Origin of the sequence: Clostridium sp. 001 (genome assembly GCF_019056555.1) — a bacterium.
GTDB lineage: Bacteria > Bacillota > Clostridia > Clostridiales > Clostridiaceae > Clostridium_B > Clostridium_B ragsdalei.
In genome coordinates this window covers 4036289-4093959 of record NZ_CP020473.1, presented here as the reverse complement: position 1 = coordinate 4093959, position 57671 = coordinate 4036289, and the positions used below count along the sequence as shown (strand labels likewise).

The following is a 57671-nucleotide window of genomic DNA, read 5'->3' as shown; positions in this document are numbered from 1 at the left end:
TGTGATATAAAAGAAACAGATCTTTCAAAAGTGAAGTTAAATGAAGAAGTGCCTGTGAAAATTCCTGCTTATCCTAATCAAAAATTTAAAGGTAAAATAGTTAGAATTAATAAGGATGCTGATTTTGCAGTTAAAAGGGCAACAAATGATAATGGGGATTTTGATATAGTGTCCTATGGAATTAAAGTTGAATTAATTGATATGAATAAACCACTTCATGCTGGAATGACAGCCTTTGTTGATTTTGGAAAGAAGTGATGATTATTATGAAAGAAAAAATATTAAGATTTAAGTATATGATAACTCCTATCTTAATGCTTTTTATAATTGGCATTGGGGGGGCTATTGTTTTAGCACTTGAATTTAGTGCTCATTCACTTAGTCAAATTCCAACTATTATTGTAGATCATGATAACTCTTTATTATCTCAATCTTTTGTTAGGGAAATAAGGACAAATTCAACATTTAATATAGTTGCATATAGTCAAATTGATAATGATGTTAAAGATTTAATAGACAAACAAGACGTAGCTGTAGGATTTATTATTCCTAAAAATTTTTCAAAGGATCTAACTGATAGAAAGAATCCCAACATTATGGTTGTTTATGATGGGGCACAAATGGCCATGACTGCTTCTAGTAAAACAAAAATTGCACAAATTCTAGGTACCATTAAATCAGCATATTTAATAAATGTAGCAGAGGATCAACTTGGATTAATGCCAGAAGTAGCTAAAAATTATATCAATCCTATAGGTTACAATTATAGGCTTATAGGAAATCCTACTCAAAATATGTTTAATTTTTTCATTCCAGGATTTTCAATCAATACTATTCAGGTTGGAATGATTATAGTTGTAATTTTATTAATAAACAAAGGTAATAGCTATAAAAAAATGTGGATTAAAGGTATTATGGTTGGACTTCTGGGATCAACTACTGTTTTGGCTATATTTGTAGTTTTTTGTAAATATTTCGGTTTACCTTATAGGGGTTCTGTTGAAGCAGGAGTTACGTTAACTATTCTATTTTGTATTGGAATGACATTTGTGGGAGTACTTTTAAGTATCTTGTTTAATGGAAATAAGATAGATGCAGTAGGTTTAGCAGGTCCAGTAGCAATAACTCTATTTTTGGTTGGATACACATTTCCAACTGTAGCTATGCCTGATATTGCTTCTATAATAACTAAATATATTCCATTTTACTACTATGCCATACCTCTAAGAGATTTATCACTTATAGGCGGAAGTTTTCAGGATAACTTATCTAATATATTCTGGCTTACTAAATTTATAATTTTTATGTGGGCAATTACATTCCTTTTATATAAAATAAAAGAGGCTAAAAGACTTAGAAATATTAGAATAAATGAGAAAAATAGTATCATTAATAGTCAAGATGAAGAGGTGATAACATAATGAAGAGTCTTTTTAAAATATTAAAAGAAGAAAGAAGCTCCCTACTTAAGACTATTATACTTACTATTGTAGCAACACTTATTTTTGGCTATGCCATGTCAAATCCTTATATAGAGCATCTTCCCTTTGGAGTAGTTGATCAAGATAATTCACAATTGTCAAGAACTGTTGTACGACAACTTAAAATTAGTCCAGGTTTAAATGTTAATTATTACACAGATTCGTATACTGAACTTGAAAAAGCAATAAGATCTCGTAGGGTAAATGGAGGTATAATAATACCTAAGCACTTTGAAAAAGATGTAAGCATGGCAAAATCACCTAGTGCCTTATTGTTAATAGATGGAACTGATCTCCCCATACTATCCAATATTTTAGCATATGCTAGTCAAGTTTTAGGTACGATAAATGCTGGTGCTCAAATAAGTGTTCTTCAAGGAAATGGTATGGTTCCATACCTATCTAAGCAAACTGTTTTAAACTTTTCTTATGTTGAACGCGTACTGTATGAGCCTCAAAGTAGTTATCTTAGATATTTAATTTATACTTTAATACCTTTAGTTAATCAAGGTTTTTTTGTACCACTACTTTTAGTACCTGCTTTAATGAAGAAGAAAGAGCAATTTGCACATATTAAGATGTGTTCAAAAGAAGGTGTAAAAGCTGTAATTGGTCTTATAGGAAGAATACTACTATATTCTACTATATGTAGTACAGTAATTTTCACTTGCTTATGTATTGTTGATAAATTATTCTGTGTACCACTTCGTGGTGATATATTAATATATATTGTTTTAATGAGTTTATTTTTTATTAACCTTACAGCTATGGGATTAGTTTTTACATCAGTTATGGATAACCTTGGCCATTTTATACTATTTTTTAATCTGATAAATATACCTATATTTCTAACCTGCGGTGTTATATTCCCAGATTATCTGCTTCCAAATGGAATGGCAGATACTCTCAATATTATATGGCCATTCAGACATATGACTGTAGCATTAAAGATGTTAAACTTAAAAGGATTAAGCTGGGGTCTTATGCTTCCTTATCTGCAAAATGAGCTTAACTTTGGTGCATTTTGGTTACCAGTAGGACTTGCGATGTATGCAGCTAAAATTGCCTTTATGAAATATAAAAATAGTAAACTACTACAGAAAGCTTAGAACTTTACATTTTTCATCGAAAGTTATTTCATATTGGCATTAAAATTTGTTGTTTCTGTGTTTCTTATATAGATCATAAAGTTTAAAGTTAAATCTATCATTACCTAAAATTGCTTATATAAGTCTCGGTTGGATTTATAACTTTAGCATTTAAATCAAGTTAGCAATTTGGAGCAGCTTAATTGTAGAGTTAACTATCTACACGGGGTTTCTAATTGAAATTTAAACTTATACATAAAATATAATGACAAAATTGAAATCACATTTAAAAACTTTTCCATAAGTCTTAGAGAGGTATTTTAGAAAATCTTAGGAGCTTAGATATGTCTGAGGTACGAGTTTAGCTGAGCTTCTTAGATTTTCAAAATACCGAGCTTTAGACTTGTCAAAAGTTTTTATAGTGATGAAATTTGTCATTATATGATATTGTATATGTTAACTTTCAATTTAGAAACTCTATATTATTTTACAAATTTAATAACTCCATCTTTTCTTTCATGTGCTTTAGATATGCTTTCAGGATATCCAACAGATGCCATCCCCCAAACAATATGATTTTCAGGTATACCAAAGCTACTTAGTACTTCCCTTACTTCTTTTTCATCACAAATAGTTCTCAATTGATTGATCCAGCAGGAACCTATTTCCAGTGAATTTGCCATTAGAAATATATTTTCAAGAGCACAAGCACAATCAGCAAGCCCATTTACATTTTCCTTCTCATTGGACAGCATAATTAAAGTTGGAGGTGCATAAAAATTATATGCAGCATCTATACCTAATGCTTTTTTAACTACTTTTGCAAGCAGCTCCATCTTCTCTTTACTTTGAACAACTGTAAACTGCCAAGTTTGTTTGTTCATACCACTTGGTGCATACACTCCAGCTTTTAAAATCAATTCTAATTCTTCGTCTTTTATTTGTTCTTCTTTGAACTTTCTTACACTTCTTCTTGTTAAAATATTTTGTAAAACTTCGTTCATAATGATATCTTCCTTTCATATATATTATAAGTTAGTTACCTATAAGAAAATCTAAAATATTCCATCCAGATGAAGACTGCGCCTTGTACAATTCTGTGTACCCACACTTTTTACAGCTAATAGTAATAAATTTCTTATTCTGTACATCAAATATCTTTGAGAAATTTCCTCCTGTTGCCTGGAATTGATCTGATTCATATTCTGTGCTGCCACATTTTGGGCAAACGTATTGTTTCTTTTCCATTTTAAACCTCCTCTTAACTTATACATGATTGTAAAGTAATTATACTCTTTTTAATAAACAAATTTCCACTTGCTTGAAAAAACTTTTTTCATATATTATACTGGTTATAATTTTAAAAAGCATTATTAGAGCTTGGCCCTTCTTTTCCCTAAAGAAGAAAGGAGTTTAATTAGGTAATTGCGAAACTCGCTAATAAAAATGAATAAAAGATGTTTAGAAGTTGCAAAAGTATTGTTAGAAGTTTAAAGACAAATTTTTATGATTTGAAATAGCCATATTGATAAAAAAGGGCGCACGAAATAAAGCAAAGTTGGGTTTCTATTTTTTACAAATAAAATTTATGCAATTAATGGTTTTAGGCTTCTAATATATTCATTTTTATGTATTTTATTTGCTACAATAACTGTTATTAGCTGAGTTATACCGGCTAGAAGTAAGTCAGAATGAAGCGTTAGCTCATTTTGTGTCTTACGATCCGCAACGCAATAACTGCCTTTGAAATGGTTGATGTTTTTCTCGACAGCAGTCCTGATTTTATAAGTGTTTTCCCATTGGAGAGTTCCACGAGTAGTTCCAGGATATGCACGAAGATTCTTTTCAGGATAAATGTAAAACATTCTGCCGCAAGAAGATTTTGTACATGGATTTTCACATAGAGTTACACGTTTGCTCTTTTTAGTTTTTTTATTGTATACCCATTTCATTTTGGGACATACGAATTTCATTGATGGAATTCCAGAACGTAAGTGTGTTTTACTGCCTTCTCGTTTCATTGGAAGCGAATGGTCATAAGGACAGCATGGAATACCATTTTCATTTAAAGGGCAGTCGAATTCTTTTGATGCAAGTTTAGTTTTTAATGGAATGAATGCCTTTTCAAATTTCAAATCATGCAAAAGGTATCGATAAATCAGAATGCTGTCAAAAGCAGCATCACCTAAAAAGATTTTTGGATTTATCAAAGGATGTTTTGCAAAGAAATCCATAAGAACAGGTATAAGAGCTTTAGAATCAGCAAGAGATTTATCTTCATCCGGTGAATCAGATTTTTTCTCAATAACAATATCAGGATGTGCTTTTAGAAAATCCTGATTGTAAAATGAAATATCTCTTACAATACCAAGTCCGTTGGTTACAATGCCAAATTTAAAAGCATAGCAAAAATGACCGTTAATGTACATTTGTTGAATGGCCGGATTAGCTGAAGCGTGTGGAGGCATAGAACCATAGGCAGCTTTATAAGGATCATAAGAATCATCTAAAGCATGTACTTTCTTAAAAGTCTTAAGCTGTTTTATGATGCGGTTAGCATACTTAGGGTTGTTTTCAGTAACAAAAGCTTCGATACCAGAAGTATCAAAAATAGTCATAGAAGCAAGTTTGGGGTCAATTTGCTGGCATATTGGTTCAGTAATATCAACGAGATTATCAAATATCAATTGTAAGTCCAGAATAAAATCCTGTTTAAAACGTGTGAATTTAGAAGCATCAGGGACTTTAAGGAAACCGCAGAAATCCCTTAACTCTTGAGAATATTTAAGAAAAATAATCAAAAGGGAATCCGTAGGAATAGAAAAAATGTGCTGCAAAATCAAAGCACGGAGCATGGCGTAAAGACTGTATTTACGGGGCCTTCCAGTAGAAGCATAAAAATGATTTATGAAGGAAGCAGGGATTAAATCATCAAGGTTAATAGTATTTTCAAGTAAAGAAAGAAACTGAGGCTTGTTATTTTCAAATTTTTCTTTGCAATCAGAAAAAATATCTGCCAAAGAAAGCTGTTTATATGGTATCATAAATATATAACTCCTTTCTGAGGTATATGGTGATTTTGTTTCTTTGCAATTCAATTTTACCATAAATCAGTGAGGAGTTATTTTGTTTTGTAACAAAAAATACACCGCATTTATACGGGTTGTAGCGTTTCGCAAACGCCTATTTTCCCTAAAGAAGAAAGGAGTTTAATATATATGAGGAGAAAATATATAAATTATCCTTTAGATATACCTGTTTCAATAAATTTAGCAAATATAATTAATTATCCTCTCCACTGGCATAGTTCAATAGAAATACTTTATGTTCTAAAGGGCACTCTTTACATCACCATAGAATCTGACAAATATGAACTCATAGAAAAAGACATAGAAATAGTAAACATAGATGAAACGCACAGTATTGTAAGCAGTGATGCAGATAATAGAGTTTTAGTGTTTCATATAGATCCTTATTTTTTTGAAAAATACTACAGCGATATTGAAAATATGTTTTTCTTTACCAATACCACAGATGACAGAGCTCAAGAAAGTGAAGAATATGATATTTTAAGAACCTTTTTAGCTAAAATAGCCTGTGAGTTAATTCAAAAGCAGGATAACTACGATGAAGAAATCGAAACCATTCTTATAGATCTTCTCTACCACCTCATAAACAATTTTCATTATTTAATGTATGAAAATGAAGATTTAAAGGAAAAAGAAGAACAGCTTGAAAGATACCATAGAATTTCTAAATATATATTTAATAATTATAACGATAATATAACACTGCAGGACATTGCAAAAAAAGAATTTTTAAGTACTGACTACTTGTCCCACGGCATAAAGGATGTAACAGGATACAGTTTTACAGATTTATTAAATTCAAATAGAGTTGAAGAGGCCCTAAAACTTCTTTTAGATACAGATAAAACTATATCTGAAATTTCAGAAGAAGTAGGATTTTCACATACCAGGTACTTTAACAAACATTTTAAAATTCAATATAACTACACTCCCCTTCAATATAGAAAAAAATTCAAAATGAATGATGAGACTTTTGAGAAGCAAAAAATCATTGAATTTTTTAATCTAGGGGAAAGCCTTCAATACATAACACATTATTTGGAGGACTATGACAGGTTCAATTATGAGGATAAAATAACAAAGATAAATATAAATATGGGAGATGACCTTGGAAATTTCAACAAAAATTTTAAAGATATATTAAATGTAGGAGATGCCTTTGAACTTCTCCTGGAAGATAACAAAGATATATTAGAAGTTCTTCAGGAAGAAATAGGCTTTACCTATGCCAGACTTTTAAATATTTTCAGCGAAGATATGTGTATATTTCCAGAGTCTAAGTTCTATAATTGGAATAGAGCTCGAGATGTACTTGAATTTTTAGATACACTTAATATAAAGCCTATTATAGTTTTAAATGATACGGGTTTCTCTACTTCAAGCTTTCTATTAGCTATAAAATCTTTCTTAAACTACTTTAATGACCTAGATAGTTTAAACTTAGATTCTTTTAAGTTTCAATTTGACTCTACTATAGAGCATGCTGTTATAAATAAAGTAACAGAACTTTTATCTACAGAATACAAACTAGAAATAATTAAAGATATATTTTATGCAAAAGATAATATAGATTTTATCTACGATACCACATATATGCTTCCCTATATTATACATAGTGTAATAAACAATACAAATTCTCTAAACTTTTTAAGAGCCTTTGATGTGTTAGATAAACAAATAAACTTAACTAATGAAGTGTTTTTTGGATACCCAGGACTTATAAATGACAAGGGAATAAAAAAACCTTCTTATTATGCCTATTACTTGCTAAATAAACTTGGAGACACTTTAGTTGCTAAAGACAAAGGATATATAGTTACAAAATCTAATAATGAGTATCAAATCTTGCTCTACAACCATCATGACAATATAAATAAACTGATTCCTTTTGAGAATTTTTCAAAACTTAGGGCTATTAAAAACGCTGCTGCACAAAAGCTTTCAATAAATATAGTAAACATACCTTCATCTATAAAAATAATCACTTATGAAATAAACGAAAAATCTGGTTCCTCATATAACTACTGGCTTGATATGGGGAAACCTAAAAGACTAAGCAAAGAAGAAAAACAGATTCTTCACAAAGCCTCTTTTCCAAGTATACATTTTAAAAGCTTTAAAAAAAGCACTGTATTTAATATACGAACTAAACTCAAAGGTTATGGTGCTCTATTAATTCTAATAAAAGAGGTCTAATAATATATTAAAACAGGTGCTATTATGCTATTTCAATAATGTGACTATTTTCACGCTATAACGACATAGTACCTTTTTATGAACCTTTAAGTGAATGTAAATTTTGCCAAAAAACATTATAATTTAACTATAGAAAAAAGTTAAGCCTACTTTTTAATAGCTTAACTTATTGAGGTGAAATTTATGGAAATTGAAAATAATACTCTTAAACAAGGTAAAATAAGAAAATTACTTTTAAAATTTGCCATACCTTCTGTGTTCGCACTTTTGGTATCTGAGCTTTATAATATTGTAGACACGGTATATGTGGGACACTACATAGGAGTTACTACACTAGCAGCTATTACTATAGCATTCCCAATTCAAAAATTGTTAGTAGCCCTTGGGCTTTTGATAGCTGTAGGAGCTTCCACTTATGCCGCTAGAAGTTTAGGTGAAAAGAATTATTCAGAATTTAAAAAAATAGTATTTGCTTCTTTTAGTTTGGTTCTAATATCACTTACAATAGTTTCATTAATTATTTTTATATTTAGAAGGCCAATTTTTTATGTATTAGGTGCAGACAATCTAACTTATCCTCTAGTTAACAAATATGTATCTATACTACTTTTAGGAGGCATTTTTCAGTCATTATCAGTAGTTGCCTGTTATATTATGATTTCTCTAAAAAAGACAAAAGCTCTTCTATATACTAATTTAATAGGTGTTACTTTAAATATTTTAATCAACTATATATTAATAGTTAAATTGCACTTTGGAATAGAAGGCGCTGCTATAGCTACTGTATTATCTCAAATAACTGCCTTTACTTTTGCATTTTACAAGTTTAAAAACATCATAAAGGAATTTCATATGGAATTTTCAATGCGTTCCATTCACAATTCAGTTACAAAAGAAATTATATGGGGCATAATTACCGTTGGATTCTCCACCTTTATAATAGAAATTGAGGATGCCTTAGTTACTGTAGTTCTAAACAACCTCCTTTATACTGGGGGCGGAGAATCTGCCATTGTCATGGTAGGAGTAATAACTAAAATTTCTATGTTTCTATTTGTAACCATAATAGGCATAAGTTCTGCCATGCAGCCTATAGTTGCTTATAATTTTGGTGCTGAAAACTATGATAAGGTTAAAAAGGTTTTAAATACTTCAATTAAAGTCGTTCTAATAACCTCTTTTGCACTTTGGTCAATCTTTATGTTATTTCCAAATTATATCATAGGCTTTTTCTTAAACGATGCTGCCCTTTTAAATAAAACAGTTAAAGCATTCAGATTATGCATATCTCTAATTCCCTTAACAGGAATATATTATGTAGTAATAAACTATTATCAGGCAATTGGTGAAGCTAAAAAAAGTTTCTTACTTTCAATATATAGAGAGATCATAGTGTTTATCCCTTTAGCCATACTACTTGTTCAGCTTTTTGGTATAAAAGGTGCCTGGGCTGCCTATCCTATAACTGATGCCTCCGCTGTTTTAACCTCTTTTTACTTTTTAAATAAAGCATTAAAGGAAGATTTTGATCAAGTTGGAGTGAGTGAAAAATCTTAATGGCTTACTTTACAGCCACATATATATCCACTTCGGAATTTTCACTCCCATCATATCTCTCATCATAAATCTCAAAATCTCCTGTATATGTTCTTTCAATATCAGCATTCCATATATATCCCCAGGCTTCTCCAATGCTTTCCGGCATTTTTCCCTTTACTGTTACCACATAATACTTAGATGCCGGTATTACTTTATATGTCATACCATCAGGTATGTTACCTATATCTTTTACTTGAAGTCCAACCATATAAGAATAATGTCCAAATTCTTTATTTTCATAATCACTATATAATCCTAGAATTTCACCATTTTTCAGCTTATTGGGTATTTTATCTTCAAGCTTTTGCTGGCTAAATTCTGTCCAAAGTTTTTCAATTACAGCCTTACATTTACCACCTTCATTAGTAGTCTTTATTTCTTTTCCAACCAATATAATTTGATTCTTTTTGACTATTTTACAGGTTATTTTGCTCTTTCTCCACCTTTTCAAATTTGGAAGACAGTTTCCCATAAGCTCCCTTGCTTCACTTTCCTTCATTCCCTTTGAACCATAAAAGGCACAGAAGCCTCAATCATCTGTTCCATAGTTAAATCTGGCTGTTTAAAATCTCCATTTTCATAACAGTAAATACAATATTCCTGATTTTTTTTATTATTCCTTTCAGTACCATAAAGTTCCTCACTCATTGGCATTCCACAACTTTGACAGTATTTTTGTTTCATATAATATTCTCCTTCCCTATGGGTTAATTTATATTTTTATTATACAGGGAAGCTTTGACAGCATTATGTCAGGTTTAATTTTGTTTTTCGTAAATAGCATTCATTTTTTTGCATCTATTTTTTATAATCTCTCTTACATGAAGAGGTTTTATTACTTCTACATATTCCCCATAGCCAAGTATCATGGAATAGATCCATTCATCCTCCAAAAATTTAATATTTACTATGATACTTCCATCTTCTTGAAAGGTCATTTCATCCTTATCAAAAGAATCTTCTACCCTATACCTAACTTTTTCTGAAAATTTAAGAGTAAGTTCTGTCGGCAGTTTTTCAACTTTATTCATGCTTAAATATTTTTCATAGGAAATTCTACCTTTATGAATATCTTCATTTAAAATACTCAAAGTATCCATTCTAGAGAGTTTAAATATCCTGTAATCCTGTCTTAAATTGCAAAAAGAAAATAAATACCACCCAAAACCTTTAAAAACAAGGGTTATGGGTTCTACCTTCCTCGAAATATACTCACTTTTTGCATTTCTATAGTTAAAAGTCATGCATTTCTCATTCTCTAAAGCCTCATTTATTATGTTATATTTTTCATTTTCTTCACTAGATTTTTTAAAGCCCCAGGGCAAAGTATCTATAAATATTTGTTTAAAATGCAAATTGAAATCACTCTTCTTTTCATCTGGCACTATATTTTTTACTTTTTCAATGGCTAAATCCACATTTTTATCATTTAAAACTTCATTTATGTTTCTCAAAGCTTCTACTATGGAGATCATGTCATCCAATGTTAAAAACTGATGGTTGATTTTATAATTATCCATAATGTAGAATCCCCCATTGTTGCCAGATTGAGATACTATAGGAATCCCAGACATGTTAATTGCTTCAATATCCCTGTAGATGGTTCTTACAGAGACCTCAAATTTTTCAGCCAATTCTGCTGCAGATATTTTCTTTCTATTTAAAAGCATGACAACAATTGCAATAAGCCTATTTATTTTCAAAACTAAAATCCTCCATATATTTTAATTACAGTTCTTCCCCTAAATCAATATCCATAATTATTTTTTCTATATTTTTTATTCTTTCTCCTTTTAGTTCTAGTAAAAAATCAATGAAATATTTCTGCCATTCATATTCCAGAGTATCTTTATATAAAAGAAGCCTTTCTGTAGAGATACTAAAAGAATTACACCTTAAATCATCATAAAATACATTTTTTCCAAGTACAGCAAGTGACATGTCATCAAGTGATCTAAATGCCTCTTTATATTCATCTCCAAATAAACATTCCAAATTTAAAATGTCCATGTAATCTTCAAGAGAATGTACATTTTCACTTATAATTTCAAGCTTGTCTTTAACGCTTTCGCACTTTGTAACCTCATCCACAACACAACTAAATTCATAATTATCCATTTTCCTGCCTTTTTTAAAGGCAACATAATTTTCTTCATTATCTTCTTTATCTATAACAACCATATTATAAAGATTGCCGCTGCTGCAGGCAATCAAAAACCTAGTTTTAAATGAATTCTCATACTTTTTTATATAACCTATAAGCTTCAAACTTTTAATATTAAACTTAGAAATAATTTTACTAAAAGCTCTGTTTACAATTAAAGATATCTCCTCCTTGCTTTTTCCTAAAAGCCTTTCACTTATTCTTTTAAACTCATCCATTGATATTGTAAGTTTCTCTTCACTGCTTTCTGATAAAACTAGAAAAACAGATTGGTCAATAAGTATCTCAAACACATTTATTGGAGCTTTTATAATATTTATTTTATACTTTTTACCATAATCTCTAAGTAATTTTCTTATAGCTGCCTGTGTAAAAAAGTTACAAAATTCAGTTTCAATCTTCAATTTCTCAAGGTATTGTTTTATATAATAAATGCCTTTTATATTCATATTATCAAATACAAGAGGATAATCCATAGTACATGTTACATCCTGTGCTGCAAAAATTATATCATAGCTTTCAAAGAAGCAAGTCAGCGCAGTATCTATCGTATAGTTATATATTTCATTTGGAATATGAAGCTTGTTTTCTTTTACTTCTCCATAAAGTTCTTTGCACTCTAACACAGATTTTTTAAGGATTTCAATGCCACTTTCATATATTTTAACTATATCATCTTGAAGCATCAAAGAAGATCCTTTACTGGAATTTGTGGAACTTTTAATGTAAGCATTTATTGCATAGTAAATTGAATTCAAAATACGAACTGCTGTATCCTCTTTTATGGAACTGCTTTTACCTTTTGTGTATCTTACTATTAGATTTTGAAGAACATATAATGCATCTGTGTTTCTATTTTTAATAAATTCTTTCACTATTCATTCTCCTCCCCTTCTTTTATATTATTAACATCTTTACCATTTCTAAAATTATCTACAATTTTAGAAACACCTTTGCCTTTTATAAGTTCCATCGAACCACCATAAACTGTATTGTAAAAAAACATTATAGTTTTTAATATTTCATCATCACATAAAAAATCTGACGTAGAATTTTTCACATAATGAAATACTTCATACATATCACTAATTGTTTCAACTAAATTGTCCTGATTTACATAAGAAGATTTTCCAAGCTCCTTTATAATAGATTTCATTACATCTAAATTTAGCTCAATCCTACCCTGAGCCTTTAATGCATTGTTTCTGGTATTTATTATATCTTTTGCATCTTTGACACTAAGAGCAAGATTATGGGTTCTAAGGTCATCATTTAATTTAGAAATTTCACTTATACTGTTTGATTCCTGTAACTTGCTGAGTGAATTAAATATTTCAGGTAAATTCATTGTTTTTCCTCCTAAAAATGAAAATAAAGCACTTGACACAAAATTCATTTTATGATATAGTAATATTGAATGGTTATATATATCTGTAATGGTTATTATAACACATCTCTAATTATAATTAAATAGATAATGTTCAATTTGCTATTTTTATAATGTCAAATCGATAAAATTCATTATAGTCTATATATTTCTACTTATGAAAATAAAATCCAGTTAAATATTTTGCATTTTGTTTAACAAAATACCTAGCTGGACTTTTACTTTTAACTCTATACAGTTGAAAATTTATTTGTACTAAATAATATAATGACAAGTTTCAAGTAGAATCACTATGTAGATTATTCTAACTAAAAAATAAACTTATGCGTAGGAGTATTTTTACAATAAGCAAGCACATTTAAATATTTTGTATATAAGTCTTGGTGGAAAATTTGTAAAAAAGCTTAGGACTTTTGAATTGTCTGAGGTACGAGTTTTCAAAAGTCCTTAGATTTTTATAAATTTTCTGCCTAGACTTATCAAAATATTTAATCGTGCTTGTGGTTGTAAAAATATCCGGAGCATAAGTTTATTTTTCGTTTTGAAACCCTACAGAGATTATAATTGACTTTACGACAGTTCAAAGGCGCCTGTATACAACTGATAATATTTCCCTCTTTGCTCAATCAAATCATTATGGCTTCCTCTTTCAATAATTCTGCCTTGTTCCAGCACCATAATTACATCTGAGTTTTTAACCGTTGAAAGCCTGTGGGCAATTACAAATACGGTTCTTCCCTTCATAAGCTTATCCATTCCCTCTTGAACAATAGATTCTGTTCTCGTATCAATACTGGATGTAGCTTCATCAAGTATTAAAACCGGTGGATCTGCAATAGCAGCTCTAGCAATAGTTAAAAGCTGTCTTTGTCCTTGTGACAGGTTTCCACCATCTCCAGTAATAACCGTATCATATCCCTTTGGTAAATGTTTTATAAATCCATCTGCATTTGCAAGCTTTGCTGCTGCAATTACTTCTTCCTCTGATGCATCCAATTTTCCATACCTAATGTTATCTGCAACTGTTCCCGTAAACAGATGTGGATCCTGTAGTACAATTCCAAGAGATCTTCTTAAATCATCCTTCTTGATTTTGTTAACATTAATGCCATCATATCTAATTTTTCCATCCTGAATATCATAGAAACGGTTAATTAAATTAGTAATAGTAGTCTTTCCTGCACCTGTAGCTCCTACAAAGGCTACTTTTTGTCCTGGTTTTGCATAAAGCTTTATATTATGCAGTATAACTTTCTCATCAGTATATCCAAAATCTACATCATCAAATACTACCTCTCCGAGAAGTTTTGTATAAGTGAGCGTTCCGTCATGATGGGGATGTTTCCACGCCCAAATTCCCGTATGTTTTTCAGTTTCTACTAATTCCCCATTTTCATTTTCTTTTGCATTAACTAAGGATACATAGCCTGCATCTTCTTCTGGCTTTTCATCAAGAAGTCTGAATATACGTTCAGCTCCTGCCAGTGCCATTATAACAAAATTAAACTGCTGGGACATTTGATTAATTGTAGTACTAAACGTTCTTGTCAATTGCAAAAATGCTGCAATTCCTCCAAGAGTAAATCCGCCAAATCCGCTAATAGCTAAAATAGAACCAAAAATAGCAACAAATACATAATTGATATAACCAATATTGCCCATAATAGGCATTAAAATATTGGCGTACTTATTTGCATTATTTGCACTATGATAAAGCTCGTTGTTTAACTTATCAAAATTGATTTTTGCCTCTTCTTCATGACAAAATACTTTAACAACCTTCTGGCCATTTATCATTTCCTCTATATATCCATTTACCATACCTAAATCTTTTTGTTGAAGTCCGAAATACTTTCCACTTTTTCCCCCAATATTTTTGATAACATAAATCATTAAAATTACAATCAAAATTTCAAATATAGCCAGTGGGAAGCTCAAATATACCATTGAGATAAAAGTACTGACAACAGTAATAATCGCTGCTAATATTTGTGGAATACTTTGACTAATCATCTGCCTTAAGGTATCCGTATCATTTGTATAAAGACTCATCAAGTTTCCATGGGAATGCGTATCAAAGAAACTAATAGATAGACTTTCCATATGAGAAAATATGTCATCTCTTATTCTTTTAAGAGATCCTTGAGAAATTATAATCATCACACGGCTGTATACATATGTTGACACAACTCCAACATAATAAATTACCGCCATAGTAGTTATCATTTTTAAAAGCGGTCCAAAATTAGGATTTGATTTTTGCAAAAGAGGTGTTATATAATCGTCAATTAAGTTTTTTAAAAATAATGTACCAATAACATTAGCAAGAGAACTTATAATAATACCTACTAATACAATAAGAAATAAAAACTTATATTCCTTGATAACATAAGCTAATAATCTTTTTAATGTTTTTAAAGAATTTTTACTAGGCTTTACATATCCACGATGCCTGCCCATTTGCCTAGGTTTACTATTATTATTTTGACCCATTGTCATCATCGTCTCCTTTCACTTGAGATTCATAAACTTCATGGTATATCTCATTTGTCTTTAGTAACTCCTCATGGGTTCCAAAGCCATCTATTTTTCCATCGTTTAATACAATAATTCTATCTGCATCCTGAACTGAAGAGATACGCTGTGCAATAATAATTTTTGTAGTATCTGGTATTTCTTCTCCAAATGCTTTTCTAATAAGAGCATCAGTTTTAGTATCCACTGCACTAGTAGAATCATCTAAAATTAATATTTTGGGCTTTTTTAGCAAAGCCCTTGCAATACATAATCTTTGTTTTTGCCCGCCTGATACATTTGAACCACCCTCTTCAATAAAAGTATCATACTTATCAGGAAACTTTTCTATAAATTCATCAGCTTGAGCCTCTCTACATGCAGCAACTATTTCTTTATCAGAAGCATTTTTATTTCCCCATCTTAAATTTTGCTTTATTGTCCCAGAAAACAATACGTTCTTTTGCAGCACCATTGAAACTTCATCCCTAAGAGTCTCTATATCATATTTTCTAACATCAACTCCACCAACTTCAACAGTTCCACATGTAGTATCATATAGTCTTGGAATAAGTTGGACTAAAGTAGACTTTCCACTTCCTGTTCCTCCTATAATACCTATTGTTTCACCAGAATTAATTTTCAAGTTTACATTTTCTAAAACTAGATTGTCCATACTCTTGTTATAGCTAAAACCAACCTTATTAAAGGATATAGATCCATCTTTTACTTCACAAATTGCCTTCTCTTCTGGATCTGTTAAATCACTTTTTTCGTCCAAAACCTCCACAATTCTTTCAGCAGATGACTTGGCCATAATTACCATTACAAATACCATTGAAATAATCATAAGACTCATTAATATATTAACGGTATACGTAAATAAACTCATAAGTTCTCCCGTTGTCATTGATTTTGAAACAATCATTTTTGCCCCAAGCCACGACAAAAGTAAAATACATGTATACACTGCAAATTGCATTGCAGGAGCATTAATTATTATTAATTTTTCAGCTCTTATAAAGTATTTATATAAAGTTTCAGAAGCTTTATAAAACTTGCTTTTTTCATGCTCTTCTCTTACATAAGCTTTCACAGTCCTTATGGCAGTTAGATTTTCTTGTACACTAGCATTCAAATCATCATACTTTTTAAAAACTTCCATGAAATATGGATGTACTCTTGTCATAATAATATACAATATAATTCCCAAAAAAATTATGGCACCTAAGAATACAAGAGCTAACTTTGCATTTATATAAAAACTCATTGCCATAGCAAAGATTAGCATAAACGGTGCTCTAACAAGCATTCTTATTATCATTTGAAATGCATTTTGAACGTTTGTTATGTCTGTAGTCAGTCTAGTTATAAGACCAGCTGTAGAATATTTATCTATATTAGAAAAAGAAAAGTTTTGAATATTATAGTACATTGCTCTTCGCAGGTTTCTGGCAAAACCAGTAGATGCTTTAGCTGCATATTTTCCTGATAATGCGCCGCAGGTAAGGGATACAAATGACACCATAAGCATTATAGTTCCAACAATGCACACATATTTTATATTTCCTTTTCCCACGCCATTATCAATTATCAATGCCATCAACAGTGGAATAATCGTCTCCATTATGGCCTCTAAAGCAACAAATACAGGTGTTATAATAGAATCTCTTTTAAATTCGCCTATATAACTTGATATCTTTCTTATCATAACCTTGTTCCTCCCCTTGTTAGATTCCTAACTAATATTAGGAATCTATATTCCATCGCCAATTTTTTCAGACAATCTGTCAAGTAAATCGACTAATATGTCTGTCTCCTCATCACTTAATTCATCCTTTAAAGATTCTTCCATTCCAAGAATAAAATCATATACCTTTTTTTGAATTTGCAAACCTTTTTCTGTTATTATTATCTTCTTAAGTCTTGCATCTTCAGAAACACTTACTCTTTTTATATATCCGTTTTTTTCCATTAGCTGAAGTACGCTAGTTACTGAAGAACGTCTAATATCAAGTTCTTCTTCTATATCCCTTTGAAATATATCTTTTTTATTGGACTTACAATATATAAAACCAAGTATTCTAGCTTGAACAGCAGTTATACCATACTGTGATGCCTCTTTATCTATTCTTCTATGAATTCTCCTAGAAAGTATACTAATTTTTCTTCCAATGTACATTTCTGTTTTATTGTTCATTTTCATGCCTCCACCATTTGTTAGATTTCTAATTGTAAGGTTTCTAACTATTATAATTTTAATTATACATTATGTCAATAATTTTTCGCAAAATAAAAGAACTATGAAGTTTAGATTAAAAATCTTTCTTCATAGTCTTTATCCGATTGCTACCATTGCTAACACCCCCAATCTTCTTCAAAGTGGTGGGATAAGCACTGCTACGCACCTGGATAAGTTCTTCTAAGGTTCAGATGGAGATGAGTATTCCTTATAAGCAAACTCCACCTGAACCTTAGAATCACTTGATATTACTCTATAAGTTCTCTTATCCATTTTTTTATTCTATAAGGTTCATTAGACCAATATTCGGCAATCTGAGGTAAAATTTCATATTGAATAATATTTTTATACTCCTCTTTGCTTAATGTATGCTTTGGCATACAAAAATAGCTGTGCCCTATGCGAAAATCTCCTCCTAATGAAGGATCATTTTCAATATCTTCGTTAAGTTTTACAAACTTTTCAATAATACTCTCTGCCAAATCTTCGTTCTTATTTTTCATATATCTTTTAAAATTCAAATTATTAAATGCAGGTTCAATTTCAATAAAAGCAAAACGTCTTCTAAGAGTACAATCAAATACTCTGGTGCTACCTTTACGTGCACTCATAGTGCCTATAATATAAACATTTCTCGGTATATAAAATAAGTTTTCAATATAAGGTAGAGATATTGCATACTCTTCTCCGCGCTTATCAGCCTCAACAAGCATAATAGCTTCTCCAAAAATCTTACTCAGATTTCCCCTGTCTATTTCATCAATTATAAAGTAATAGGGCCTTCTGGAATCATTTTGAGCTTGCTTGCAAAAGCGATAAAATATGCCATATTTAAGACTAAACCCATTCTTTTCCGGTCTATAACCTATGATAAAATCTTCGTAAGAATAGCCCTCATGAAACTGAATCATCTTAATCCTTGCATCATCTCTTTGCTCCATTATAGAGTAAACAAACTTTCGGGCTATAAAAGTTTTACCAACACCAGATGGACCTTTTAGAATTATGTTCTTTTTATACCTTAAAAGATTATATATAACATCATACTGACCTTCTTCCATAAATATTTCATTTAAGAAATCCTCTTTAGAATACGTAGATTTTGAACAAGCAGGTATTTCTAAATCTTCTTCGTTAATAACATCCCTGTTTGGCATAATTTCATTATATTTGGACTTATCTATTTTCATTCTCTCTATGCTTAATAATTTCATATCCAATACCTTATAATTTCTAAACAGACATTCTTCATCCCTAAACTTTTTAATTTTTCTAGTATTTTCAACATAATTTATAAGCTCTTTTGGATCTGTAAAAATTACACCTTTTTCTTCAAACAAAACGTAATCTTCAATTGTATCCGTGTTAATTATAGGGAAAATATAAGGTTTCAAACAATGAAGAATAACTGAAGCTTCCATCGCTTGCATACCTTTTATGCTAGTTTTAAAAGTTTCCTCAGCCATATGAAGAATTTCATTTTCATCATGCGATTTATGTATTCTTATACACAAAGATATAAATCTTCGTGCACTATCTTCATCTGATTTTGAGGTAAATGTGTAAAATCCAATACTAAACATTCCTACAGACCATTCGCCTACAATATTTTCATATTCATGCTTTCTAGCTCTCTCCATTACAAAATTAAATATTTTTGTTAGTCTTTTCTTTTCTTCTATAGGCAAATGACTATTTTGTATTTTTTGGATCTTATATTTTACCTTAACTTTCCATGTCCCCACAGTCATAAAATATAGCATATCCAAATCACTTACATCTATAACATCTATTGGTGTTCTTGAAAAGGACTCTACTGTTTCTCGGACAAGTTCATAGGACCCATCATATTTATTCGGATCTACATCAGGCATATCCTTTATTTCCTGAACAAGTTTGTTTTCTTTAAACTCCTCATACAACTTCAAGGAATTAAAAAGATTTTTCACTTTTATATTTTCATCATCCTCTTTTTCAGTATAAGAAAGTTTAGGAAAAATAGACTCACACTTATCCCTTGCATAAGAATCATCTAGATCTCCATAAGATTCTTCTATTATAAGGCAATTTGAAATTTGAGCATTACAAGTCATATCATCTAACTTTTTAATTATTTTTAGCCATTTATAAAATACGCTTTTATTCATAGGAATTCCCCTTTTTAGTTTATAATAAAAAGCAGCTTCATAGTTTATCCTTCCATTTTAATCGATATTATATTACATTAAATTAAATTTATATAATTTAACCTTCTAATATCATGGAATATTTTGCATTATACTTTAATGTGAAATGTGTTATAATCTTATTTGTGACTTTAACCATACATAAGTAATAACTCATATACATTCGGTAATATGGTCCGAAAGTTTCTACCTGCTAACCTTAAATAAGCAGACTACGAGGTAATATTTGAAACTTCATATACTTTTCAAATGTACCTCGTTTTTTATGGGGTATTTTTTATGTACTTAACTTTCGCAGTTTAAAACTATTGCGTCGCAATAGTTTTAATTAATAGTTAAGAATGAAGAATTAATAGTTAATGTGGATTTTTTTCCGTTACACTACAAAAAATCTTTGATTAAGCTTTTCATCACTCGTTTTGCTAAAGCGAAACATTGCTGATTTATATAAATTTAAAGATTTTTTGCGACAGCTAAAAATCATCCTTCACTATTAATTTTTCATTATTAATTCTTAACTTGCGAAGCTTTGCTTCGCATTATTTTTAATGTGTGAAAGTTGAGTTATGTACTTAAAATTTTATATTTCTAAAAAGGAGTCTATCATGGAAGCTAAAAGACAAGAAGAACAAACATCTGAAATGGAATTAATTTATGGAGTTTACGATAAGCCTAAATTATTATCTCAAATTTTATTAGGATTTCAGCATATTTTTGCTGCTTTTGGTGGAATTATTGTAGTCCCAATAATTATTTCATCTTCACTAAAGCTTGACTCCCATACATCTACAGCACTAATAAGTGCTGCAATTCTAGTAGCTGGAATAGCTACCTTCATACAATCTAGAGGCATTGGCCCAGTTGGAGCAAGAGTAGCTTGTATTATGGGAACGGACATCACTTTTGTAGCCCCGGCTGTAGCAGTTGGAAAAAGATTTGGACTTTCCGGCATATTCGGAGCCACTATATTAGGAGCACTTATTGTAATTATTTTAAGCTTTTCTATTAAATACATAATGAAGCTTTTTCCACCAATCGTAACTGGAATAGTCGTATGCCTAATAGGACTTACACTACTGCCAGTTTCAATAGATTGGGCAGCAGGAGGTTCTGGAGTACAAAATTATGGGAGTTTAAAAAATATAGGTATTGCGTTAACTGTAACCCTAATTACTTTACTTTTAAATCATTATGGCAAAGGTCTTTTAAGCAGTGCCTCAATTTTAATTGGAATGGCAGCAGGTTACATAATTTGTATTGCTCTTGGTATGGTAGATTTTTCATCTATTTCAAAAGCAAGTATAGTAACACTTCCAAAAATATTTGAACATGGTATCACCTTTAATTCAAGTGTTCTACTTCCGTTTATTCCAGCATATTTAGTTTCTGTCATAAGTACTGTAGGAAATTTAAGAGCAATAAATGAAATATCAGGTATTAAAGAGGATGATATTAGGATTTCACATGGTGTACTTTCTGATGGGCTTGGAAGTGTAATTGCTGGAATATTTGGGGCTATGCCAAACACTTCTTTTAGTCAAAACGTCGGATTGATCCCCCTTACTAAAGTTGCAAGTAAATTTGTCACAATGACCGCAGGAATAATACTTATTATACTAGGATTATTTCCTAAATTTGCTGCAATAATAAACGCGATACCTCAAGTTGTACTCGGTGGCGTTGGAATAGTAATGTTTGGAACAGTTGCTGCTGCTGGAATTCAAACTTTAAGTAAGGTAAAATTAAATAATAGAAACATTCTCATAATAGCAACTTCTATAGGTTTAGGTCTTGGAGTTACTTTCAGACCTGAAATTTTATCAAATCTTCCAGAAAGCTTAAAGATGATTTTTTCATCTGGTATCTCTACAGGAACTATTGCAGCACTTATATTGAATCTTATTTTAAAAGAAGAAAAATAAAAAATCGCGAGGTGTTAATTTATGAAGGAATTACAAAAAAAAATCTTAGAAGAAGGACATGCCTTAAGTGAATCAATATTAAAAGTAGATTCATTTTTAAATCATAAAGTTGATCCAAGCCTTATGTATTCCATAGGAAAAAGTTTCGCAGAACATTTTAAAGATATGGGAATCACAAAGATATTTACTATTGAAAGTTCAGGAATAGCCCCAGCTGTTATGACTGCACTTCAGATGGATTTACCTATGGTAATATTAAAAAAGAAAGAATCCAAAATATTAAGTGAAGATGTATATCAAACTACAGTTCACTCATTTACCAAGGATTCTGATTATGAACTTACTTTATCAAAAAAATACATATGCCCTGAAGATAATATTCTCATAATTGATGATTTTTTAGCTAATGGAGAAGCTTCAAAAGGTACTATACGCCTGGTTGAACAATGTGGTGCAAAGGTAACAGGAATTGGAATTGTTATTGAAAAATCTTTTCAACCCGGACGTAAACTCCTTGACAAACAAGGATATCATGTATATTCTCTTGCAAGAATAAAAAGACTTGCAAAAGACACTATTGAATTTATGGATTAATTAAATTTGTTTGAGTTTCTATTGTGACCTGGATGGAAAATAGATGAAAACCTTCATTTATTTTTCATCTTTCTTTTATACCCAGATAAAAATCAACTTATTCCTAGATTCCTTCCAAATTTAATTTCCATAAATATAAAAAGAACATACAATTTCCATAACCAGTTTTATAAATATTTATATCAGCTAATGTACTATAAAATTTTGATATGCGTATTTTATCTGACAGGAATTAAAGTTATCTATAACTCAGAAAACATCTTAATGTATTCTTCAGAAAAAGGTGGTATGTTACTAAGTAAACTATCCACTATTTCATCAACATTGTCATCTGTAATTTTTATTCCTTCCATACCATCTTCATCTTTTTTAATAAAATTTTCATCTTTAAATTTTGTTATTTCTTCTTCATTATCTTTATCTTCTAATTGTTTTACAAGTTTATTATATTGGTTTTCATAAACAGCCCTATAAGTATCATGTTCTAATGCTTCTGAATTACTTATACATTTATTTGATAAATAAATATTATCTTCCGTAAACATAAGGTTTCCATATACATAAGCTCTCATACAAGGAGCTCCACCACTTGTAGGTAAATTTAACTTTTTGTTTTCTTTTTGATGTATATTAAACCTATAATCAGATTCATGCCTTTGTAAATAACACTTAGAGTCCAGTTTTTCCAACTCTTTCATAACAAATTCAGATACATCTGGTTTTAACTTTTTTATTGCATTTTTAACTGTAATGCCCATACTATCTCTCCTTATTCATATCTTTTTTGGTGGTTAGTCATTAAGTACTTTTAGAATATTTAATGTATTTTTAATACTCCTATCTTCTATTATACTATTTATATTGATAATCTCAAAATTTGTAGTTATTTACAAGAAAAATTTTACACTTCTATATTTCATTTTACTTCAAATTTGCATCATTATTCAGTTCATCGTAAACTTTCTTAGACAACTGGGCAATAAATTCATCGCTTTCTCCTTTAGTCATAATTGATATTATATAAGGATCCTTTGCATAAACAATTGCCACATCATGATTATAACTTCCATTTATTCCGATTTTATGTGCTGCTTTCACCGGTAGATATTTAGGTATTTTAATATTATCCCAGCTTGTATTTTTTAAATTATCTGTAGCTTGTCCGCCTTGGAAATATATCGACTTCATAAATAAAGCTATATCCTTAGCCGAGAAGTCCTTAGAAAAAGTAGTTATATTCTTAGATAATATACTGCTAATGTAATTCTTAAAAATACCATCATTTTTATCACAGACATAATACCCCAGCATATTGGAAGCTAGGTTATCAGAATAACTGCAGGCATATTTTAATAAAGTGCCAACACTAACCACTTGGCCATCATGTATATTGTTTTTTAACACACCCGTACCACCCCTAATCATGGCTCCAGGTATGTCATTTACATAATCATGATACTGAAATTGAGTATTTACACTTATATCTCCTTCATTAATTCTTTTTTGAGTATATAAAATCTCTGGTAATTTTCCTGTACTGGCAGCATAATAAATTTTATCCTGATTTACTCCAAAACTCTTTCCACTATTTAACTCAATACAATATACTCCAACATCTTTTGAACCTATATATGCTTCAGCGATTTGCCGTGCCTTTTCAGTTTCATCAACCTTCATTTCAGATGCAGCTGTTGAGGTCTTCTTGGACTTATTATCAACTTTTTGGGGACTTTTATAAGATTTTGTTTTCTTATCTACATTTGCAACAGATACTTTCTTCTGATTCATATTTGTCTTGTAAATATTAAATTCAATCACAAATAATGCTATCAAAAGTACAGATATAATACTTAACGCCAATAGTGACCTCTTTCTTTTTTTCATTAAGTTTCCTCTCTCCTGTTAATCAAAACAAAATAAAATTATTTTTCTACAGCACTTGTCCTTTCCGCCAATTGATATGATTGTGTAGTATCATTGTATTTAAACTTATATATATTCTCAAAAGTTCTCGTCTTTGTTTGAGAATCAACTCCATCATAGTTTTCATTAATATCATACACCTCTGTTGCGTCTACCGTACCTGACTTACCGCTTGCATCCATCTTATACGAATTAACAACAGCAGAATCATACTTTTCATAAAAACTGCCATTACCTTTATAATAAGAATTTATATTGTCCATCTGTTGCTTATCTAATTTACTTCCCGGATACATATAAGATTCAAGCCGTCCTGCATTTCCAGAAGTCAATGCATCAGCAAGAGAAGAGGCATATCCAACTATCATATCGTTGATATCATTTTTCCGCTGTTCAGGTGTTTCTCCTCCTTTAGAATAATCAAAACTAATTAGATTATCATCATCTGTAAGATTAGCAGAAGAACTTTTAATCTGTTCTCCATTGTAATTTATAACTGCATAAATACTTGCTCCTGCTGCAACAGGTCCAATGGTATCCCCAGAATTTATAGATTTTTTAGTATCTTTGCCATTAACATATATTTCATTATTATCATAATTAGAATTTACTTTCAAATAGAGCCCTTTTAATGCCTCTGCAGTTTCATCCTGCTTTTTATCACTTATAAAATCTACCTTAGTCTTATTATCCATCTCACAAAAATCGCCGTGAGCCTTTCCCTCCACATTATAGAATCCTGGTATATACGGTCCAAATTGTTTTGAAAAATTTTGACCGTCAACCTTAGCCACTTTCTCACCATTTACTAAAATATCTGCTCCTTTAACATTTGAAGTGAGTGTTAAGAAAACGGATTTAAATGTAATTTTATATTTTGGGAAAAAAATCAAAGTTCTACCCACTTTCGTAATATACAAACTAGAATTTTGATTTTCTACGCCACCATTTTTTAAGTTTACAGCCTGACTATTTAAATCATTAATAGTACTTGAAAGCTCTGAAGGAGTGTTCTTAAAAGATTTTAAAAGTGGATCTATAGTATCTGATTTTAAATTTAACCTTCCATCAGTTGTATACAATATCTTAGATAATGCCGTAGTATCACTTTTGTTTACAGCACTTTGAAATGAAGCAACAGTTCTTTGAGGACTGCTAATTGTCTTTCCAATAAAAATAAATAATATTGTAAATGCACAGGCTGTAATTATACCAATTAACATTTTACTATTCAAAACCGATTTAATATTCTCTATTTTATTCTCAAACTGTTCCGTTTTTTCCTCTGAATTGTCTTCTAAATCTTCTTCTAGATTATCTTCTAAATCTTCAGATTTATCTTCTTCCTTAACATTATTTGACTTCGTTTTAAGGTTATAACCGCAATTGCGGCAAAACCCCGAATCTTCCTTAACACTGGCACCACACTTTGGACAGAAATTCATTTTTCACCCTCCAATCAAACTTTAAATTCCTAAATTTTTTATATCATTCATAGTTGATGAAACTATACTAGATAAAACAGATGGCATAAACCACCCAAAACACAATATAAGAGCAATAATAGTGACTAAACTTGCAAATGAGACAACAAATACAGTATTATTTTTAGAAATCACTAGTGATTCGTTTATAACCATTGCAAAACATATTAGTGAAAATATATACCCAAACAAAGCTGTGGCTAATCCAAGATCAATTGATAAATATGAAAATATAATAGAAAAAAATTCAAAATACAAAGCTGGAGCTGTAACTATAAGTGCTGTTTTATAATATTTAAATTTTTCAGGTGCCTTTTTAGATAATAAAGTATTTGCTACACAAATTATTACAAAAATAATTAGCACTGAAATTAAAACCAATGCACAATTTTGCAAGAATATTTCTCCGTAAGGTATTTTTATAAATGACTTTATTTTGCTTATTTCACCTGTTATTTCATTCATTTCACTAGAATTTATTATATTGGAAGAACCCTGCGGTTGTATCAAATTTACAATTTCTGCTGTTTTTCTAATAACATCCTGTATGACGTTACTTATACTTGAAACAATCTGATTTGCTCTCCAAATTCCTAAAAATCCTTGAAATGCTATAAAAAGTAAGGTTAATACAACTACTATATTCTTTTCTGTTTCATTTATAAATTTTTTTGCCGTTGTAATTGGTTTCAAGAACATGCCCACTATAATATTTATAATAATTTTATAGTCAATATTCCTGTTCGGTACAGTTTGTGATCTAATTTTTACATTGTCTTTTAGTTCTATATTTTTAGTTCCACAATCAGGACAATATATGTCACCTTTTTCAAGTTTTTTACCGCATTTAGAACAATATGCCATAATATTTTCCCCCAGTTCTATCTTTCTTCTTATTTACATATAGTTTACTTTAAGTTATTCTATAAAATCTTTTAAATTCCTCCTATGATTTTAAAAAAATTAGTTTTTAGACCATATTTTACATTATGCACCACAATTATTTTAATGCACTTAGTTTGTAACAAATAAATAGTACTTAAATATCATATATACTGGGGAACATATTAGACTCTTGCAGTAGTCTAATATAAACAATGGTTAGGAGGAAAAAATGATGTCTCATCATCATAAAAATAAAGTCAATATTCATGAATTAGAAGATACTTCTTTACAAACAGAAGATGTTTTAATAGGATCATCAGCTTATAATAGCTCATGCAATTTATCTGATAATGACAAAGGAGTTGGCGTACTGTATCAGCAGCAGGGTGCTGTAAAGATACACAACGGAAGAATAATCGGTTGTGATGGTCAGGGCTATATAGTACGACATTGTTCAGATGCAAGTAAGGGAAGTCCTTTTAAGTATGATAAATTCTATTTTTACAATGAAAAGTATTTTCATACTCATAATATTCAACACGCTCATGCACATGCCTTTATTAATATTGGTATAAGAGACAATAAGCATGTGTTTTGTTACTATGGGAAAGAAAAAAATGCTAAAAATCTTCACACTCATAATGGTGTATTTCATTCTTTTTCCTATAAAGATCCTATAACTAAAAAGTCTGTAGCCAGCAGTGATTTTACTACTTTTTTAAGTTTTCGTATGACACCCCATTTAGTAAACAGTATAGTTTACTATCATTATATTCAAGAGTATGACAATAAAAAACATCAAACTGTTTTTAAATATGTAACAACTTCAGCTGATCATATAAAGCATTATGGAGAAGTACCACACAAATAGATTATCTAATTATGTTTTAAATAAAGCGGATAGCTTTACCACTATCCGCTTTTCTAAAGAATTTAATTTTCTTCTTAGCAAACTCTATCTACATCATATCCTTCATCATTTAATGCCTTAACTATAGATTCTATATGCTCATACCCATTTGTTTCTACCGTAACTTCTAAAACCACATGTTTCAATCTATCAACAGCCTTAAACTGATTGTGATCCAGCTTTATTACATTAGCTCCTTTTTCAGCTAATATCTGAGATATTTTAAGAAGTTGTCCTGGAGTGTCTTTAAGTTTAACTGAAAAACAGAATATTCTTCCTCTTGAAAATAATCCATTATTCAAAAGAGATGCTATTGTTACTACATCTATATTTCCTCCACTTATTAAGGAAACTACTTTTTTTCCTTTAAAGTTTAATCTCTTCAGTGCTGCTAAAGACATTACTCCCGTTGCTTCTGCTACAAGCTTATGTTTTTCCAAAACAACAAACACAGCTTCCATAAGTTCTTTATCACTTACTGTAACAATTTCATCTACATATTCTTTTATTACTTCAAAAGTAAGATCTCCAGGCTGCTTTACTGCTGCGCCATCAGCGATAGTATCAACTTTATCTGCATAGGTGAGTTTACCTGTATCAAAAGAAACTTTCATAGGATTTGCACCTTCAGCTTGAACTCCTATTACTTTTATATTAGGATTAATAGATTTAGCAGCTACTGCTATTCCGCTTATTAATCCACCTCCACCTATTGGTACTAATATAGCATCTACATCCTTTAGTTCTTCTATTATCTCAAGTGCTATAGTTCCCTGACCTGCCATTACATCTACATCATTAAAAGGATGAACAAAAGTATACCCATTTTCTTTCTCTAATCTTTTAGCTTCTTCATAAGCCTCATCATAAACTTTTCCTTTAAGTACTACATCAGCTCCATAGTTTCTAGTAGCTTGAACCTTTATAAGTGGAGTAGTTTCAGGCATAACAATTGTTGCCTTAATTCCAAGCTTTTGTGCAGAGTATGCTACACCTTGAGCATGATTTCCTGCAGAAGAAGCTATAAGTCCCTTTGCTTTTTGCTCATCACTTAGTTTTACGATTTTGTTTGATGCACCTCTTAACTTAAATGCTCCAGTAATTTGAAGGTTTTCTGGTTTTATATATACCTCATTACCACTTTCTCTACTAAATTCTGAACTATATATTAATTTAGTTTTTACACATATTCCTTCTATTCTTTTACTAGCCTCTAATACATCCTTTAATGTTAAATTCACTTTCATAATCTTCAAATCTCCTCTCTTATCCTAGATATAATAATATTATTACGTATTGCACTTTGCCCCAATTCTAAAAATTTTCTAATATAAAGTAAAAGCCCCCTATTCACTCACCTCTCAAATTTTCATTTTATAATAAAAAAATCTTTCGTTCTTATAAACATACTTTTAAATATGCTTATAAGGACGAAAGATTAACTTTCCGCGGTACCACCTCAATTGCAATTAGATACACTAATTGCCACTCCACTCAGGTCAACGTAAATAAAACATCTATTCATCGTGAACCCTAACCATATATCGCTGGTACACGTCCTCATTTACTTGGCAAAAACCTTTCTACTTGGAAGCTCCGGAGTGATAGTTACATATTTATGTTAACACCAACTTACACCAACGCTGGCTCTCTGCAGTTAAACATTAAATATTTCTTTCTCCATCAAAGCTTGTATTTATTACTAACTTGTTGTTAAGTATATTATTTTTTTTCCACATTGTCAATCTATTTTTCTAATTTTTTTCTAAAAATATTTGAATCTTTAAAACTTACAGTTTACAATTTTCTCTTATTATTGCATAATGATTTGAGAAACAAGTTAATTTGAAACAAAAAAAGAAAGGTAGGAAACACATTGATTAAAGTTCAATCATTAACTAAAATATTTAAAAAGATTTCAGCTGTAGATAATATTAGTTTTGAAGTTAACAATGGAGAAATAGTAGGACTTCTTGGTGAAAACGGAGCAGGTAAAACAACTACACTTAGGATGCTTGCAACTATGCTAAAGCCTACATCAGGAACAGCTTTAATAAACAATTATGATGTGAATAAATATCCAGAAAAAGTAAGAGGAGAAATAGGAATACTTTTTGGCGGCGAAGTTGGTCTTTATGATAGATTAACTGGAAGAGAAAATATAAGATACTTTGCAGAACTCAATGGAATGTCAAAGGAAAAAACCGAAAAGAGCATAAAATATTTAGCAAAAAACCTTGAAATGGAAGACTATTTGGATAGAAGAGTAGGTAAATTCTCAAGAGGAATGAAGCAAAAAATTTCTATAGCTAGATCTATCGTACATAATCCATCAGTAGTATTATTTGATGAACCAACATCAGGTCTTGATGTCAGTTCATCTAGAATAGTACATGATTTTATAAAAAAGTGTAAAGTTGACAATAAAGCTGTCATATTTTCAAGTCACAGTATGGCTGAAGTAGAAAAGCTTTGTGATAGAATTATAATAATTCACAAAGGAAAAATTATAGAAACAGGAACAATAGAGAATTTAAAGTCTAAGTATAATAATGATGACATGGAAGAAATATTTATGCAGTTGGTAGGTGATGTAATTGAAAACTAAAGTTGTATTAATAGTATTAAAAAAAGAACTTTTAGATATGTTTAGAGATAGAAAAACAATCCTCATGAGTATATTAATTCCCATGCTGCTTCTTCCTATACTTTCGTTTGTTATAGGAAAAGCTACAAGTACAAGTCATAAAAATGTAGAAAACAATTTAAAAATAGATGTGGTTGATAAAGGCAGCAGCAATTTAGGATCATTTTTTAAATTACAAAAGAATGTAAAAATAATTAAATCCAACAACATAAAACAAGATGTAAAAGATGGTAAAATTTTAGCAGGTATAACTATACCAGAAAATTTTGATGAAAATATAAGTAAAGATATGAATGAAAAAATCACATTAACTTATGACAACTCCAGCAGTGACAGTATGGAAGCCTTTGACATATTAAATTCTTACATAGATAAATATTCAAAGAATATAGTTTCAAAAAGATTGGAAAAAAGAAATATAGATTCTAAAATATTAACTCCAATAAATGTTGCTCAGGATACTATAGAAAAAAAGGAAAGTGGTATTGGAAAATTAATGCTTAATATAATGGTACCACTTTTATTGATCCTTGGTAGTGTTGGTAATACAGTAGCACCCTCTTTGGACTTAGGCGTTGGTGAAAAGGAAAGAGGTACTCTAGAACCACTTCTAACTACAAAAGCAAGTAGAATGTCCTTGCTTTGGGGGAAATTTCTCGCAATTACCATAGTGGGAATTATAGTATCACTGGCAAACCTTGCAGGATTATTTATTTCAATGAATCAGACAAATGGAATGTTTCAAGGTGCAAATGACATCAATATAGGATTGGAAACTATTATTTTGATAATGATTTTGCCTATACTTTTAACTATGGTTTTTGGGGCTTTAGGGCTGTCCATAAGTATTTATGCAAAATCATCAAAAGAGGCCCAAACATATTTAAGTCCTTTTACAATAATAGCTGTCATATTGGTTTATGCCACAATGATGAAGGATGGTAAAAGTATAGAAACTTATTTTTTTAGTATACCTATAGCTAATGCTTCCTGCCTCACAAAAGAGTTCTTAGTTGGAATACACAATACAGCACATATAGCTATAACCTTTGGCTGGATGATAGTGTATATAGTTGGTGCAATCTCATTTGCAAGATATATGTTCAATAAAGAAAGTGTTATTTTCAGATCATAATTTTCTAAGCAAAATTGACTCTTACTATATTGTAATCATAAAATAACTATAGAGACTAAACTATATTTTACACTTGGGGGATTAAAATTATGGATTATGATAAAAATACTATTTTAAATATTCTAAAAACTATTCTTTCTATACCAAGTCCTACAGGATATACTAAGTTAGTAATGCAATATCTCAAGGATGAACTTAACAAAATAAATATACCTTATAAAACCACAAATAAAGGTGCTCTTATTGTATCTTTTACTGGAATAAATGACGATTATCAAAGAACTTTTACATCCCATATTGATACATTAGGTGCAATGGTTAAAGGCATAAAAGAAAATGGCACTCTTTCCATGGTTCCTATTGGTGGATATATGATGTCAACACTTGAAGGTGAAAATTGTACTATAAAAACTTTAGATGATATAAGCTATTCTGGTACTATTCAAACTATAAAACCTTCTGTCCATATAAGCGGTGATGAAGCCAACAGTCTTAAGAGGATTCCTGAAAACATGGAGGTAATACTAGATGAAAAAGTGTTCTCTAAAAATGATGTGGTAGCTCTTGGTATTGATGTAGGAGACTATATATGCATAGATACAAGGACAACTATCACTGAAAAACAATTTATTAAAAGTAGATATCTAGATGATAAAGCTAGCGCTTCTATTCTTATGTATGTAATTAAATACCTTCATGAAAACAATATAAAACTTCCTTACACAACTAATTTCTATATAAGCAATTATGAAGAAGTCGGTCATGGTTCTAGTGCTGCTTTACCTGAAAAAACTAAAGAGTTCATAGCTGTTGATATGGGAGCCCCCGGCTGCGATCAAAATTCATCAGAATATAGCGTATGTATTTGTGCTAAAGACTCCTCTGGTCCTTATGATTATGATCTTAGGAAAAAATTAGTTTATACCTGCAAGAAAAATAATATTTCATATAAGCTAGACATATATCCTCACTATGGTTCAGACGCTTCTGCAGCACTACGTGCTGGTTGGGATGTTAGAACAGCCCTTATAGGTCCTGGTGTTTTTGCATCTCACGCCTATGAAAGAACGCATGTAGATGCATTGTTAGCTACAGTTGACCTTATCATAAAGTATATTACTGAAGCATAACCAAGCTTTATCCGATAACTACCTGCTCTAATACTCCCACGCACACAGTGAAAGCGACTATCACCAAATTAAAGATTTGGGATATCTGCTTTTCTCCAAGTGAGAGTAAAGAGCAGGTACGTTCCTGGATAACGATTTCTAAGCCGAGATCTTAAATTTTCGCCTTATAACCTATTTTAATTCATAATACACAATAAAGTTTATACAGTGCAAAATTTCATTCCTTATGATATTGATTTTTTATTTCTTTTTGAATCTTTTTTAAAGCCTTTTTAGATCCTCTTGCAATGTCTCTTTCTAACTTTCTATCTTTGTAACTTACAAATAGAGTATTTAGATCATAGTCCTTAGGATACAGATCTTCTGCTTTTAATTCTAGTCTAATTCTCTTTTCATTAACTTCTATAAAATTTTCTTTATACAATACAGTAACATTGTTAAACCTATCCTTTTCTTTATAAACAATAGCAAAATCTTCATAGTCCATAAGAAATACCCTATCTCCTATTTTAAAGTAGTAATAGTTTTTGTGTTCATCAAATTCTTCCTCAACTTTTCTATTTTTAATTTTGCTCTCTTTAACTAATTTAAAATTATAATCTCTATTTTTTATATAACTTTCTGCTTTCTCAAGTACAGAGTTTTTTATACCCATTTTTTTAGATATCCAAAGTGCATTGCTCTCTCCAGATTTACCTATAACTAATTTATACAATGGTTCTAATGTTTCACTTTCAAACTGCATAGCCGCATTTTGAAAATCTTCGTGAATTTCTGAAAAATTCTTTATTTCACCATAATGGGTAGTAGCTACTGTAATACATCCTTTATGATAAAATTCCTCTAATATGGCTATAGCAAGTCCTGCTCCTTCATTAGGTTCTGTTCCACTTCCTATTTCATCGCACAATATAAGTGTAGATTTATTGCTATTGCTAATTATATCTGCTAAATTTTTTATATGGGAAGAAAAAGTACTTAGTGCATTTTCTATACTTTGATCGTCTCCAATATCAACAAATATCTTTTCAAATACAGATATTTCCGTTCCTTCTTCAGCTGAAATATGAAATCCTGATTGAACTGCTAAAGTTAAAATTCCAACTGTTTTTAATACTACTGTTTTTCCACCTGCATTAGGTCCTGTTATTATTAAAGTTCTATAATCATCTCCCACCTTAAAATCTAAAGGTACTACATTACCTTTTAACAAAGGATGTTTTCCATTTATTATATTTATATATCCATAATCATTAATTTTAGGCTTCATTCCATTAATAGCCTTACTGTATTTCGCCTTAGCAAAAATCATATCATATTCTTCAATAACTTCCATATTAATTTTAATTTCTCTTAAATTATCAAATACTAATGCTGTTAAAGTAGATAGTATTTTATATTCTTCTATTGACTCTTCAGCTTTTAGTGCTGTTAATTCTTCTGTACTTTTACTTATATTATTTGGCTCTATAAATATAGTTGAACCTTTAGAAGAAGTTTCTACTATATTGCCTGGAACTTGATTCTTATATGCAGCTTTTATAGGTATAGTATATCTTCCATTTCTTTTGCTTATAAAAAATTCCTGTATATAGTTTTTATTACTACTATTTTTTAGAAACTTTTCTAATTTATCTTGTATCTTGCTTTCTGTATTTTCTATAAGTCTTCTTATTTTCCTTAATTCTTTGCTAGCGTTAGAATCCACCAAGCTGCCCCTTATAGAAAGTTCAATTTCTTCTTCTATAAATGTAAATTCTGTAATTGAATTACCATATGAACTTAATGTTGGAGCATAACATTCCTTATCTTTCATAAAATTCTTAATTTTTCTGCATCCTCTTAAAAAATTACAAAGAGTAGTCAAATTTTCTGGCTCCAGTACTATACCTTTTTCAACATTATCTATAATATTATCTATATTGAATATTCCCTCTAAAGGTATATAACTACAAGTATCTAATAAGGCTCTTCCTTCACTAGTTTCATTAAGCCTTTTATCTATAACATTTAAATTTGTACTTGGCTTAAGCTTATCTATTAACTTTTTTCCTAATCCACTTACACAATAAGATTTTACTATTTCCTTTAAGTCATTATATTGCAATTTATCAAAAGTGTTTGTATTCATTTTCTTTTCTCCTTACATAGAATTTAATATTCTATGAAGATACAAATTTTTAAGATAGATTTCACTTTTGACACATTGTACTTATTAAATATTATTTTTACAAAAAAAAGCTGTGGACATTTCCACAGCTTAAAATACATACCTTTAAGATAGCTCTAAAGAACTATCCTGTAAATATAATAACGGTATTTTTTATAGCTTTGTATCTCCATAGATTGCTTTAAATAAATCTATGACAAACAAAGGTATAAAACTACCTCTTTTTCAAAGATTTATTTAAATATAAAATTTAATCTATTTAGATACTACCACGCTCATAAAATACCTCTCTATTTTTATTTTAATGAAATCTATCTTTTTTAATTGTATTATATATATGTGTATATTGTCAACTAACTTATTCTTTACATATTTCTTTTCCATCCTGAATTATATCTAAATAATTTTGAAGGCCTATGCCCAGCATCCTTTGTAAACTGATTTGTTTCAACAACCATATTTGCAATTTTTCTTCTAAATGCAGCTGCTAAAAGTTCTTTTCCTTGTATAACTTCATAAACCTGCTGAAGTTCTGTTAACGTAAATAATTCTGGCATAAGATTAAAAGCTAAACTTGTATATTCAATTTTATTCCTTAGCCTATTAATAGCATATTCAATAAACTTACCATGATCAAAAGCAATACCTGTAGATTCCATAATTTCTCTACTTACTTTACCGTCTGGATTTTCTATAATTTTTATCTTGGCAGACAATTCCTCATTTTCATTCCAAAGTTTTATTTGTACTATCTGTTTGTAAATATACCCTTTCTCCACTGCTTCCTTTTTCTCCTGAAGCAAATTGTAACTGACATTAAACCATGCCGCATCTTCTTCATCACTTCCAGCTTTAATGCTTAATGAAGTGCTGTCCACAAGTGCCATATAGGATGAACTTATTACTCTAGTCCTAGGATCTCTATCAACTTCTCCCCAAGTATATAACTGTTCCATATAAATATCATCAATATTGGTTTCTGCTCTTAATACACGTAAAGCTGCTTCGTCCAAGCTTTCATTAATACCTACAAATCCACCAGGAAGTGCCCATTTCCCAATGCATGGATGATCTCCTCTCTTTACTAAAAGAATCTTTAAAGATTTTTCTGGAAGCTTCCTGTAATTTTCTTTTTTTTCGTTTATTACTGTAAAAATCAACATATCTACAGTAAGAGATGGTGTTTCATATATACTATCATCATATTGCTTTAAAAACTCTTCTTCAGTTAATCCTTGTTTATTTTTAATATCTACATACTTCATATTATCACTCCGAGTTTACTTTTAATTTTTGTGATATTATCATATTATCATTAACACAATTAGTTTTCAATTCCTATTTGTTTTACTAATTTTAAAACCTTTTCTGATAATTGTACTTCAAATAGCAGTTCACTATTATTAAAGTCAATGTTCGTTAACTCTATAATACGTTTAATTCGATATTTTAAAGTATTATAATGAATGTGGAGAGCTTTTGAAGTTAAAGTAACATCCTGATTATGTTTTAAATAAGCACACAACGTTTTAAAAAAATCACTATTCTTCTCTTCATCAATATGAATTAAAAGTTTTACAATTGGGTGGACAAGGATTTTAAGATGTGCTTTGTCTCCAAAACTTAAAATCATATGTGTCACTATAAAATCATTATAATTTAAAATTCGCTCAGAACTATGTATTTGATTTCCAATTGATAAACTAGTAATAGTTTGCTTATAATATTCTGATAAATCATATAAATTGTGAAAAACCTTACTGATACCAGCCCTACAATTGTGTTTCTCTAGTAATTTGCCAAATAAGTTCAATTCACTTTCATTAAATATATTTTCTCCTTTAACATCCAGTAAAACCACAATATATTTATCATAAATAATTACTGTATCTCTGTTAAAATAATTTTGCATTTTTCTTTTCAAGTAATAGATTTTATCTTCATTTCTATTTATATCATTTAATTCAATGGTAATAACATATAAATTATCATAAAGTTTTAAATTAAATGCTCTTGCACGTTCGCTAATGGCATCATGGTCATATAATTTCTGATTGAGCAATGCCGTAATAAATGAATCCACTAAAGGATTAGTGGATGAAAAACTTTCATTAGATCCCTTAATCGTCAAAGAAAGAAATCTGCAGAGAGTGATTAACATTTGTTCATCATATTTTGTAATTGGCTTATTGTATTCTAACATCTTCAAATATGCTAAAGGCTGCTTATTTTTTAAGACTCTTCCTACTAATTGTCTATGATTTAGTAATCCGGATTCCCATAAAATTAGACCTGAATTTTCATTATGCTCACTTTCTATATTTCTATCAATTTTATTTTCCATGATTGAATTAACATACGCTTCAGTTACATAGCCTTTCGAAAGTGTCCATTCCCACAGTGGTTCATTTTTTATAGTATTTCCTCCAGCATGCGCCATAAAGCAAAGAGAAATATCCACTAATAATAAAGGGTTGCCTAGGGTTTCATACCCAACATCCAAAAGCTGCTGAATAGTTGTACCCTCTTGACAAAGTTCTAACAATTTATTTGTTAAATTAACCATTTTAATCTCCATATCAAATAAGTCCTGCAAGATGTCTATGATAGAGGTAATGTCACTCTTGTTAGAAACTAAAATAATATTGGACGTACTTTCTTGCTTGTATAAAGGAGATAATGGAATATCTTCATATAACATATAGTTTGCTCTGCTAGAAGAAGGCATTTCTGCCAAGTTGGACACTTTCCCTATATACAAATAATCAGAAAGATATACTGAAACATCCTTATTTAAATATCGAAATCCTATCAATTCACAATCTTCTTTAAGATGGACTTTTATGCTGAATTTATCAAGTAATCCAGTAATTGTAGAAAATTGTACAGACATAAATTATCCCTTCTTTGTTGAAATATTAACTATCTTGCTAATCTAATCATAGCAGAAATTAACATAGTAAACAATTGCATAAGCAATAATATCCAATTAATACTTGTAAAAAATCACAAATCATATCATTCAAATTTTCAAACCTTGACGAAGATATTGAAAATATGCAGTGTTATAATTTTCTTAAGGTTGATAAAAAAATAACAATAATTGCTTGGAGGGATAAACATGATAAGAAGATATGGGCAGCTATGTACAGTAGCTTACGGCGCTGGTGCAATTAATTCAACGGGAGAAATTGCAAAAAAATTAGGGTTTACAAAAGTAATGATTGTAACAGATAAACAAGTTGAAGCTTTAGGGCACTCTCAAAAATCAATAGATAGCTTAAAAAAAGCAAATATAGAAACTGTCATATTTAATGGTGTAGAAATGGATGCACCTGATTACACAGTAGAAGCTGGTGGTAATATGGCAAAAAAGGAACACGTAGACGGTATTATCGGTGTAGGTGGAGGAAGTGTGCTGGACACAGCAAAAGGAATAGCTTGTTTTGCTGCAAACGAAATCACAGTTAGTGATATGATACATCATGCGCCTATGAAAAATCCACCAGTAAAATTTATTTTAATACCAACCACATCAGGTACTGGCTCAGAAAGTACCTTTGTAGCTGTCATTACAGATACTAAAAATCACGAAAAAGTAGGATGCTTTTCTGTACCATCTTTTTCAATTTTAGATCCAGAACTTACTCTCAGTTTGCCAAAGGACATTACAGTTTATACAGGTATGGATGCTTTTTCACATTGTACTGAATCCTTAACAAGCATGCAGCCAAATCCACATTCTGATTTACTTGCTTATGATGCAATTAAAAGAATTGTAAATTGGCTTCCTGTTGCATATAAAGAACCAGGTAATTATGAAGCTAGAGATAATTTGGCTTTAGCAAGTAATTTTGCAGGTAAATCCTTCAATGATTCTACAGTTCATGTTGGACACGCTATTGCACATTCCTTTGGAGCTAATTTTCACATTCCACATGGCATAGGTTGTGCATTAGTAACACCTACTATAATAGAATTAACAGCTCCAAAATTTCCTGAAAAAATTAAAAAAGTAGGTAAAATCATGGGAATTATAATTGATAGTGAAGATGGTGTTGTAATTGGAAAAACAGTTGCAGATGGTGTTCGTAAATTTATGAAATCCTTAAAGGTTCCTTCTTGTAAAAAGCTTGGACTTAAAAAAGAAGATGTTTTAAATTGTGCAGATTATGTACTCAGTGAGCCTTTGCGCAATTTTGCCGGTGTTCCTGTAACAGATGAAATGGTTCCAAAGTTGCTTGAAAAAATCTATGACACATATCAATAAAAGAATATAGGAGGATTTACTTATGAGTTATGAAAATTTATTATCTCCAATAAATATTGGAAGCTTAAAAATACGAAACCGTGTTGTAATGGGAGCCATGGGATCAGCAACGGCAAATGAAAATGCAACAATTTCTGAATGTGAATGTGCATACTATGCTGAACGAGCTAAAGGTGGAGTAGGACTTATTATCAATGAAGTTACTCGAGTAAACAACGATACTGGAATTATGATGCCCCGCCAATCTTCTGCAGCTACTGATGAATGTATTCCAGGTCTTAGAAAGCTTGCAAATGCAGTACATTATTATGATGGTGCTATCTTCATTCAATTGCATCATCCAGGACGTCAAACTGTATGTGAAGTAATTGGTGGAAAGCCAACAATTTCTCCAAGCGGCATTAAAAGTATGCTAACTCAAGCACCATGTCGTGAAATGACAAATGCAGAAATAAAGAGTCTTGTACAAGATTTTATAAATGCAGCAGAAAGATGCTACAAAGCTGGTATTGATGGTGTTGAACTTCATGCAGCACATGGATATATGCTAAATCAATTTCTTTCCCCATTTACAAACAAACGAACTGATGAATACGGTGGAAGTACCGAAAATAGAGCCCGTATTATTAAAGAAATTATCCAAGGAATTCGCCAGCGAATTGGCCGTGAATATCCAGTAATTATGAGGATCTCTGCAGATGAATTTTTAAGAGATTCTGTATTTCCAATTAAGGAAGATGGATTATTGTTAGATGAAGCTGTTGAAATTTGTAAATACCTTGTACCTTTTGGACTGGATGCCATAAACGTATCTGCTGGAATTTATGAAACAATGAATAAAGCTTGGGAACCTACTTCTTATCCAGAAGGATGGAAAATATATTTAGCAGAAGCTGTTAAAAAAGCAGTTGATGTGCCTGTATTTGGAGTAGGTACCATCCGCAATCCTGATTTCGCTGAAAAAGTTATCTCAGAAGGAAAAGTAGATTGCGTAACAATTGCCAGAGGCTTACTTGCTGATCCCGATTGGGTAAAGAAAACTGCTGAGGGCAGAGTAGATGAAATTCGAAAATGTATTTCATGTTTAAATTGCATGGATTCCATGGCAGTTAATGGTATGAAAGGTGAACCATTTTCTTGTGCAATTAATGCAAGAGCTGCTCGTGAATGGTTTTATAATAGTTCCAGACAAGATGGAAATGGACGTATGGTAGTTGTTGTAGGTGGAGGTCCATCTGGAATGGAAGCAGCACGTGTTCTAGCAGAACGTAAATTCAAAGTAATATTGTTTGAAAAAAATTCAGAACTCGGCGGACAATTATGTTTAGCAAACAAGCCACCTTACAAAGAAAAAATTAATTGGCTTATTAAATATTTTGAAGTTCAATTAAAAAAATTAGGTGTTGAAGTTCATTTAAATACACCAGCAACAATAGAATCTATTAAAAAATTGAATCCATATGCAGTGTTTATAGGCACAGGTTCCACGTCTATAGTGCCTAAATCTATTCCTGGTGTACAAGGTAAAAATGTTTGTACAAGTTCTGATATTTTATCAGGGAAAGTTAAAATTTCAAATAAAAAAGTAGCAGTTATAGGTTCTGGTATGACTGGACTTGAAACAGCTGAATTATTAGGTACAATGAACAATAAAGTATACGTTGTAGAAATGATGGATAAAATAGGTCCTGATGCTAGCTGGCAAAACTTAACTGATGTACAAGGTAGATTAGAAAAAATGAACACCTCTTTCATGCCATCTCACAAATTAGTAGATATTACAGACGAGTCAGTTATATTAGAAGAAAAAGATGGAGAAAAAAAGAAGCTTCCAGTTGAATATGTAGTACTTTCTTTAGGAGTACATGCTGATCAAACTTTAGCAGGAAAATTAAATGCAAATTTCCACAATGTAATTAAAATTGGTGACACTGCACAAGTTGGCAGGATTGCAAATGCAGTATCTACAGCGTTTGCAGAAGCTTATAAATTAAACTAAGAAATGTATTAAAATTGCTACTGAATAAATACTATGGGACTGCTGCACTAAGTAATTTACTCTTAGTGCAGCACTCTCTTTTTAAAGTTTTAGCCTAAATACTGTTTTGTATTTCTTACATTTTTCAAGAGTCAAAGTTCCTCCATGCTTTTGTACTATTTTATTTGCAATAGAAAGTCCAAGTCCCGTACCACCTTTTGTATACCTTGACTTGTCTCCTCTTACAAAGGGTTCAAATATATTTTCTTTTAGACTTTCATCAATGCCAACTCCATCGTCTGCAATTATAAGTTGTATTTTTGAATTGTCATAAGTTAACTCTATTTTTGCCTTTGTCCCGGCTTCATTGTACTTCAATATATTAGATATAATATTTGAGATAGCCCTTTCCATCTCTATTTTATCAAATTCATATATAATTTCATCCTCTGGTAAGTTTATTTCAAGTTCAAAATTCTTTTCTTCAAATTCATTATAGTATTCAGATACTATTTCTCGTACAAACTCACAAAAGTCGCATTTTTCCTTGCTTATTAAAAACTTGCTATTATCAAGTTTTGTAAACTCATGAAGATTTTCAATTAGAGAAACTGTTCTCTTTGATTTATTGTATATTATGTTTAAATATTGTTTAATTTTTTTATCATTTTCTACCACACCGTCATTAAGTGCCTTGGAATATCCCATAATAGAAGTTAATGGCGTTTTCAAATCATGAGATATATCTGATAAAAGCTGTTGTTTCAAATTTTCCATCCTGTTTCTTTCAAATATCGAAGTTTCAATCTTTTCAGCCATAAAATTAAAAGCATCTCTTATTTCTCCAAATTCATTTTCTGCATTAAAATTAATCCTTGTTGAATAATCTTCTTCAGTCATTCTCTTTATACCCTGCAGTATTTTTTTTAATGGCATAACTACTTTTTTAGTAGTTACATAAGCATATAAAAATACGGATACTGTTAGAAACACTATAATTATAAATATACCTACCAATATATAAATTGCAGCTTTTTTAATATACTTTTCCGGGGAAGGTGCTATGTCCACATTTAATGTCACTATTCCAGGAGGCACTTTCACAATGCAATAAAGATCTTGGCCATTACTATTAAAAGCTGTAACAGAATAAAAGTAAGAAGTGCCACTTTTTAAGTTATTATAGGATAAATCCATAAAATTCAAAAGTTCATTTTCAGTATAACTTGTTACCTTATCTTTTTTAGTTCCTATAACATAGATAACCTTTTTATTTGAATTAAGTATCTCAACCCAACCTTTTGAAGCAACAATTTTTGATGCATCAATTTTTTTATAATCACTTTTTACTATTTTCGATGCCATAAAAAATTTCTGAGTATCTTTTACGTAGTCTTCTGATGAAACCATCTTTCCTATGCTAAAAATCATAAAACCTATAGTGCCTGATAAAACAAGCAGCATTAAAAATACAAATATAATATAATTTTTAAACATAGTAATATATAATCTCTTAAACTTTTTTCTTAGGTTTTTTAATGTTTCAAAAAACATATATGATACACTCCATACCTTGATTACTTTTTACTTTCAAATTTATATCCAAGTCCCCTTATGGTTTTTAAATACACTGGTTTTTTGGAATCTTCTTCAATTTTATCTCGCAATTTGCTAATGTGAACCATTATTGTATTGTCATCACCATAAAAGGGTTCATTCCAAACAGACTCAAAAATCTGCTTTTTAGTAAAAACTTTTTTAGGGTTACCCATTAGAAGTAACAAGAGCTTGTACTCTGTGGATGTAATTGATATAGGTTTATCCCCTTTATAAATGACACAGGAATTAGTATCGAGTTTTAACTCTCCAACTACTATAGTTTCCGTATCCTTTTCTTCATTACAATTAAATTCAGAGCATCTTCTAAGCTGTGCCTTTACCCTTGCCATTACTTCCAGTGGATCACAAGGTTTAGTTATATAATCATCTGCCCCAAGTTCAAGGCCCAATATCTTATCGCTTATTTCACTTTTAGCTGACATAACAATTACAGGGATTTTATATTTTTCTCTTATTTTTTTTATAAGCTGATATCCGTCCATATTTGGCATCATTATATCAATTATTGCAATATCAATTGCTTTATCTTTTAAAATATCCAACGCTGAAAATCCATCATAAGCTCCAAACACTTCGTAATTTTCCCTTTCAAGATATAATGTCAGCAGCTCTATTATTTCTTGCTCATCATCAGCAATTAAAATTTTTTTCATAAATACAAGCTTTCCTTCCTTTAAAATGCTTTTTTGCATTTTCTATAATTTCTATAAGAATATAAAACATATATAATAAATAATATAATACCTGCAATCATAAAGCTAGAATTAACATTTAACAAATTGTTTCCGCCGCCGCTGCTTTTCAAGCCATTTATAAAAGTAATAAAATTGTTGCACATATGCAGTATAATTGAAGGAACCAGTGACTTATACTTATATACAAGAAGAGCACAGCTTATTCCCAAAAGTAAAAGCATAGGGTTGATATTTAAATGCATAATGAAAAAAATAACTGAAGAAAACAATATTGATTTACCCATTCCATATTTATTGTACAGCCTACCCATAAGTACTCCTCTAAAAATAAATTCTTCTACTATAGGTACTATAATAACTATTGACATGAAACTAATTCCTATAATAAAATTTGTATTTATTTTAGGAGATTTATTTACCAAATTTGACTGAACACTGCTTAACATAGTTGGGTTTATATAACTTACTAAAACTAGCATTATCAAAATAAATCCCATGCCTCCCATATAAGTTATTATTAAATTCACTGGAAGCTCTAATGCAAATCCTTTTTTAGAAGGTTTCTTTACAAAATCATAGACATTTATATTATTATTTTTCATAAACTTTAAAGTAATCAGAAACCATAGTACTGTTATTATAAGTGCACAAATTTCTATATAACTATCTGTCAAATGTACTTTAAAAATTTTCCCAAGTACTACAAGTATTCCTATACCTAACGCAAGTATGCAAAGCATTTTTAAAAATAAATATCTTGTCCTAGTCCCTTTAAGTAATTCAAAATCCATAAACATTCTCCTTTTATGCTGTAATTTCTTTATTCCAATTTGTTTTAACAAAATAAATACTCAAAGCTGTTCCTATAACAAAGCAAGCAATTCCAAGCACAAGCCACAATGAATTAAAACTATTTAAAGTAATGTTCTGTTTAGCTGTATTATTATCGATAAAAAATGATACAATTTGCAGAACAAAAACTATGAAATTATTTATAACATGGATTGATATAGTAACAAATATATTTTTAGTTTTCAAATATATAAGTGACATACATATACCAAAAACAACTGCAGATATCATTCCCACTTCATAATGAATAGCTCCAAATAAAATGGAAGACAGTACTACTGCTTTCATAACTCCAATTTTTGCTTTTAACCTGTTAAGTACAACTCCTCTAAAAATTAGCTCTTCTACTACAGGTGCTATAAATGAAGCTGCAATACCATTAATAATGATGCTATATAAGGAACTTGTATCAGTTTTATTTAGTTCTCCAAGAATTTCTTTCGTCAGTGAAGGTGATAAACTAATGAAAGCATAAATTATAATTATAAAAAGTCCAATAGTTATAGTAATATTTATTATAATACTAAGTGTTATGTCTTTGATAGTTAAATCTCTTTTCAAATTAAATATTTTATTTCTTATATCGCAGCCCACTTTTCTCAATTCTAACACAAACCATACTAAAACCCCTAAATTGCATAATAGTAAAAATAAATTTTCGTCTAATATTCCTGTTGATTTTACAAAACTTAGTTCAGAAATTATGCAGAAAAAAATTACTACAGCAGCATAAACCAGTATCACTTTTCTTATTTTCATAGTTTTAAAAAAATTATCCATATACATCCTACCTTTAAATTTAATTTTTACATATTTAAGTTTAAAGGTGTATACTTTCATGCCTCTTAACGAAACCTTAAAGTTCCCTTAATTTTTAAAATAAAAAAGATGAAGCGTTAAATAACACTTCATCTTTTCATCACCTTCATAATATCCTCAACTTTTCCTTATTAAAAAAATTTACTTTTAAGCATATACTTAAATACCCATTGCATAGAATGTTCTATACAATGGGTATTTTTACTTACCTGGCAGCGACCTATTCTCCCACAGGGCCTCCCCTGCAGTACCATCGGCACTGTGAAGCTTAACCTTCCTGTTCGGTATGGAAAGGGGTGTTACCTTCACGTCATTACCACCAGATTATTATCGAAAATTGCTATTAACTTCGCCCAGCTTCGTCAAATACCTCTCTACGGTGCTCAATTACCTCAGTAAGTTCCGCTCCTCGTTCAGCATTTTCCTCGCTGTACTCGTTACTATCAATTTTCTTATATATTACTTTTTAGAAATTCAAATCAAATTGAAATTAATGTCTTTAACTGTCAACTCTTCATTGTCAATTATCAACTTCATTTTATTTGTCCTCTCAAAATTGCACAGTAAATTTTTTTCTTTCGTTTTTATTTGGTCAAGCCCTCGACCTATTAGTATCAGTCAGCTTAACAAGTTGCCCTGCTTACACCTCTGACCTATCTCCTCGTGTTCTTCGAGGGGTCTTACTAGCTTACGCTATGGGAAATCTTATCTTGAGGTGGGCTTCACACTTAGATGCTTTCAGCGTTTATCCCTTCCCAACTTGGCTACCCAGCTATGCTCCTGGCGGAACAACTGGTTCACCAGCGGTCGGTCCATCCCGGTCCTCTCGTACTAAGGACAGCTCCTCTCAAATTTCCTGCGCCCGCGACGGATAGGGACCGAACTGTCTCACGACGTTCTGAACCCAGCTCGCGTGCCGCTTTAATGGGCGAACAGCCCAACCCTTGGGACCTACTTCAGCCCCAGGATGCGACGAGCCGACATCGAGGTGCCAAACCTCCCCGTCGATGTGAACTCTTGGGGGAGATCAGCCTGTTATCCCCGAGGTAGCTTTTATCCGTTGAGCGATGGCCCTCCCACGAGGTACCACCGGATCACTAAGCCCGACTTTCGTCCCTGCTCCACTTGTTTGTGTCGCAGTCAAGCTCCCTTCTGCCTTTGCACTCTTCGAAGAATTTCTAACCCTTCTGAGGGAACCTTTGTACGCCTCCGTTACTTTTTAGGAGGCGACCGCCCCAGTCAAACTGCCCGCCTAACATTGTCCCGTCTCCAGTTTCATGGAGCCCGGTTAGAATTCCAGTACTGTCAGGGTGGTATCCCAACATCGACTCGGTAATGGCTGGCGCCACTACTTCCTAGTCTCCCACCTATCCTGTACAGACAATACCGAAATTCAGTGCTAAACTGCAGTAAAGCTCTACGGGGTCTTTCCGTCCAATCGCGGGTAGCAAGCATCTTCACTTGCACTTCAATTTCGCCGGATTTGTTGTCGAGACAGTGCTCAAATCATTACGCCATTCGTGCGGGTCGGAACTTACCCGACAAGGAATTTCGCTACCTTAGGACCGTTATAGTTACGGCCGCCGTTTACTGGGGCTTAAGTTCTGACCTTCGCTTGCGCTAAGTCTTCCCCTTAACCTTCCAGCACCGGGCAGGCGTCAGCTCCTATACTTCAGCTTTCGCTTTAGCAGAAACCTGTGTTTTTGATAAACAGTTGCTTGAGCCTTTTCTCTGCGGCCACTTGCGTGGCTCTCCTTCTCCCTAAGTTACGGAGTTAATTTGCCTAGTTCCTTAACAACAATTCTTCCGATGGTCTTAGGATTCTCTCCTCACCTACCTGTGTCGGTTTGCGGTACGGGCACATAAAAGCTCCATAGAGACTTTTCTCGGCAGCGTGAAATCAGGTACTTCCCCTTGCGGGTTCCCCATCACACCTCATCATTGATATACCGGATTTTCCTGGTATACCTGACTCGGTGCTTAGACATACATCCATTTGTATGCACACCTTATCCTCCTGCGTCATCCCTTTTGTCAAACGCTTTTATGCGGTATCGGAATTTCAACCGATTGTCCATCACCTACGCCTTTCGGCCTCGGCTTAGGTCCCGACTTACCCTGGGCGGACGAACCTTCCCCAGGAAACCTTAGGTTTTCGACCAATAAGATTCTCACTTATTTCTCGCTACTTATGCCAGTATTCTCTCTCCTGTACAATCCACTGTTCCTTCCGGTACAACTTCAACTCATACAGGATGCTCCTCTACCACTCTTTCGAGTCCACAGCTTCGGTGGTAAGTTTTAGCCCCGGACATTTTCGGCGCATGATCTCTTGACTAGTGAGCTATTACGCACTCTTTAAATGAGTGGCTGCTTCTGAGCCAACATCCTAGTTGTCTTAGAAATCACACATCCTTTCCCACTTAACTTACACTTTGGGACCTTAGCTGGTGGTCTGGGCTGTTTCCCTTTTGACCACGGATCTTATCATTCGCAGTCTGACTGCCGGAATTCAAGTATATGGCATTCGGAGTTTGATAAGGTTCAGTAACTGTTGTCAGCCCCTACCCCATTCAGTGCTCTACCTCCATTACTCATTTCCGACGCTAGCCCTAAAGCTATTTCGAGGAGAACCAGCTATCTCCGAGTTCGATTGGAATTTCTCCGCTATCCACAGCTCATCCCATGGTTTTTCAACACCAACGTGGTTCGGTCCTCCACGGAATTTTACTTCCGCTTCAACCTGGCCATGGATAGGTCACTCGGTTTCGGGTCTACAACATACAACTTCGCGCCCTTTTCAGACTCGGTTTCCCTCCGGCTCCATACCTTAAGTACTTAACCTTGCTGCATATCGTAACTCGCTGGCTCGTTCTACAAAAAGCACGCCGTCGTACTTTACGTACTTCGACTGTTTGTGGACACACGGTTTCAGGTTCTATTTCACTCCCCTCCCGGGGTTCTTTTCACCTTTCCCTCACGGTACTCCTTCTCTATCGGTCACCAGGTAGTATTTAGCCTTGGGAGGTGGTCCTCCCTGTTTCCCACAAGGTTTCTCGTGTCTCGTGGTACTCTGGATTAGATCTGGCTGCTCTTTGCTTTCATTTACAGGGCTTTTACCTTCTCCGGCGGAGCCTTCCAGCTCTCTTCAATTAACACTTCACAGTATTTATGACCTATCCGCAACCCCAGGAACAAGTTCCTGGTTTGGGCTCTTTCCCGTTCGCTCGCCGCTACTTAGGAAATCGATGTTTCTTTCTCTTCCTCCGGGTACTTAGATGTTTCAGTTCCCCGGGTTTGCCTCTACAAACCTATGTATTCAGTTTGCAGTACCTAGCGTTATCTAGGTGGGTTTCCCCATTCGGATATCTCTGGTTCTCTGGCTATTTGCGCCTACCCAGAGCTTTTCGCAGCTTATCGCGTCCTTCTTAGGCTCCTGGTGCCAAGGCATCCTCCATGCGCCCTTTGTAGCTTGACCTTTATTATCGAAAATTGCTATTAACTTCGCATATCTTCGTCAACCTTTTCGCTGTGGTGCTCATTTACATAAGTAAACTCTGCTCCTCGCTCAAATCTTTCCTCGATCTGCTCGTTACTATCAATTTTCTTATTATCATCATATCATCTTTAAAATGATACTTTACTACAAAGGTTATATTATAACCTTAGCTTTACTTTATTTCTTATTTACTGTGCAATTTTCAAAGGACAATTTTTCAATTTACATTCCTAATTGGTTGTAAACTGAAAGAAGAATCTATCTGATCCTTCAAAATTAAACAGAGTGAAAAATTGCTATTAACTTCGTATATCTTCGTCAAAATCATTCACTGCGGTACTCATTTACATTAGTAAACTCTGTTCCTCGCTTATGTTTTTCCTTGATATACTTGTTACTATCAATTTTTAAGTATTAACTTACTTAAACCATCAATTTATAAGATAGATTATACTCTATCTTTCGACTCCCTAGAAAGGAGGTGATCCAGCCGCAGGTTCTCCTACGGCTACCTTGTTACGACTTCACCCCAATTACTAACCCCACCTTCGGCCGCGTCCTCCTAAGTTAGACTACGGACTTCGGGTGTTGCCAGCTCTCATGGTGTGACGGGCGGTGTGTACAAGGCCCGGGAACGTATTCACCGCGACATTCTGATTCGCGATTACTAGCAACTCCAACTTCATGTAGGCGAGTTTCAGCCTGCAATCCGAACTGGGGGCAGTTTTTGAGGTTTGCTCCACCTTGCGGTCTTGCTTCTCTCTGTACTGCCCATTGTAGCACGTGTGTTGCCCTGGACATAAGGGGCATGATGATTTGACGTCATCCCCACCTTCCTCCGCGTTAACCGCGGCAGTCTTGCTAGAGTGCTCAACTAAATGTTAGCAACTAACAACAGGGGTTGCGCTCGTTGCAGGACTTAACCTAACATCTCACGACACGAGCTGACGACAACCATGCACCACCTGTATCCCTGCCCCGAAGGGCTTCTCTTATCTCTAAGATATTCAGGGTATGTCAAGTCCAGGTAAGGTTCTTCGCGTTGCTTCGAATTAAACCACATGCTCCGCTGCTTGTGCGGGCCCCCGTCAATTCCTTTGAGTTTTAATCTTGCGATCGTACTTCCCAGGCGGAGTACTTATTGTGTTTACTGCGGCACAGAAGGGGTCGATACCTCCTACACCTAGTACTCATCGTTTACGGCGTGGACTACCAGGGTATCTAATCCTGTTTGCTACCCACGCTTTCGTGCCTCAGCGTCAGTTACGGTCCAGAGAATCGCCTTCGCCACTGGTGTTCTTCCTAATCTCTACGCATTTCACCGCTACACTAGGAATTCCATTCTCCTCTCCCGCACTCTAGATATCCAGTTTGAAATGCAGTGCCCGGGTTAAGCCCGGGTATTTCACATCTCACTTAAATATCCGCCTACGCACTCTTTACGCCCAGTAATTCCGGACAACGCTCGCCACCTACGTATTACCGCGGCTGCTGGCACGTAGTTAGCCGTGGCTTCCTCCTTGGGTACCGTCATTATCGTCCCCAAAGACAGAGCTTTACAATCCGAAAACCTTCTTCACTCACGCGGCGTTGCTGCATCAGGCTTTCGCCCATTGTGCAATATTCCCCACTGCTGCCTCCCGTAGGAGTCTGGACCGTCTCTCAGTTCCAATGTGGCCGATCACCCTCTCAGGTCGGCTACGCATCGTCGCCTTGGTAGGCCGTTACCCTACCAACTAGCTAATGCGCCGCGGGTCCATCTCAAAGCGGATTACTCCTTTAAATCAATTTCCATGTGAAAACTGATTATTATGCGGTATTAATCTCCCTTTCGGGAGGCTATCCCCCTCTTTGAGGTAGGTTACCCACGTGTTACTCACCCGTCCGCCGCTAATCCACTCCCGAAGGAGCTTCATCGCTCGACTTGCATGTGTTAAGCACGCCGCCAGCGTTCGTCCTGAGCCAGGATCAAACTCTTAATTTAAAAGTTTATATGGCTCTATAGAAAATCAATACTAACTTCGCATTTCTGCGTCAAACCTTTCGCTGTGGTGCTCATTTACTTAAGTAAACTCCGCTCCTCGCTCGAGGTTTTCCTTGAACTACTCGTTATTATTGATTTTAGAAAATTGCTATTAGCTTCGCAATACTGCGTCAAAGCTTTCATTCCGGTGCTCAATTACGTTAGTAAGTTCCGCTCCTCATTCAAACTTTTCCTTGTCTTGCTCGCTACTACCAATTTTTAATATATTACATTTCAGCTTGTTAGTAAAATATAATACATTATTCTTACGAAATTACTTTTTTAGCTGCTCTCGCAGCTCAAAAGAATTGCTGGTTTATTCTAAATAAGTTATACTTATATCTTCCTCTGTTTAATTTTCAAGGATCATTTTGCTGTCTCACTTCGACAGCTTTTATAGTATATCATCTTTGTTTCAACCTGTCAACTAGTAATTTACTATGAATTAAACTTTCTAAGTTATCGTTCAGTTGCGACAGGAATTATATCTTATCACATCTATTTTATCATGTCAATTAGTAATTTATTTCCAGGCTATTTATTACATTATATATTCTTTTAGTAATATAATTAATAACTTTTATATAGTACTATGCAAACTGAATTGCTGTAATACTCTTGGTTGCGGGAGCAGGACTTGAACCTACGACCTTTGGGTTATGAGCCCAACGAGCTACCAACTGCTCCACCCCGCGTCATTATACATTTATATTAACAACTATCCTTGGTTGTACTGGCCGCTTCTCGAAGCGACAAGTCATATCTTATCATATATGCAGATATAAGCAATTAGCAATATTCGGTGTTTACCATACAATATTGCAGCAATACCTCATTATTCTTCTATATACCCAATAATTCATATAGTGACACACCTGACATAGTTTGCTGAAAATAAGTATTAACCCTCAATTAGTATCAGTCAGCTCATTATGAAAAAGAGATTAGCAATTAACTGCTAACCCCTTTTTATCACTTTATGTTGCTAACCACACCATTTAATACACTTTTTCTAATTGCATACTGCTCCTTATATATATTTGAATTGTTGGCATTTGGACTATATTTATTGATAATTTTTAGATTGCTGACAAGCGCCTTCTTTAAGTCCTCTATATCACCTGCTGCGTATGCACCAATAATACAATCTGTAAGTACAGCACCTCCTGAGACTTCTAGTGTAATTGTTTCACTTTGCATAATGTCTGCTTTAATTTGATTCCACAAATCATCTCTACTTCCACCCTCGGTAACGGTAATTCTGTCTATTTTGATACCAGCATTTCTATAATCATTTGTAATTTCCATATAATCATAAGCAATGGCCTCCAAAACAGACCTCCATAAAACAAATTGATCTGTATCCAAGGTCATGTTGAAAAAACAGCCTTTTATCTTTGAAAATTGACCATATCCACCAGTTAAATATGGTAAGAAAATCACACCATTGCATCCCGGTACAACCTTTTCCGCTCCTCTGCTAAGCAGTTTATAATAGCTATCATCATCAGATTTTTGACAAATGTTATCCTTAAACCAACGCAGTGCCAGACCTCCAGTTCTAACAAATCCCCAGTAAAAATATGTATTTTCTAAAGTACCGCTGTTAAAAATCAATTCACTTCCTCTTTGACTAAGCTCTGGAATAATCCCATTTGTAGAGACACAGAACATGGCACAAGTTCCTGCAACATCTACAGCCTTATTTGCTTCAAGAATTCCACTTCCCAGCATGGACTGCATTGTATCACCTGCACCAGCACAAATTGGTATGCCATGAGGACATCCCGTTTCCTTTGCCGCACTTTCCGATAACGTACCAATAATATTCCAGGGCCTTACAATCTTAGGCATATAGCTTTTAGCTATCCCTAATATATCAAGCTGTTTATCAGACCATTCCTTTTCATATACACAATATCCAAGGCCCCATCCCGACATAGTTCCCCAATCAACAAAAGCATCCTCACTCTCTAAACCTGCAAGATTCATCAAAATATAGGGAGCATTATGGACAAATTTTTTGCCTCTTTTTTGAAATTCTTTATTATTTGCTAAGATCCATCTTGCATGCAGTGCTGGAAACATACAGTTTGGATCAGCATTTCCTGTTTCCTTTCCCCAAATATCAAGATTCAATTTCTTAAGGACTTCAGCATCACTCTGTGTTCTTGAATCCAAATAGTTTATGTAAGGTGTAATTGCCTTTCCACTTTCATCTATACCCACAATTCCACAAATAATTCCATCCCCCATAATTGCTTTAATTAAGCTAGGATCAATTTCTTGTTTTTTTAACTGTTCTACGCACTGCTTCATGCCAAGCTTTGTAAGTAAAAGATATTCATCTGCGTCCATATCAACCCATCCTGGATGAGGATATTTTAAAGTTGTCTTATTTGACGATTTTGCTACACACTTCATATTTTTATCATATACAGCAACCTTTACACTTTGAGTTCCTGCATCAAAAGCAAGATAATAATGTTCCATTTTATATATTTAGTGAGAGATACATAGAAATTGCAACCTCCCCCTAAAATTCGCCTCTTTTCTTTATCATACTATCTAACGTTTAATTTTAAGCAAAATAAAATAACCCCTAGGTTCTCCTAGGGGATTGTAAACATAATAAACATGTCCATCTTGTTTATCCACCTTCTTTCATCCAGACTATACTGTCGGCTTCGGAATCTAACCGAATCTGCCATATGGCTCGCGGGCTGTACCGCCGATAGGGAATTTCACCCAACCCCGAAGGATATTCTATATAACTTTACCATTAATATATCATTGTGCTTTTTCTCTGTCAATGCTCATATGATTTTCTTAATCTACAAGTGCAATCATTTTCTTTCCAAATAACATATTAGTTAAGGCAATAGCTCGTCCAACACCGATAACTGCCACTAAAGTTCCAACGCCAATTCCAACAATTTTTCCAGCACACACCAAACCAATAACTACAGTGATTATAACACTTGATATATCTGTTATATTTTTTGCCAGTCCAAGTCCTTTCTTAGTTCGCTCTGCTAATGCCTGTGTAAAACCATCTGCAGCATTTGGAACAATCTTCATTTGAACTGTAATATATGCTCCAATTCCAGTGAGCATAATTGCTGCTGCAAGCAAAAGCAAATTCATTATTAAGTTATCACAATTTATAACTATTATATCATTAAAAATATTAATTATACGGCTAAATACAATACTCATGGGAACCTGTAGTAAGTCAAATGGACGAAATTCCTTTCCACGCAGGGCTGCTTGTCCAGCTACACACAGTATGTAAATACACATAGTTGCATTTCCCAAGTTTATATTCCAAATTTTTGAGATAGAATATGGTATGGAAATTATAGGTGATACTCCGAGACCTGTTTTTGTATTCAAAATAATTCCTAATGCAAGTATCACAAGTCCGATACAGTACATCATTCCTCGATAAAATTTTTTCATATGCATTCCTCGATTCTTAATTTTGCTATAAATTTACATTTTTAAATTTAACCACTCTATTTAGTAGAAATTATAAATTTTAGCTACTGTTTATTTACTTTTTTCACTTCCTTCGTATATTGTATATAAATAGTAACAATACTATTATATAAACTTTATAAATTAAAAATCAACTTATATGGATACATATTCTTACAATAATAAAGTTCATTTAAATATTTTGTACATAAGTCTTAGTAAAAATTTTATGAAAATCTATGACACTTTTAATTACTCTCGAACCTTTTCTTTAACATATTTCCAACATTCAGACAGGATAATATACTTTGCAAAGGGCAATATATAAATGGTCATTATTTAAGGAGGTGTCTATATATGAGTATATTAAATGGATTTTGGGGAAACAATGATGATAATAAAAGAGATACTGACGAGGATGAAGCAAAACTTCGTCTCCGTAAGGAAGAACTTGACATTACTAAAAATAAAGTTCAAAAAGGTGAAGTAGAGCTTAGCAAAGAAATCATAGAAGAGAAAAAAAGTGTAGATGTCCCTGTAACACGTGAAGAAGTCGTAATTGAAAGAAGAAATCTAGACAATGAAGCCTCCGATTCTCCTATAACTGATGAGGAAAGTATTAAAATTCCTGTCAGTGAAGAAAAAGTTGATGTAAATAAGCACACAGTGGTATCAGGAGAAGTTTCAGCTCATAAGCGTGCCATAGAAAATACAGAGCATATAGATGAAACTCTTAAACGAGAAGAAGTTAAAGTAAATAAAATTGGCGATCCTAATGTAGTTGACAGTACAAGTAACCAGAGCTAGTTAAATTTGAGACACCTCACAAATTGTACACAATTCGTGAGGTGTCTTTCTAAACAATTGGAGGACAAAACTTATGGTAAATACAAATAATAGTACAACTCTTGAAATTAAAAAAGAACAACTTGATATAGCAAAAAAGTGGATACAAACAGGAAACGTAAAAATTCATAAAGAGACTTTCACAGAAGAAAAAAATTTTACTATACCTGTTGTACACGAAGAACTTGTAATTGAGAAAGAGACCTTTGCCTCAGCTGATGTACAACGTAAAAATATTTCTACTGAATTTATACGCATCCCTTTGAGTGAGGAACAGGTGGATTTTTCAAAACATAAAGTCATTTTAAAAGATGTATCCATATATAAACAACAAATTGAAGAAATCCATCATATTGAAGAAACCTTAAAAAAGGAGGAAGCTAAGATTAAAGTCTCCGGATCTCCAAGTGTGATTGACAATAAAAAATGAATTATACTACCTTTTCAATAAATATCTTTACAAGTTTTGGATCAAATTGAATACCTGCATTCTTAACAAGCTCTTCTACAGCTATCTCTTTTGATAAAGCACTTCTATAAGCCCTTTCACTTATCATAGCATCAAAAGCATCGGCTATTGCAATTATTCTTGATTTTAATGGAATTTGATCTCCTTTAAGTCCTTTAGGATAGCCCTTTCCGTCCCATCTTTCATGATGTGCTAGAACATACTCTGACATCTCCGCCATATCATTAACAGAACTTAAAATACGATAGCCTATTTCCGGATGGCGTTTAATTTCTTCCCACTCTTCATCGATAAGCTTACCTGGTTTATTTAAAATGTTCTCATCTATGGCAACTTTTCCTATATCATGTAACAACCCTACAGTTTTTAGTTCTTGTATTTCACCATCTGGTAAATTCATAGCCTTTCCTAAAAGATTACAATATTCAGATACCCTATGAGAATGTTGTTCCTCTCTTTTATTTTTTTCATGCAATGTATTTATAATAGCACTAATTGTTTTTCCTCTCATACTTGGGCTCTCAAAAAGTTTCTTTTTGTACATAAAATCCTCTGCTTTTTTCAGTACTTCAAATACATCCTCCTCTTCATGGTACTTTGCTGCAAATCCAAAAGAAATTGAAAGATTTATTGACTCTACCTTCTCCTTTGAAGCTAATTCAGAAATACGCCTAAGTATTTTGCCTGCTTCAAGTTCATTTGTCTTTGGAAGCAGTATTACAAACTCATCTCCTCCTACACGTGATATTATACCTTTATCACCACAGGCATTAAGCATTACCGATGAAACCTTTTTCAACAATTCGTCACCAGCAGCATGTCCAAATGAATCATTTATTAGCTTTAATCCATTAACATCGGCCATAACGATAGTAAGAGGAAGGTTTTCTTTGTTATTTAATCTTTCAAGCTCTTCTTCAAAAAACCTCCTATTGTATAGTCTTGTAAGTTGATCGTTGTAGCTTAGGAATTCAATTTTCTTTTGATTTTTTCTTTCATCTGTAATATCTCTGCTTATTGCAATAACTTCATTTTCTCTACATTTGACTATCCGAAGTTCATAATATTTCTTACCTACTGGCATATCAACTTCGTATTGAAAACTTTCCAAAGAATTATTTTTAAGAGCAGCCTTAATTTTCTCAAAACCAGCTTCAGCTATTTTAGGTGGAAGTACATCCCAAAGAGTTTTTCCTATGAACTCATTTTTAGGCATTATTAGCACAGAAGTATCTTTTATTTGACAGTCTTTGAAAACAGCATTTTCATCTACAATAAAGATAATATCTGGAATAGCGGTTACTATTGCTCTATTTCGTTCTTCACTTTTCTTTAAATTTTCTTCACTTTTCATTAGCCTATAATATTGACTTCGAAGTTCTTCTTCTATTGCAACTAATTCATTATAAGAAGCCTCTATTTCTTCATTTGATACCAGCAACTCCTGTTTACTCTTTTTTAAAGCCTCATTTGCTTCTAATAGTTCCTTTGTACGTACAGCAACCCTTTTTTTAAGAGTTCTATTCCATAATATTAATAGAAGCATACTTGCCACTGATACCATTATTAAGCCTCTATACTCTATTACTGTCTGATAGAAGGTTTTTTCTTCATAAACCCCCAACCACTTATTATATATTTCATCATATTTTCCTGTAGCCTTAAGTACTTGCAAACCACCATTAAGAGCAAATAGTAAATTATCATTTCCCTTTTTTACAGCAATGCAGTAATCATCAGGGTTAATAACTAACCCATTACCCTTTATGTTTGAAATCTTATCTTTTTTCATAAAATAGTGGCCTATTACAGCTGAAACTACTGCATAGTCATATTTGTTCATAGAGACAAGTTTAAGTGCCTCCTCAGATGAATGAACTTCAATAAAGTTAATATTAAGATTTTGCTTTTTTAGATATTCTTCTGATATCTCTTTAGCTTGAACTACTACTGTCTTTCCTCTTAGCTCACTTATATTTCTTATACTTTTGCCATTTTTCGTAAATACATCAGCACCAGTTATTGTAGTCTTTGTTGTAAAAGAATACTCTTTTTCCCTATCTTTAGAATGGAACATACCTGCTATGACATCTATTTTACCGCTTTCAAGTTCATCCATAGCTTCACTCCAGACACCTAATTTAATCTTTACCTTAAATCCCATAGCCTCTGCTGCAGCCTTAGCAAGTTCTACATCAAAGCCAGTTGGATTACCATTTTCATCTATGAAGCTATATGGTGGATAATCTTTATCATCACCTATTATTATTGTTCTGTCTGCTTTTTTTTCATCATTACTTAGCACCTTGTAAATAGTTTCTTTATTAGGATCCACACTTTCCCTATTATCAGCAAACACTGCTTTTCCATAATT

Annotated in this window: 41 protein-coding genes, 1 tRNA gene, 3 rRNA genes, 1 pseudogene, 2 riboswitches and 1 other annotated feature (2 of these 49 running past the window's edge); of the genes and pseudogenes, 15 read left to right on the top strand and 31 right to left on the bottom strand. The window is 32.2% G+C overall.

Annotation, left to right across the window (positions count from 1 at the left end):
* The 3 genes in view from B5S50_RS19090 to B5S50_RS19080 are tightly spaced (at most 8 nt apart) and all read left to right on the top strand, a layout consistent with a single transcriptional unit that may run on beyond the window.
* Nucleotides 1–258: the 3' portion of an HlyD family secretion protein gene (locus B5S50_RS19090; RefSeq protein WP_217302569.1), read on the top strand. It extends 795 nt beyond the left edge of the window; the window shows 258 of its 1053 coding nt (coding positions 796–1053); its start codon lies beyond the left edge, outside the window; the stop codon is at nt 256–258.
* 8 nt (nt 259–266) lie between these two features.
* Nucleotides 267–1421: an ABC transporter permease gene (locus tag B5S50_RS19085; RefSeq protein WP_254306624.1), complete on the top strand. Its 1155-nt coding sequence runs from the start codon at nt 267–269 to the stop codon at nt 1419–1421.
* The gene (locus tag B5S50_RS19080) at nt 1421–2590 is read left to right on the top strand and encodes an ABC transporter permease (protein ID WP_217302567.1); all 1170 of its coding nucleotides are present in this window, start codon (nt 1421–1423) and stop codon (nt 2588–2590) included. Before B5S50_RS19085 ends, B5S50_RS19080 begins: the two co-directional genes overlap by 1 nt.
* A gap of 461 nt (nt 2591–3051) precedes the next feature.
* Here B5S50_RS19080 and B5S50_RS19075 read toward each other — a convergent pair whose 3' ends face one another.
* The 3 genes and pseudogenes from B5S50_RS19075 to B5S50_RS19065 all read right to left on the bottom strand — a co-directional run bounded on the left by B5S50_RS19075 (nt 3052) and on the right by B5S50_RS19065 (nt 5613).
* Nucleotides 3052–3573, bottom strand: a complete 522-nt coding sequence (locus B5S50_RS19075; protein ID WP_065078627.1) for a nitroreductase family protein — start codon at nt 3571–3573, stop codon at nt 3052–3054.
* 31 nt (nt 3574–3604) lie between these two features.
* Nucleotides 3605–3817, bottom strand: coding sequence for a zinc ribbon domain-containing protein (locus B5S50_RS19070; RefSeq protein ID WP_063554707.1), 213 nt, complete (start codon nt 3815–3817; stop codon nt 3605–3607).
* Nucleotides 3818–4268: 451 nt separating this feature from the next.
* Nucleotides 4269–5613 (bottom strand): annotated as a pseudogene (locus tag B5S50_RS19065) (transposase).
* Between the two features lie 174 nt (nt 5614–5787).
* Here B5S50_RS19065 and B5S50_RS19060 point away from each other — a divergent pair.
* Nucleotides 5788–7854, top strand: a complete 2067-nt coding sequence (locus B5S50_RS19060; RefSeq protein ID WP_217302566.1) for a helix-turn-helix domain-containing protein — start codon at nt 5788–5790, stop codon at nt 7852–7854.
* Between the two features lie 183 nt (nt 7855–8037).
* Nucleotides 8038–9411: an MATE family efflux transporter gene (locus B5S50_RS19055; protein WP_217302565.1), complete on the top strand. Its 1374-nt coding sequence runs from the start codon at nt 8038–8040 to the stop codon at nt 9409–9411.
* A 4-nt stretch (nt 9412–9415) separates the two neighbouring features.
* On the opposite strand, the gene B5S50_RS21700 is transcribed toward B5S50_RS19055, so the two are convergent.
* The 9 genes from B5S50_RS21700 to B5S50_RS19015 form a co-directional block, all read right to left on the bottom strand.
* On the bottom strand, nt 9416–9952 hold the full coding sequence (locus tag B5S50_RS21700) for a GyrI-like domain-containing protein (RefSeq protein WP_368041490.1): 537 nt from the start codon (nt 9950–9952) through the stop codon (nt 9416–9418).
* On the bottom strand, nt 9949–10137 hold the full coding sequence (locus B5S50_RS21695; protein ID WP_368041489.1) for a zinc ribbon domain-containing protein: 189 nt from the start codon (nt 10135–10137) through the stop codon (nt 9949–9951). Before B5S50_RS21695 ends, B5S50_RS21700 begins: the two co-directional genes overlap by 4 nt.
* Before the next feature lie 74 nt (nt 10138–10211).
* On the bottom strand, nt 10212–11156 hold the full coding sequence (locus B5S50_RS19045; protein ID WP_217302564.1) for a YafY family protein: 945 nt from the start codon (nt 11154–11156) through the stop codon (nt 10212–10214).
* A gap of 25 nt (nt 11157–11181) precedes the next feature.
* Nucleotides 11182–12492 (bottom strand): DUF6179 domain-containing protein, encoded by a 1311-nt coding sequence (locus B5S50_RS19040; protein ID WP_254306623.1) that lies wholly within the window; start codon nt 12490–12492, stop codon nt 11182–11184.
* Nucleotides 12492–12965, bottom strand: a complete 474-nt coding sequence (locus tag B5S50_RS19035; protein WP_217302563.1) for a DUF6323 family protein — start codon at nt 12963–12965, stop codon at nt 12492–12494. Before B5S50_RS19035 ends, B5S50_RS19040 begins: the two co-directional genes overlap by 1 nt.
* A 609-nt stretch (nt 12966–13574) precedes the next feature.
* Entirely contained in the window at nt 13575–15497 is a 1923-nt protein-coding gene (locus B5S50_RS19030; protein WP_217302562.1) for an ABC transporter ATP-binding protein, read from the bottom strand.
* Complete coding sequence (locus tag B5S50_RS19025) at nt 15484–17229, bottom strand: ABC transporter ATP-binding protein (protein ID WP_065078634.1); 1746 nt, start codon at nt 17227–17229, stop codon at nt 15484–15486. The genes B5S50_RS19030 and B5S50_RS19025 overlap by 14 nt, the downstream gene beginning before the upstream one ends.
* A gap of 45 nt (nt 17230–17274) precedes the next feature.
* Entirely contained in the window at nt 17275–17718 is a 444-nt protein-coding gene (locus B5S50_RS19020) for a MarR family winged helix-turn-helix transcriptional regulator (RefSeq protein WP_065078635.1), read from the bottom strand.
* A 290-nt stretch (nt 17719–18008) separates the two neighbouring features.
* Nucleotides 18009–19907, bottom strand: a complete 1899-nt coding sequence (locus B5S50_RS19015) for an AAA family ATPase (RefSeq protein WP_065078636.1) — start codon at nt 19905–19907, stop codon at nt 18009–18011.
* 172 nt (nt 19908–20079) lie between these two features.
* A riboswitch (purine riboswitch) is annotated at nt 20080–20181 on the top strand.
* A gap of 370 nt (nt 20182–20551) precedes the next feature.
* Here B5S50_RS19015 and B5S50_RS19010 point away from each other — a divergent pair.
* Both B5S50_RS19010 and B5S50_RS19005 read left to right on the top strand, forming a co-directional pair.
* Nucleotides 20552–21868 carry a nucleobase:cation symporter-2 family protein gene (locus B5S50_RS19010; RefSeq protein ID WP_217302561.1) on the top strand — a complete coding sequence of 439 codons (1317 nt, stop codon included), beginning with the start codon at nt 20552–20554 and terminating at the stop codon, nt 21866–21868.
* A gap of 21 nt (nt 21869–21889) precedes the next feature.
* On the top strand, nt 21890–22462 hold the full coding sequence (locus B5S50_RS19005; protein WP_217302560.1) for a xanthine phosphoribosyltransferase: 573 nt from the start codon (nt 21890–21892) through the stop codon (nt 22460–22462).
* Nucleotides 22463–22704: 242 nt separating this feature from the next.
* Here B5S50_RS19005 and B5S50_RS19000 read toward each other — a convergent pair whose 3' ends face one another.
* The 4 genes from B5S50_RS19000 to B5S50_RS18985 all read right to left on the bottom strand — a co-directional run bounded on the left by B5S50_RS19000 (nt 22705) and on the right by B5S50_RS18985 (nt 26733).
* On the bottom strand, nt 22705–23220 hold the full coding sequence (locus tag B5S50_RS19000) for a hypothetical protein (RefSeq protein WP_065078639.1): 516 nt from the start codon (nt 23218–23220) through the stop codon (nt 22705–22707).
* 163 nt (nt 23221–23383) lie between these two features.
* Nucleotides 23384–24346, bottom strand: coding sequence for a serine hydrolase (locus B5S50_RS18995; protein WP_065078640.1), 963 nt, complete (start codon nt 24344–24346; stop codon nt 23384–23386).
* A 38-nt stretch (nt 24347–24384) separates the two neighbouring features.
* Nucleotides 24385–25830 (bottom strand): zinc ribbon domain-containing protein, encoded by a 1446-nt coding sequence (locus B5S50_RS18990; protein WP_065078641.1) that lies wholly within the window; start codon nt 25828–25830, stop codon nt 24385–24387.
* Between the two features lie 21 nt (nt 25831–25851).
* Nucleotides 25852–26733, bottom strand: coding sequence for a zinc ribbon domain-containing protein (locus tag B5S50_RS18985; protein WP_217302559.1), 882 nt, complete (start codon nt 26731–26733; stop codon nt 25852–25854).
* Nucleotides 26734–26986: 253 nt separating this feature from the next.
* Between B5S50_RS18985 and B5S50_RS18980 the strand changes: the two genes are divergently transcribed.
* Nucleotides 26987–27625: a hypothetical protein gene (locus tag B5S50_RS18980; RefSeq protein WP_242872140.1), complete on the top strand. Its 639-nt coding sequence runs from the start codon at nt 26987–26989 to the stop codon at nt 27623–27625.
* A gap of 74 nt (nt 27626–27699) precedes the next feature.
* Here B5S50_RS18980 and ilvA read toward each other — a convergent pair whose 3' ends face one another.
* Nucleotides 27700–28911: a threonine ammonia-lyase gene (ilvA, locus tag B5S50_RS18975; RefSeq protein ID WP_217302558.1), complete on the bottom strand. Its 1212-nt coding sequence runs from the start codon at nt 28909–28911 to the stop codon at nt 27700–27702.
* Between the two features lie 176 nt (nt 28912–29087).
* Nucleotides 29088–29360: a binding site (T-box leader), on the bottom strand.
* A gap of 180 nt (nt 29361–29540) precedes the next feature.
* On the opposite strand from ilvA, the gene B5S50_RS18970 reads away from it, so the two are divergent.
* The 3 genes from B5S50_RS18970 (at nt 29541) to B5S50_RS18960 (ending at nt 32576) form a co-directional block, all read left to right on the top strand.
* Entirely contained in the window at nt 29541–30272 is a 732-nt protein-coding gene (locus B5S50_RS18970) for an ATP-binding cassette domain-containing protein (protein WP_065078645.1), read from the top strand.
* Nucleotides 30273–30309: 37 nt separating this feature from the next.
* Nucleotides 30310–31446, top strand: coding sequence for an ABC transporter permease (locus B5S50_RS18965; protein WP_254306772.1), 1137 nt, complete (start codon nt 30310–30312; stop codon nt 31444–31446).
* An 89-nt stretch (nt 31447–31535) separates the two neighbouring features.
* A complete protein-coding gene (locus B5S50_RS18960; RefSeq protein WP_065078646.1) occupies nt 31536–32576 on the top strand; it encodes a M42 family metallopeptidase in 1041 nt (346 codons plus the stop codon).
* A 217-nt stretch (nt 32577–32793) separates the two neighbouring features.
* On the opposite strand, the gene B5S50_RS18955 is transcribed toward B5S50_RS18960, so the two are convergent.
* The 3 genes from B5S50_RS18955 to B5S50_RS18945 form a co-directional block, all read right to left on the bottom strand.
* A complete protein-coding gene (locus tag B5S50_RS18955) occupies nt 32794–34707 on the bottom strand; it encodes an endonuclease MutS2 (RefSeq protein WP_065078647.1) in 1914 nt (637 codons plus the stop codon).
* 404 nt (nt 34708–35111) lie between these two features.
* Nucleotides 35112–36011: an NUDIX domain-containing protein gene (locus B5S50_RS18950; RefSeq protein WP_065078648.1), complete on the bottom strand. Its 900-nt coding sequence runs from the start codon at nt 36009–36011 to the stop codon at nt 35112–35114.
* 59 nt (nt 36012–36070) lie between these two features.
* Nucleotides 36071–37639: a CdaR family transcriptional regulator gene (locus B5S50_RS18945; RefSeq protein WP_217302556.1), complete on the bottom strand. Its 1569-nt coding sequence runs from the start codon at nt 37637–37639 to the stop codon at nt 36071–36073.
* A gap of 228 nt (nt 37640–37867) precedes the next feature.
* Between B5S50_RS18945 and B5S50_RS18940 the strand changes: the two genes are divergently transcribed.
* Nucleotides 37868–39016, top strand: a complete 1149-nt coding sequence (locus B5S50_RS18940; protein ID WP_217302555.1) for an iron-containing alcohol dehydrogenase — start codon at nt 37868–37870, stop codon at nt 39014–39016.
* 22 nt (nt 39017–39038) lie between these two features.
* Nucleotides 39039–41015 carry an FAD-dependent oxidoreductase gene (locus B5S50_RS18935; protein WP_217302554.1) on the top strand — a complete coding sequence of 659 codons (1977 nt, stop codon included), beginning with the start codon at nt 39039–39041 and terminating at the stop codon, nt 41013–41015.
* 81 nt (nt 41016–41096) lie between these two features.
* Here the strand turns inward: B5S50_RS18935 and B5S50_RS18930 are convergent, their stop codons facing one another.
* From B5S50_RS18930 to B5S50_RS18885, 10 genes are all read right to left on the bottom strand, one after another.
* On the bottom strand, nt 41097–42548 hold the full coding sequence (locus B5S50_RS18930) for a cell wall metabolism sensor histidine kinase WalK (protein ID WP_065078652.1): 1452 nt from the start codon (nt 42546–42548) through the stop codon (nt 41097–41099).
* Nucleotides 42549–42571: 23 nt separating this feature from the next.
* A complete protein-coding gene (locus B5S50_RS18925; RefSeq protein ID WP_065078656.1) occupies nt 42572–43267 on the bottom strand; it encodes a response regulator transcription factor in 696 nt (231 codons plus the stop codon).
* A 20-nt stretch (nt 43268–43287) separates the two neighbouring features.
* The gene (locus B5S50_RS18920) at nt 43288–44100 is read right to left on the bottom strand and encodes a CPBP family intramembrane glutamic endopeptidase (RefSeq protein ID WP_217302553.1); all 813 of its coding nucleotides are present in this window, start codon (nt 44098–44100) and stop codon (nt 43288–43290) included.
* Between the two features lie 13 nt (nt 44101–44113).
* Complete coding sequence (locus B5S50_RS18915) at nt 44114–44941, bottom strand: CPBP family intramembrane glutamic endopeptidase (RefSeq protein WP_065078657.1); 828 nt, start codon at nt 44939–44941, stop codon at nt 44114–44116.
* Between the two features lie 246 nt (nt 44942–45187).
* A 5S ribosomal RNA gene (gene rrf / locus B5S50_RS18910) occupies nt 45188–45304 on the bottom strand.
* Nucleotides 45305–45568: 264 nt separating this feature from the next.
* A 23S ribosomal RNA gene (locus B5S50_RS18905) occupies nt 45569–48458 on the bottom strand.
* Between the two features lie 495 nt (nt 48459–48953).
* A 16S ribosomal RNA gene (locus B5S50_RS18900) occupies nt 48954–50463 on the bottom strand.
* The 16S, 23S and 5S rRNA genes sit together here, the layout of an rRNA operon.
* A 658-nt stretch (nt 50464–51121) precedes the next feature.
* A tRNA-Met gene (locus tag B5S50_RS18895) sits at nt 51122–51197 on the bottom strand.
* Between the two features lie 277 nt (nt 51198–51474).
* Entirely contained in the window at nt 51475–52995 is a 1521-nt protein-coding gene (locus B5S50_RS18890) for an FGGY-family carbohydrate kinase (RefSeq protein WP_065078305.1), read from the bottom strand.
* Between the two features lie 159 nt (nt 52996–53154).
* Nucleotides 53155–53268, bottom strand: a riboswitch (FMN riboswitch).
* Nucleotides 53269–53331: 63 nt separating this feature from the next.
* Nucleotides 53332–53964 (bottom strand): YitT family protein, encoded by a 633-nt coding sequence (locus B5S50_RS18885; protein WP_065078306.1) that lies wholly within the window; start codon nt 53962–53964, stop codon nt 53332–53334.
* A 375-nt stretch (nt 53965–54339) separates the two neighbouring features.
* Between B5S50_RS18885 and B5S50_RS18880 the strand changes: the two genes are divergently transcribed.
* Nucleotides 54340–54789 carry a YsnF/AvaK domain-containing protein gene (locus B5S50_RS18880; protein WP_217302552.1) on the top strand — a complete coding sequence of 150 codons (450 nt, stop codon included), beginning with the start codon at nt 54340–54342 and terminating at the stop codon, nt 54787–54789.
* 73 nt (nt 54790–54862) lie between these two features.
* Nucleotides 54863–55258 carry a YsnF/AvaK domain-containing protein gene (locus B5S50_RS18875; RefSeq protein WP_065078308.1) on the top strand — a complete coding sequence of 132 codons (396 nt, stop codon included), beginning with the start codon at nt 54863–54865 and terminating at the stop codon, nt 55256–55258.
* A gap of 1 nt (nt 55259) precedes the next feature.
* On the opposite strand, the gene B5S50_RS18870 is transcribed toward B5S50_RS18875, so the two are convergent.
* Nucleotides 55260–57671, bottom strand: the 3' portion of a protein-coding gene (locus B5S50_RS18870; protein WP_065078309.1) for a transporter substrate-binding domain-containing protein. 69 nt of this gene lie beyond the right edge of the window; the window shows 2412 of its 2481 coding nt (coding positions 70–2481); its start codon lies beyond the right edge, outside the window; the stop codon is at nt 55260–55262.

Coding starts and splice junctions, on each gene's coding strand:
- B5S50_RS19060 (WP_217302566.1), top strand. CDS start 5,788: ATGAGGAGAAAATATATAAATTATCCTTTAGATATACCTGTTTCAATA.
- B5S50_RS19080 (WP_217302567.1), top strand. CDS start 1,421: ATGAAGAGTCTTTTTAAAATATTAAAAGAAGAAAGAAGCTCCCTACTT.
- B5S50_RS18940 (WP_217302555.1), top strand. CDS start 37,868: ATGATAAGAAGATATGGGCAGCTATGTACAGTAGCTTACGGCGCTGGT.
- B5S50_RS18880 (WP_217302552.1), top strand. CDS start 54,340: ATGAGTATATTAAATGGATTTTGGGGAAACAATGATGATAATAAAAGA.
- B5S50_RS18980 (WP_242872140.1), top strand. CDS start 26,987: ATGTCTCATCATCATAAAAATAAAGTCAATATTCATGAATTAGAAGAT.
- B5S50_RS19055 (WP_217302565.1), top strand. CDS start 8,038: ATGGAAATTGAAAATAATACTCTTAAACAAGGTAAAATAAGAAAATTA.
- B5S50_RS21695 (WP_368041489.1), bottom strand. CDS start 10,137: ATGAAACAAAAATACTGTCAAAGTTGTGGAATGCCAATGAGTGAGGAA.
- B5S50_RS19015 (WP_065078636.1), bottom strand. CDS start 19,907: ATGAATAAAAGCGTATTTTATAAATGGCTAAAAATAATTAAAAAGTTA.
- B5S50_RS18935 (WP_217302554.1), top strand. CDS start 39,039: ATGAGTTATGAAAATTTATTATCTCCAATAAATATTGGAAGCTTAAAA.
- B5S50_RS18890 (WP_065078305.1), bottom strand. CDS start 52,995: ATGGAACATTATTATCTTGCTTTTGATGCAGGAACTCAAAGTGTAAAG.
- B5S50_RS19005 (WP_217302560.1), top strand. CDS start 21,890: ATGAAGGAATTACAAAAAAAAATCTTAGAAGAAGGACATGCCTTAAGT.
- B5S50_RS18920 (WP_217302553.1), bottom strand. CDS start 44,100: ATGGATTTTGAATTACTTAAAGGGACTAGGACAAGATATTTATTTTTA.
- B5S50_RS19085 (WP_254306624.1), top strand. CDS start 267: ATGAAAGAAAAAATATTAAGATTTAAGTATATGATAACTCCTATCTTA.
- B5S50_RS18915 (WP_065078657.1), bottom strand. CDS start 44,941: ATGGATAATTTTTTTAAAACTATGAAAATAAGAAAAGTGATACTGGTT.
- B5S50_RS19075 (WP_065078627.1), bottom strand. CDS start 3,573: ATGAACGAAGTTTTACAAAATATTTTAACAAGAAGAAGTGTAAGAAAG.
- B5S50_RS18875 (WP_065078308.1), top strand. CDS start 54,863: ATGGTAAATACAAATAATAGTACAACTCTTGAAATTAAAAAAGAACAA.
- B5S50_RS18930 (WP_065078652.1), bottom strand. CDS start 42,548: ATGTTTTTTGAAACATTAAAAAACCTAAGAAAAAAGTTTAAGAGATTA.
- B5S50_RS19030 (WP_217302562.1), bottom strand. CDS start 15,497: ATGGGTCAAAATAATAATAGTAAACCTAGGCAAATGGGCAGGCATCGT.
- B5S50_RS18950 (WP_065078648.1), bottom strand. CDS start 36,011: ATGAAGTATGTAGATATTAAAAATAAACAAGGATTAACTGAAGAAGAG.
- B5S50_RS18985 (WP_217302559.1), bottom strand. CDS start 26,733: ATGGCATATTGTTCTAAATGCGGTAAAAAACTTGAAAAAGGTGACATA.
- B5S50_RS19035 (WP_217302563.1), bottom strand. CDS start 12,965: ATGAATTTACCTGAAATATTTAATTCACTCAGCAAGTTACAGGAATCA.
- B5S50_RS18965 (WP_254306772.1), top strand. CDS start 30,310: ATGTTTAGAGATAGAAAAACAATCCTCATGAGTATATTAATTCCCATG.
- B5S50_RS19070 (WP_063554707.1), bottom strand. CDS start 3,817: ATGGAAAAGAAACAATACGTTTGCCCAAAATGTGGCAGCACAGAATAT.
- B5S50_RS18955 (WP_065078647.1), bottom strand. CDS start 34,707: ATGAATACAAACACTTTTGATAAATTGCAATATAATGACTTAAAGGAA.
- B5S50_RS18945 (WP_217302556.1), bottom strand. CDS start 37,639: ATGTCTGTACAATTTTCTACAATTACTGGATTACTTGATAAATTCAGC.
- B5S50_RS19000 (WP_065078639.1), bottom strand. CDS start 23,220: ATGGGCATTACAGTTAAAAATGCAATAAAAAAGTTAAAACCAGATGTA.
- ilvA (WP_217302558.1), bottom strand. CDS start 28,911: ATGAAAGTGAATTTAACATTAAAGGATGTATTAGAGGCTAGTAAAAGA.
- B5S50_RS19020 (WP_065078635.1), bottom strand. CDS start 17,718: ATGAACAATAAAACAGAAATGTACATTGGAAGAAAAATTAGTATACTT.
- B5S50_RS18990 (WP_065078641.1), bottom strand. CDS start 25,830: ATGAATTTCTGTCCAAAGTGTGGTGCCAGTGTTAAGGAAGATTCGGGG.
- B5S50_RS18995 (WP_065078640.1), bottom strand. CDS start 24,346: ATGAAAAAAAGAAAGAGGTCACTATTGGCGTTAAGTATTATATCTGTA.
- B5S50_RS18885 (WP_065078306.1), bottom strand. CDS start 53,964: ATGAAAAAATTTTATCGAGGAATGATGTACTGTATCGGACTTGTGATA.
- B5S50_RS21700 (WP_368041490.1), bottom strand. CDS start 9,952: ATGAAGGAAAGTGAAGCAAGGGAGCTTATGGGAAACTGTCTTCCAAAT.
- B5S50_RS18960 (WP_065078646.1), top strand. CDS start 31,536: ATGGATTATGATAAAAATACTATTTTAAATATTCTAAAAACTATTCTT.
- B5S50_RS19010 (WP_217302561.1), top strand. CDS start 20,552: ATGGAAGCTAAAAGACAAGAAGAACAAACATCTGAAATGGAATTAATT.
- B5S50_RS18925 (WP_065078656.1), bottom strand. CDS start 43,267: ATGAAAAAAATTTTAATTGCTGATGATGAGCAAGAAATAATAGAGCTG.
- B5S50_RS19025 (WP_065078634.1), bottom strand. CDS start 17,229: ATGATAAGAAAGATATCAAGTTATATAGGCGAATTTAAAAGAGATTCT.